At 70.8% G+C, this 43031-nt stretch carries 37 protein-coding genes and 1 rRNA gene (1 of these 38 cut by a window edge); 27 read left to right on the top strand and 11 right to left on the bottom strand.

All coding sequences use genetic code 11. The annotated features are described in order from the left end of the window. A 16S ribosomal RNA gene (locus ABZ342_RS19150) occupies nucleotides 1-72 on the bottom strand; the annotation flags it as partial. A 452-nt stretch (nucleotides 73-524) separates the two neighbouring features. Here ABZ342_RS19150 and ABZ342_RS19145 point away from each other — a divergent pair. The 3 genes from ABZ342_RS19145 (at nucleotide 525) to ABZ342_RS19135 (ending at nucleotide 2927) form a co-directional block, all read left to right on the top strand. Then, complete coding sequence (locus tag ABZ342_RS19145) at nucleotides 525-1316, top strand: alpha/beta fold hydrolase (protein ID WP_360474480.1); 792 nt, start codon at nucleotides 525-527, stop codon at nucleotides 1314-1316. Then, entirely contained in the window at nucleotides 1313-2074 is a 762-nt protein-coding gene (locus ABZ342_RS19140) for an SDR family oxidoreductase (RefSeq protein WP_360474477.1), read from the top strand. The genes ABZ342_RS19145 and ABZ342_RS19140 overlap by 4 nt, the downstream gene beginning before the upstream one ends. Before the next feature lie 73 nt (nucleotides 2075-2147). After that, on the top strand, nucleotides 2148-2927 hold the full coding sequence (locus ABZ342_RS19135) for a heparin lyase I family protein (protein WP_155541871.1): 780 nt from the start codon (nucleotides 2148-2150) through the stop codon (nucleotides 2925-2927). Here the strand turns inward: ABZ342_RS19135 and ABZ342_RS19130 are convergent. After that, nucleotides 2906-4477 carry a transposase gene (locus tag ABZ342_RS19130; RefSeq protein WP_360474474.1) on the bottom strand — a complete coding sequence of 524 codons (1572 nt, stop codon included), beginning with the start codon at nucleotides 4475-4477 and terminating at the stop codon, nucleotides 2906-2908. The two genes, ABZ342_RS19135 and ABZ342_RS19130, sit on opposite strands and share 22 nt — an antisense overlap. A gap of 153 nt (nucleotides 4478-4630) precedes the next feature. On the opposite strand from ABZ342_RS19130, the gene ABZ342_RS19125 reads away from it, so the two are divergent. From ABZ342_RS19125 to ABZ342_RS19105, 5 genes are all read left to right on the top strand, one after another. Next, nucleotides 4631-7228, top strand: coding sequence for a bifunctional FO biosynthesis protein CofGH (locus tag ABZ342_RS19125; protein WP_360474471.1), 2598 nt, complete (start codon nucleotides 4631-4633; stop codon nucleotides 7226-7228). 50 nt (nucleotides 7229-7278) lie between these two features. Further along, entirely contained in the window at nucleotides 7279-7812 is a 534-nt protein-coding gene (locus ABZ342_RS19120; RefSeq protein WP_155541868.1) for a DUF4232 domain-containing protein, read from the top strand. An 87-nt stretch (nucleotides 7813-7899) separates the two neighbouring features. Continuing rightward, nucleotides 7900-8757 carry an arpA protein gene (locus ABZ342_RS19115; RefSeq protein ID WP_360474468.1) on the top strand — a complete coding sequence of 286 codons (858 nt, stop codon included), beginning with the start codon at nucleotides 7900-7902 and terminating at the stop codon, nucleotides 8755-8757. A 27-nt stretch (nucleotides 8758-8784) separates the two neighbouring features. After that, the gene (locus ABZ342_RS19110) at nucleotides 8785-9612 is read left to right on the top strand and encodes a class I SAM-dependent methyltransferase (protein ID WP_360474465.1); all 828 of its coding nucleotides are present in this window, start codon (nucleotides 8785-8787) and stop codon (nucleotides 9610-9612) included. Further along, the gene (locus ABZ342_RS19105) at nucleotides 9609-11351 is read left to right on the top strand and encodes a choline/carnitine O-acyltransferase (protein ID WP_360474462.1); all 1743 of its coding nucleotides are present in this window, start codon (nucleotides 9609-9611) and stop codon (nucleotides 11349-11351) included. Before ABZ342_RS19110 ends, ABZ342_RS19105 begins: the two co-directional genes overlap by 4 nt. On the opposite strand, the gene ABZ342_RS19100 is transcribed toward ABZ342_RS19105, so the two are convergent. Together ABZ342_RS19100 and ABZ342_RS19095 are read right to left on the bottom strand one after the other, a co-directional pair. Further along, complete coding sequence (locus ABZ342_RS19100; protein WP_360474459.1) at nucleotides 11337-12251, bottom strand: alpha/beta hydrolase; 915 nt, start codon at nucleotides 12249-12251, stop codon at nucleotides 11337-11339. The two genes, ABZ342_RS19105 and ABZ342_RS19100, sit on opposite strands and share 15 nt — an antisense overlap. After that, nucleotides 12248-13030 carry a methyltransferase domain-containing protein gene (locus ABZ342_RS19095; protein WP_360474456.1) on the bottom strand — a complete coding sequence of 261 codons (783 nt, stop codon included), beginning with the start codon at nucleotides 13028-13030 and terminating at the stop codon, nucleotides 12248-12250. The genes ABZ342_RS19100 and ABZ342_RS19095 overlap by 4 nt, the downstream gene beginning before the upstream one ends. 198 nt (nucleotides 13031-13228) lie before the next feature. On the opposite strand from ABZ342_RS19095, the gene ABZ342_RS19090 reads away from it, so the two are divergent. The 7 genes from ABZ342_RS19090 to ABZ342_RS19060 all read left to right on the top strand — a co-directional run bounded on the left by ABZ342_RS19090 (nucleotide 13229) and on the right by ABZ342_RS19060 (nucleotide 23945). Further along, nucleotides 13229-15508, top strand: a complete 2280-nt coding sequence (locus tag ABZ342_RS19090) for a discoidin domain-containing protein (protein ID WP_360474453.1) — start codon at nucleotides 13229-13231, stop codon at nucleotides 15506-15508. Nucleotides 15509-15514: 6 nt separating this feature from the next. Beyond that, complete coding sequence (locus ABZ342_RS19085) at nucleotides 15515-17695, top strand: discoidin domain-containing protein (protein WP_360474450.1); 2181 nt, start codon at nucleotides 15515-15517, stop codon at nucleotides 17693-17695. Between the two features lie 87 nt (nucleotides 17696-17782). After that, nucleotides 17783-18790, top strand: a complete 1008-nt coding sequence (locus tag ABZ342_RS19080; protein WP_360474447.1) for a LacI family DNA-binding transcriptional regulator — start codon at nucleotides 17783-17785, stop codon at nucleotides 18788-18790. 348 nt (nucleotides 18791-19138) lie between these two features. Next, nucleotides 19139-20515, top strand: a complete 1377-nt coding sequence (locus ABZ342_RS19075; RefSeq protein ID WP_360474444.1) for an extracellular solute-binding protein — start codon at nucleotides 19139-19141, stop codon at nucleotides 20513-20515. Beyond that, on the top strand, nucleotides 20493-21467 hold the full coding sequence (locus ABZ342_RS19070; RefSeq protein ID WP_360474441.1) for a sugar ABC transporter permease: 975 nt from the start codon (nucleotides 20493-20495) through the stop codon (nucleotides 21465-21467). Before ABZ342_RS19075 ends, ABZ342_RS19070 begins: the two co-directional genes overlap by 23 nt. Further along, a complete protein-coding gene (locus ABZ342_RS19065; RefSeq protein ID WP_155541857.1) occupies nucleotides 21464-22333 on the top strand; it encodes a carbohydrate ABC transporter permease in 870 nt (289 codons plus the stop codon). The genes ABZ342_RS19070 and ABZ342_RS19065 overlap by 4 nt, the downstream gene beginning before the upstream one ends. A gap of 34 nt (nucleotides 22334-22367) precedes the next feature. Next, a complete protein-coding gene (locus tag ABZ342_RS19060) occupies nucleotides 22368-23945 on the top strand; it encodes a glycoside hydrolase family 13 protein (RefSeq protein WP_360474438.1) in 1578 nt (525 codons plus the stop codon). 57 nt (nucleotides 23946-24002) lie between these two features. Here ABZ342_RS19060 and ABZ342_RS19055 read toward each other — a convergent pair whose 3' ends face one another. Then, the gene (locus ABZ342_RS19055) at nucleotides 24003-25337 is read right to left on the bottom strand and encodes a hypothetical protein (protein ID WP_360474435.1); all 1335 of its coding nucleotides are present in this window, start codon (nucleotides 25335-25337) and stop codon (nucleotides 24003-24005) included. A gap of 96 nt (nucleotides 25338-25433) precedes the next feature. On the opposite strand from ABZ342_RS19055, the gene ABZ342_RS19050 reads away from it, so the two are divergent. Then, on the top strand, nucleotides 25434-26876 hold the full coding sequence (locus ABZ342_RS19050) for an ABC transporter substrate-binding protein (protein ID WP_360474433.1): 1443 nt from the start codon (nucleotides 25434-25436) through the stop codon (nucleotides 26874-26876). Continuing rightward, complete coding sequence (locus ABZ342_RS19045; RefSeq protein WP_360474431.1) at nucleotides 26873-27454, top strand: amino acid transporter; 582 nt, start codon at nucleotides 26873-26875, stop codon at nucleotides 27452-27454. Before ABZ342_RS19050 ends, ABZ342_RS19045 begins: the two co-directional genes overlap by 4 nt. Here the strand turns inward: ABZ342_RS19045 and ABZ342_RS19040 are convergent. Continuing rightward, the gene (locus tag ABZ342_RS19040) at nucleotides 27451-28329 is read right to left on the bottom strand and encodes a LysR family transcriptional regulator (protein WP_360474429.1); all 879 of its coding nucleotides are present in this window, start codon (nucleotides 28327-28329) and stop codon (nucleotides 27451-27453) included. The two genes, ABZ342_RS19045 and ABZ342_RS19040, sit on opposite strands and share 4 nt — an antisense overlap. 71 nt (nucleotides 28330-28400) lie before the next feature. On the opposite strand from ABZ342_RS19040, the gene ABZ342_RS19035 reads away from it, so the two are divergent. Beyond that, nucleotides 28401-29399: an SDR family oxidoreductase gene (locus ABZ342_RS19035; protein ID WP_155541852.1), complete on the top strand. Its 999-nt coding sequence runs from the start codon at nucleotides 28401-28403 to the stop codon at nucleotides 29397-29399. Here ABZ342_RS19035 and ABZ342_RS19030 read toward each other — a convergent pair. After that, on the bottom strand, nucleotides 29396-30130 hold the full coding sequence (locus tag ABZ342_RS19030; RefSeq protein WP_360474427.1) for an SDR family oxidoreductase: 735 nt from the start codon (nucleotides 30128-30130) through the stop codon (nucleotides 29396-29398). The genes ABZ342_RS19035 and ABZ342_RS19030 overlap by 4 nt on opposite strands. Nucleotides 30131-30151: 21 nt before the next feature. Between ABZ342_RS19030 and ABZ342_RS19025 the strand changes: the two genes are divergently transcribed. Beyond that, nucleotides 30152-30781: a class I SAM-dependent methyltransferase gene (locus tag ABZ342_RS19025; protein ID WP_360474425.1), complete on the top strand. Its 630-nt coding sequence runs from the start codon at nucleotides 30152-30154 to the stop codon at nucleotides 30779-30781. A 40-nt stretch (nucleotides 30782-30821) separates the two neighbouring features. Here the strand turns inward: ABZ342_RS19025 and ABZ342_RS19020 are convergent, their stop codons facing one another. After that, nucleotides 30822-32720 (bottom strand): S8 family serine peptidase, encoded by a 1899-nt coding sequence (locus tag ABZ342_RS19020; RefSeq protein WP_155541849.1) that lies wholly within the window; start codon nucleotides 32718-32720, stop codon nucleotides 30822-30824. 275 nt (nucleotides 32721-32995) lie between these two features. Between ABZ342_RS19020 and ABZ342_RS19015 the strand changes: the two genes are divergently transcribed. After that, a complete protein-coding gene (locus ABZ342_RS19015; protein WP_155541848.1) occupies nucleotides 32996-33370 on the top strand; it encodes a PH domain-containing protein in 375 nt (124 codons plus the stop codon). 43 nt (nucleotides 33371-33413) lie between these two features. On the opposite strand, the gene lpdA is transcribed toward ABZ342_RS19015, so the two are convergent. From lpdA to ABZ342_RS19000, 3 genes are read right to left on the bottom strand one after another with little or no spacing between them, the layout of a single operon-like run. Further along, a complete protein-coding gene (gene lpdA / locus ABZ342_RS19010; protein WP_360474422.1) occupies nucleotides 33414-34805 on the bottom strand; it encodes a dihydrolipoyl dehydrogenase in 1392 nt (463 codons plus the stop codon). Between the two features lie 49 nt (nucleotides 34806-34854). Continuing rightward, nucleotides 34855-35625 carry a lysophospholipid acyltransferase family protein gene (locus ABZ342_RS19005; RefSeq protein WP_360474420.1) on the bottom strand — a complete coding sequence of 257 codons (771 nt, stop codon included), beginning with the start codon at nucleotides 35623-35625 and terminating at the stop codon, nucleotides 34855-34857. A gap of 54 nt (nucleotides 35626-35679) precedes the next feature. Continuing rightward, complete coding sequence (locus ABZ342_RS19000; RefSeq protein ID WP_155541845.1) at nucleotides 35680-36084, bottom strand: nitroreductase family deazaflavin-dependent oxidoreductase; 405 nt, start codon at nucleotides 36082-36084, stop codon at nucleotides 35680-35682. A gap of 217 nt (nucleotides 36085-36301) precedes the next feature. On the opposite strand from ABZ342_RS19000, the gene ABZ342_RS18995 reads away from it, so the two are divergent. From ABZ342_RS18995 to ABZ342_RS18965, 7 genes are all read left to right on the top strand, one after another. After that, entirely contained in the window at nucleotides 36302-37342 is a 1041-nt protein-coding gene (locus ABZ342_RS18995; protein WP_360474418.1) for a LacI family DNA-binding transcriptional regulator, read from the top strand. Between the two features lie 92 nt (nucleotides 37343-37434). Continuing rightward, entirely contained in the window at nucleotides 37435-38568 is a 1134-nt protein-coding gene (locus ABZ342_RS18990; RefSeq protein WP_360474416.1) for a DUF993 family protein, read from the top strand. Continuing rightward, nucleotides 38568-39380, top strand: coding sequence for a sugar phosphate isomerase/epimerase family protein (locus ABZ342_RS18985; protein ID WP_360474414.1), 813 nt, complete (start codon nucleotides 38568-38570; stop codon nucleotides 39378-39380). Before ABZ342_RS18990 ends, ABZ342_RS18985 begins: the two co-directional genes overlap by 1 nt. Before the next feature lie 43 nt (nucleotides 39381-39423). Continuing rightward, nucleotides 39424-40083 carry an IclR family transcriptional regulator gene (locus ABZ342_RS18980; RefSeq protein ID WP_360474412.1) on the top strand — a complete coding sequence of 220 codons (660 nt, stop codon included), beginning with the start codon at nucleotides 39424-39426 and terminating at the stop codon, nucleotides 40081-40083. A gap of 16 nt (nucleotides 40084-40099) precedes the next feature. After that, on the top strand, nucleotides 40100-40810 hold the full coding sequence (locus ABZ342_RS18975) for a response regulator transcription factor (protein ID WP_155541840.1): 711 nt from the start codon (nucleotides 40100-40102) through the stop codon (nucleotides 40808-40810). 2 nt (nucleotides 40811-40812) lie between these two features. Then, nucleotides 40813-42096, top strand: coding sequence for a HAMP domain-containing sensor histidine kinase (locus tag ABZ342_RS18970; protein ID WP_360474410.1), 1284 nt, complete (start codon nucleotides 40813-40815; stop codon nucleotides 42094-42096). A gap of 234 nt (nucleotides 42097-42330) precedes the next feature. Beyond that, nucleotides 42331-43031 carry the 5' portion of an amino acid permease gene (locus ABZ342_RS18965; RefSeq protein ID WP_155541838.1) on the top strand. The gene runs 691 nt beyond the window's last position, so only the first 701 of its 1392 coding nucleotides appear in the window; the start codon lies at nucleotides 42331-42333; the stop codon falls past the right edge of the window.

Below are 43031 nucleotides of genomic sequence, written 5' to 3'. Positions count from 1 at the left end.
TCAGCGTTCGACTTGCATGTGTTAAGCACGCCGCCAGCGTTCGTCCTGAGCCAGGATCAAACTCTCCAACAATGAACAGTTTAATCGAGGCAATTTAATGCTCTCAAAGGAACCTCATACGAGGTTCAATACATAAGCTCTACTGGCTTAGTTCACTAGCACACTGTTGAGTTCTCAAGCAACACACCCCGAGTCGCGCCGCCGTCAAGCGGCCTTACCCGAAGCGAGTATTCCTAGCAGTTTGTGTGGAACACCCACTCAATCGCGGTGAGCGAGAGCTTGGTTCGTGTTCCCGCCGCCCGGTTTCCCTGGCGACTTGGAGAACTTTACATGCCCCGAAACACCCCGAAACAGGGGGGTCGGTTAGCAAGATCAGCGCAGGTCAGACCCCATGACGAAGCCCGTCCGAGCCTCAGTGTGCACCCGCAGGGCCCGGAGCGCCAGGGAATAGCCGGGAAAGAACATTGCTCCGAGTACATTGCGCCGTATTGCTCCGCGACAAAGCTCCGCCTAGCGTCGGCGGCATGACCCTCGCGTACGACGACCTCGGCCCGGAAGACGGCCGGCCGGTCCTCCTCGTCCACGGCCACCCCTTCGACCGCACGATGTGGCGTCCCCAGGCCGAGCACCTGGCGGGGCGCGGCCACCGCGTCGTGACCCCCGACCTCCGCGGCTACGGGGAGTCGACGAGCACGGACACCAAGACCACCCTCGACGTCTTCGCGAACGACCTCGTCGAGCTGGCCGACCGCCTCGGCCTCCGCGGCTTCGTCCTCGGCGGCCTCTCCATGGGCGGCCAGATCGTCATGCAGCTCGTGAGCGACCACCCGGGCCGGGTCGAGGCCCTCCTCCTCGCCGACACCTTCCCCGGCCTCGACACCCCGGAGGCGAAACAGGCCCGCATCGACACGGCCGCGAAGATCACCGACGAGGGCATGCACCATTACGCCGACGAGCTGCTCCCCAAGATGATCTCGAAGCGGACCCGCGCGACCAGGCCGGACGTCGAGGCCCACGTCCTCGGGATGATGCGCGACGCGCCAAGCCAAGGAGCCGCGGCCGCGCTCAGGGGACGCGCCGAGCGCCCCGATTACACCGAAGGACTGAAGCGCATCGACGTCCCCACCCTGGTGGTCGTCGGCAGCGAGGACGAGTTCACGCCGGTGGCGGACGCCGAGCGCATCCACCGGCACATCGCGGCTTCGACCCTGGTGGTCGTCGAGGGCGCTGGCCACCTGCCTAACCTGGAATGCGAGACCGAGTTCAACCAGGCACTCGACACGTTCCTGACGAGCAGCAGCGGAGCCACGCCATGACCCAGCAGACCGTGTTCGTGACCGGCGCCAGCGCCGGCTTCGGTGACGCCATCGCGCGCCGGTTCGTCGCCGAGGGCGCGCGGGTGATCGCCGTCGCCCGCAGCGCGGACAAGCTCGAGAAGCTGGCCGGCGAGCTCGGCGACGCCGTCCTCCCCGTCACCCTCGACGTCAGCGACCCCGAAGCGGTCAAAACGAAGATCGAGGGCCTCCCCGAGGAGTGGAAAGAGGTCGACGTCCTGGTCAACAACGCCGGCCTGGCGAAGGGTCTCGAGCCCGCGCAGCGCGCCGAGCTGAACGACTGGGACGAGATGATCGCGACCAACGTCCGCGGCCTCGCCCACGTCACGCGCGCGCTGCTGCCCGGCATGGTCGAGCGCGGCCGCGGCCACGTGATCAACATCGGCTCGATCGCCGGCACCTACCCCTACCCCGGCGGCAACGTCTACGGCGCGACCAAGGCGTTCGTCCACCAGTTCAGCCTCAACCTGCGCAGCGACCTGCACGGCACCGGCGTCCGCGTGACGAACGTCGAGCCCGGCATGGTCGGCGGCACGGACTTCTCGAAGGTCCGCTTCGACGGCGACCAGGACAAGGCGGACAAGGTCTACGAGGGCACGACGCCCCTGACCGCGGACGACGTCGCCGAGTCCGTCTTCTGGGCGGCGAACCAGCCGAAGCACGTCAACATCAACGTCATCGAGCTGATGCCGGTCGTGCAAAGTTTTTCCCCGTTGCAGATCTTCCGCGACAACTCTTGACCACCCGCGCCGGGACAGGCAGCATCGGGTCACCGCCGTCGTTCGAAAGCACGTCCGAACTTCGGAGGTACCCATGGATTCCCTGTCCCGGCGCACGGTTCTCGCCGGCCTCGGCGCCCTCGCCGCCGTCCCGCTCATCGGCACCGCCACCAGCACGGCCGCGACGGAAAGCGTCATCTGGGACGGCGACCCGGCACGCGGCACTTCGGTGTTCGACGGGCTCGAGAAGGAGCCCGGCAGCATCACGGTGGTCAACGACGCGACGTACGGCAAGTGCTTCCGGTACGAGACCTGGGACAACGCCGACGGCACCAAGGAACGCTGCGAGAGCCGCGGCCTCCGGCTGCCGGACGGCAGCGTCTACCGCCCGGGCACCGGCACGCTCGGCCAAGTCCAGTACCTCGGCTGGCGCGCGAACTGGAACGTGAACCCCAAAGCAGGCAAGTGGATCGCGGTCTACCAGTTCCACATCTCCGGGGAAAGCAGCTCGCAGGCCCAGTCCGGGCCGTTCGTGCTGCGCACCCTCGGCGACGGCAAGCTGTACTTCCAGCTGACCGGGCCGAGCGGCGCGAACCAGCACATCTGGTCGACGACGTTCCCGGTGAACACCTGGAGCAGCTTCGCCATCGGCTACAAGATGTCGAGGGGCACCGACGGCTGGTGCGAGTTCTACTACAACGGCAAGCAGCAGACGTTCTCGAACGGCCAGACCCGCTACCCGGGCCCGACGCTGTGGGGCGACCACGTCAACCACAAGTGGGGCGTCTACCGCTCCGGCGGCAACAGCGGCCACGCGACGGCCCTGCTCAACCACGCGAAACTCGGCAGCACCTACGCCGACGTCGCGATCTGATCCAGTCCGAAGAGGTCGAGCAGCGCCTGCTGGGCCGGGTCCCGCTCGGTCGGCAGGCGCTTCGTCCGCGGCCGCCCGCCGGTGGACGGGTAGCGCAGCACCAGCTCGCCGATGCCCGCCAGCTGCTCCAGCAGCTCGCGCACGGACAGGTTCATCCCGGCCCAGTCGGCCTCGCGCCGCATCAGGTGCGTCACCGTCGCGGCGAGCACCGAGACGAGCCCGTGCGCGGCGATCCGCTGCCGCGTCCACTCCCAGCGCGGGGTCGGCCCGGTGACGGCCGGGCCGGTCAGCCAGCGGAACGTCGACTCGAGGTGCGTGCGGGCGCGGTAAGCCGTCACGACGTCGCCGATCGGCCAGTCCCGGTCGGTGACCAGCACCTGCTTGCCGAAGAACTCGTCGTCGAGGCGGGCCAGCGCGGCCGAGTCGATGCGCCGTTCGAGCCGGATCTCACCGGGCCGGTTGCCGCTCAGCACGGCGGTGAGCACGCGCTCGATGCGCCGGCCGCGCGTCACCCGGCCGAGCTCGGCGTGGATCTGGGCGCGGTCGCCGCGGTGGGTGCCCGCGGCCAGCGCCCCGGCCAGGCCGTCCAGCTCGCGGGTCGCGGTGGCCAGCTCGTCGGCGAACGCGCGGGACTGCGCCGCGTGCAGCGTCGCCGAATGCGTCAGGATCACCCGGCGCCGGACGCCGTCGACGACCGCGTGCGTGTCCAGTGCGGTGAGGCCGGCGAACCGCTCGGGGTCGACGCGCTTGCGGGCCGACGCGGGCTGGGTCAGCAGCTCGGGGTGGTCGGTCAGCGGCAGCGAGCCGACGAACCCGCTGCGTGAGCCCAGGTCGAGCTGCGCGGCCTGACCGGAGTGGAAGACGAGCGTCGCGGGGCCCAGTTCCGCGGTCAGAGAGGCGAACGTCGGCGCCGTGCCGTCGTCGCGCCGGTACACCCGCGACGCCAGCGGGATCGCGCCGTCGCGGGTCACCCGCAGGCCGGCCCCGGCGAGCACGCCGCGGCACGCCGACGGCAGCGTGCAGTCGGCCGGGGCGAACGCGGCGAACTGGGGGACGTCGACGGCGAGCGCCGCGTGGTCGTCCAAGGTGGCGAGCACGGCCGAGGCGACGGTGTCCTCGATGCGCGTGATGCGTTCCGGGGTCAGGCGTTCGAGGGCCCGCCAGGTTCCATCCACTGTGGACACGCGGGGCCGCACCACGTCCGCCGCGACGCCCGACGCCCACCACTCGGACAGCGGCGTTTCCGGCGCGGTCGCCCGGTGCAGCACGGCGATCGCCACCGTGAGCCCGAGCGACGGAGTCGCGCGCTGAGCACCCACGACGGAGTCGACCCGGCGGACGAAGTCCAGGCGCGAAAGCGTCGCCCACACCGCCGCGACGTCGCCGTACGTCCGGTACGACGCCGACGCGGGTTCGCCGCCCGGGACGGCGCGCGCGATCTCCTCGGCCGTCCCGAGGTAACGCTGGGTCACCACCCGCGGCTTGCCGTCGACCCTCCCGGACTCCGCCAGGTAGTAGTACGTCCGTCCGCCGATCTTCTTGCCGACCACCGATGCCACCCTTTAGGTAATACACGGCGGAGCGCTGATCGACAACCGGCCGAGCGCGCTGACCTGCGACGACGATCACGCGCACCGATCGGGTGAGCCGGGTGCGCAACACACACTGGCTGGTCTCGCGAGGACGGTCCTAGCGTGGGTGGAATGGGACCCGAACCCGACGCCACCACCCCGACCGCCTCCGCGATGCGCCGCGCGCTCGCCCGGGCGCGTGACGGGAAGACACTGGACGTAGCCGAAGCGAGCGTCCTGCTGCACGCCCGCGGCGACGACCTCACCACGCTGTCCGAGTACGCCTCCCGCATCCGGGACGCGGGCCTGGCCGAGGCCGGCCGCGCCGGCATCATCACCTATAGCCGCAAGGTGTTCATCCCCCTCACCCGGCTGTGCCGCGACCGCTGCGGCTACTGCACGTTCGTCACCGTGCCGGGCCGGCTCGAATCGCCGTTCCTGTCGCCCGACGAGGTCCTCGACATCGCCCGCAAGGGTGCCGAGATGGGCTGCAAGGAGGCGCTCTTCACGCTCGGCGACCGGCCCGAGGACCGCTGGAAGGCCGCCCGCGACTGGCTGGACGCGCACGGCTACGACGACACGCTCTCCTACGTCCGCGCGATGGCGATCCGCGTGCTCGAGGAGACCGGCCTGCTGCCGCACCTCAACCCGGGCGTGCTGACCTGGCAGGACTTCCAGCGGCTCAAGCCGGTCGCGCCGTCGATGGGCATGATGCTGGAGACGACGGCGACGCGGCTGTGGAGCGAGAAGGGCGGCCCGCACTACGGCTCGCCGGACAAGGATCCGGCGGTAAGGCTGCGGGTCCTCGAAGACGCCGGGCGCAGCAGCGTCCCGTTCACCACCGGCGTGCTGATCGGCATCGGCGAGACCTTCGAAGAGCGGGCGGACGCGCTGTTCGAGATCCGCAAGGTCGCGAAGACCTACGGCGGTATCCAGGAAGTCATCGTGCAGAACTTCCGGGCCAAGCCGGACACGAAGATGCGCGCGACGCCGGACGCCGACCTCGAAGAGCTGGCCGCGAACATCGCCGTGGCGCGGCTCGTGCTCGGCCCGAAGATGCGCATCCAGGCGCCGCCGAACCTGATCGGCAACCAGTACGACCTGATGATCCGCGCCGGGATCGACGACTGGGGCGGCGTCTCGCCGCTGACCCCGGACCACGTGAACCCCGAACGCGCGTGGCCGCAGATCGACGAGCTGGCCCGCCGCACCGAGAAGGCCGGCTTCGAGCTGAAGGAACGGCTCACGATCTACCCCGAGTACGTCAAGGCCGGCGAGCCGTGGCTGGACCCGCGGATCACGCGGCACGTCGCCGCGCTCGTCGACGCCAAGACCGGGATGGCCCGCGAAGGCGCGATGCCGGTCGGCATCCCGTGGCAGGAGCCGGACGGCGGCTGGCAGGAGTCCGGGCGCACCGACCTGCACACCGAGATCGACACCACCGGCCGCACCGAAGACCGCCGCAGTGACTTCGACTCCGTCTACGGGGACTGGAAGGAGATCGGCGACCGGATCAAGACCGGGCCGCAGAAGTTCGACTCCACCGTGCTGGAAGCCTTGCGCAGTGCGGAAAAGGACCCGGCCGGGCTGTCCGACGACGCCGCGCTGGCGCTGCTGTCCGCCGAAGGCAAGGAGCTGGACGCGTTCACCAAGCTCGCCGACGACCTGCGGCGCGAGACGGTCGGTGACGACATCACCTTCGTCGTCACGCGGAACATCAACTTCACCAACGTCTGCTACACGGGTTGCCGCTTCTGCGCCTTCGCCCAGCGTCGCACCGACGCCGACGCGTACACGCTCTCGCTGGAGCAGGTCGGCGACCGCGTCGACGAGGCGTGGGCCGCCGGCGCGACCGAGATCTGCATGCAGGGCGGCATCCACCCGGACCTGCCGGGCACCGCGTACTTCGACCTCGCGGCTGAGGTCAAGCGCCGCCAGCCGGAGATCCACCTGCACTCCTACAGCCCGATGGAGGTCGTGAACGGCGCGTCACGCACCAACCTGTCGCTGAAGGACTGGCTGATCAAGGCGAAGGAAGCCGGCGTCGACTCGCTGCCGGGCACCGCCGCCGAGATCCTCGACGACGACGTCCGCTGGGTGCTCACCAAGGGCAAGCTGCCGACGTCGGAGTGGATCAAGGTCGTCACCACCGCGCACGAGATCGGCCTGCCGACGACGTCCACGATGATGTACGGCCACGTCGACACCCCCGCGCACTGGGTGGCCCACCTCAAGCTGCTGGCCCGGCTGCAGCGCGAAGGCCTCGAGAAGAACGGGCGACGCGGGTTCAGCGAGTTCGTGCTGCTGCCGTTCATCCACCAGAGCTCGCCGATCTACCTCGCCGGCCTCGCCCGGCCGGGGGCGACGCAGAACGAGAACCGGGCGGTGCACGCGCTGGCCCGGCTGCTCCTGCACGGGATGATCGACAACATCCAGAGCTCCTGGGTGAAGCTGGGCACCGAGGGCAGCCGCGCGGTGCTGCAGGGCGGGGTCAACGACATCGGCGGCACGCTGATGGAGGAGACGATCAGCCGGATGGCCGGCGCGTCGAACGGGTCGTACAAGACGATCAGCGACATGCGCGAGATGGTCGAACCCCTGGGCCGCCCGCTCGTGCAGCGCACCACGGGTTACGGCCGGCCGTCGGCCGAACGGATCACCGCGGCGGAGGCTTCGGACGGCGTCGCGACGGCCGTGCGCAAGCCGCTGCTTCCCCTGCTGACGCCGTAAAAAGCGGTAGCGGGCGCCCGGCTCCGGGGCGCCCGCTACTCTTCCGGTCCATGGGGGTTTCTCGCTTCGCACCACTTCTCTTCGTCGCGCTTCTCGCGGGTTGTGGCACTCCGCCGCCTCCGCCGCCGGTCCCGACGCCCACGACGACACCGAGCCCGACGTACGCTCCGCCGCCGTCGAGCGGTCTGTCGCTTTCGGTCGGGCAGGTCGAAGCCGGGCTCGGGCACCGCGCGAGCGTCCTGACGCTGACCAACCGGGACACCGCACCGCGGAAGGTCACCGGCTACCCGGATCTGAAGATCCTCGCGGGCGACGGCTCGTCGCTCGAGGTGAAGGTCGAGCACGGGACGTCGTACTTCGCGCGGGACCTCGGCCCGCAGGACCTGACCGTCCAGCCCGGCGAGAAGGTCGTAGCGGTGCTCGCGTGGTCGGCCACCGTGACCAACGGTGACCAGCGCGCGGGCGCGGCGATCGCGGTCGTGCCGGTCCCCGGCGAACCCGCGCAGAAGCAGCCGCTGGACACGGACCTCGGCACCACGGACACCGTCACCGTCAGCTCCTGGGCCACCGAGGTCGGCGCCTGATGACCTTGTGTCACCGATCACAAACCGACAGTTGACCAGCCGGACTCTGTGCTAACTCTGTTCCTTCACCCGCCGGAAGGGACCTCGATGAGCACCTCCGTAGCGCCACTGGAAATGGTCGACACCGACCGCTACCCGCTCACCGATCCGGACAGTCCCGAGTGGCGCGTGATCGTCGCCCGCACGCGCGCGGACCTGGCCGACGTCGGCTGCAGCGTGCTCGCCGACTTCATCCGCCCGGAACTGCACGACGTCCTCCGCGAGGAATGCGCGGCGCTCGAACCGCACGCGTACACGAAGATCGAAAAGGTCAACGCCTACAACACCGCGATCGACGCGCCGCTGCCCGAGGAGCACCCGGGCCGGACGATCATGGAACGCGGCAACGCCTTCGTCGCGCGTGACCACATCCCGGCGTCGTCGCTGATCAGCAGGCTCTACACCAGCCCGGTGTTCCAGCGGTTCGTCGCCGACTGCTTCGGCCTGCCGGAGCTGCACGAGCTCGCCGACCCGCTCGCCGGGCTGACGCTCAACGTGATCGCGCCCGGCCGCGCGCACCCGTGGCACTTCGACACGAACTCCTACACCGTCAGCATGCTGACGCAGGCCGCGGACGACGGCGGGACCTTCGAATACTGCCCGGGCATCCGGTCGGCGACCGACGAAAACTTCCCGGCCGTCCGGGCCGTGCTCGACGGCGGAAGCACCCATCCGGTCCAGCGCCTGAGCCTCCGTCCGGGCGATCTGCAGCTCTTTCAGGGGCGCTTCGCCTTGCACCGGGTCAGTACGGTGAGGGGCGAGGTCGCGCGTCACTCGGCGATCTTCGCCTACAGCGAGCGCCCGGGGGTCATCGGCAGCGCGGAGCGGACCAGGCAGTTGTTCGGCCGGGTCCTGCCGGCGCACCTGGCCGGGCGCACCGACCGGGGCGACGAGCTGCTCGACTAGATCTCGACTAGATCAGGAGCCTGGCCTGTGCCTTTCGACTCGACCGGCAAGATCTCGTTCGACCACATCTACACCGCACCCGACCCGCGGCCGTTCTTCGGCACGCTGCGCCGCGTCGGTTACGCAATCCCTCAGCTCGCGAAGCCGTACTTCGCGAAGCTCATCGGCGAACACCCCGCCGAAAGCCCGACCGTGCTCGACGTCGGCTGCTCGTACGGCGTCAACGCCGCGCTCCGCCGGTGCGACGCCACGATGGACGACCTCTACGCGCACTACACCGCCCCGGACGTGCTGGCGCTGAACCACGCGGGGCTGATCGAGGCCGACCGGGCCATGATCTCCGGCCCGGGCGGCGCCAAGTTCTTCGGCCTCGACGCGGCGGCACCGGCGCTCGAGTACGCGCTTTCCGCCGGGTTCCTCGACGAGGCCATCCACGCGGACTTCGAAAGCGACGACCCGGACAGCACCCAGCGGAAGCTCCTCGACGACGTCGACCTGGTGATCTCGACCGGCTGCGTCGGGTACGTCACCGAGAAGACGCTCTCCCGGATCGCCCGGGGCTCGCGGCCGTGGATGGCGCACTTCGTGTTGCGGATGTTCTCCTACGAGCCGGTCGCCGACAGCCTCGCCGGACTCGGGTACGAGACCGCGCGGGTGCCCGGCGTGTTCCGGCAGCGGCGGTTCGCCTCCGCCGAAGAGCGGACGCAGATCCTCGACACCCTCGACGCCGCCGGGGTCGATCCGACCGGCGTGGAGTCCGACGGCTGGCTGTACGCCCAGCTGTATGTTTCCCGTCCTGAAGGCGCGGCCGCGGAACTGGCGGCCGCGCTGGCAACTTCCGAGCAAGAAGGATGACCGTGAGCAGTCCGGAATGGTCCACCCGCACCTTCGGCAACGAGGACCGGCTCCCCCGCGTCCCCGTCCCCACACTGGAGGACAGCGGCCGCCGCTTCCTCGAGTGGTGCGCGCCGCTGCTGACGCCGGAAGAGCTGGCCGAGACCGAAGCGGCCGTCGCGGAGTTCCTGGCGCCCGGCAGCCCCGCGCACGAGCTGCAGGCCGCGCTCGAGGAGTACGACCGCTCGCCGGGGGTGCACAGCTGGCTCGACACGTTCTGGCCGTACCGCTACCTCGGCCGCCGCGACCGGATCGCGCTCAACGCCAACTTCTTCTTCCTGTTCCAGGATTCCCCGCTGGGCCAGGTGGAGCGCGCGGCCGAGTTGGCCGCGTCCGCCGTGGACTACAAGCTGAAGCTCGACGAGGAGCTGGTGCCGCCGGTGCTGCTGCGCGGCGGGCCGCATTCGATGGTGCAGCACAAGTACCTGTTCTCGGCGACGCGCATCCCGGGCGTGCTGCTGGACACCGCGCGCACGCGGTTCCCCTCGCCCGAACGGCACATCGTCGTGTTCCACCGCGACACTCCCTTCCGGATGGACGTTCTCGACGAGGACGGGCGCCCGTACTCGCCGGCGCAGCTGGCGGACGGGCTGCGCGCGATCCTCAAGGACGACCACGTCACCGACGTTCCCGCCGGGCACTTCACGACGAAGGCGCGTGCGGAGTGGGCGGCTTCGCGAGCCGCACTGCTCGAGGCCGGGAACGGCGAAGCGCTGGAGACCGTCGAGACCGCGTTGTTCTGCCTGTGCCTGGACGACTTCACGCCGTCGAACGCCCTCGAAGCCGGTGACCGGCTGCTGTACGGCGACAATCGCTGGTACGACAAAGCCGTTTCGCTCATCGTGTTCGAAGACGGCACCGCAGGGATCAACGTCGAGCACTGCGAACTCGACGGCACCACGATCCTCGGCTTCACCGACGCGTTGCTGAGCGGCTCGCGGGAAACCCGGGAGAGCGCCGAGGGCGTCCCCGGCTACGAGGTGGTCGAGTTCGCGCTGACCGACGCTCTCCGCGAAGACGCGCGCGCCGCCGGAGCGGCTTTCCGGGCGTACGCGGACGCGACGGCGACGCAGACCGTGTCGTTCGACTTCGGCGCCGACCGCGCGAAGGAGCTGAAGATGTCGCCGGACGCCTTCGCGCAGATGGCGTACCAGCTGGCGCATCGCCGCGCGAAGGGCATGACCGGCGCGACGTACGAGTCGATCGCGACCCGGCAGTTCCGGAACGGCCGCACCGAGGCGATGCGCGTCGTCACCCCGGAGGTCGTGCGCTTCGCCGACGTCCTGACCTCCGACGCCTCCGCGGAAGAGAAGCGCGAAGCGTTCCGGGCGGCCGCGGCGAAGCACGTCTCGCGGGCGAAGGAGTGTCAAGCCGGGGACGCGCCGGAGCAGCACCTGTGGGAGCTGCAGCTGATCGGGAAGCGCCGGGGCGACACCTCGGTCGCGGCGCTGTACGAGTCGCCGGGCTGGCTGAAGATGCGCGACGACTACCTGAGCACCAGCTCGGCGCCGTCGGTCAACATCCAGTACTTCGGGTTCGGCTCGACGAGCCCGCAGTGCATCGGCATCGCGTATGTGCTGCTGCCGGACCGCTGGAACCTCTACCTCAGCACGCCGAAGCACGTCTCGGCCGAGATGTACCGCTTCGCCGACGAACTGGCCGTCGCGGTGCGGGAGCTGCAGGAGCTACTGGCCGAGTAGCCGGCGCAACCAGGTCAGCCGGGCCGCGCGAGCCGCCCGGCTGATCCGCGCTTCCGGGGCCAGCGCGTCGAAGCCGTGGAAACCGCCGGGCCAGACGTGCAGCTCGGCTTCGCCGCCCGCCTGCCAGATCCGGCTCGCGTAGGCGACGACCTCGTCGCGGAACGTCTCCGCCGTGCCGACGTCCAGGAACGCCGGCGGCAGGCCGGACAGGTCGCCGGCGCGGGCCGCGGCGGCGTAGGGCGGGACGTCGTCGAGGCCGCCGAGGTACGCCGTCCAGCCGACGTGGTTGGCCGTGCGGTCCCACAGGCCGCGGCCGTCGAGGTCGATCGCCGAGGGCGTGTCGTTGCGGTCGTCGAGCATCGGGCAGAGCAGCAGCTGCCCGGCGAGCGCCGGCCCGCCGCGGTCGCGGGCGAGCAGCGCCGTGGCCGCCGCGAGGCCGCCGCCCGCGCTGATGCCGCCGACGACGACCGGGGCGGCGAAGCGCTCGACCGTCCACAGTAGACCGGCGTAGCAGTCTTCGACCGGCGCCGGGTACGGGTGCTCGGGCGCGAGCCGGTAGCCCGGCGAGACGATCGTCAGATTCGCTTCGCCCGCCCAGTCCAGCAGGTTCGGGACGTCCTGGCCGAGGTGGCTGCCGACGATCGTGCCGCCGCCGTGGACGTAGTACAGGACGCCGGCGCTCGACGACGGCGTCATGACCAGCAGCGGGACGTCGCCCGCGTACTCCTCGGCGACCTTGTACGCCGGGTACGCGGCGGCCAGCTCCTCGACCGTCCGGTGCTCGGCCCGGTTCAGTTCACGACGGCCGGGGATGTCCTCGAGCGAAGCCAGCGGCGGGCGCAGCGCCCGCAGGGTTTCGACGACCGGGGCCAGCTCCGGGTCGAACGGCGGCGGCGTCATCCCGTCGGGTCCGAGACGACGAGGACCAGCGAGCCCTCGAACGTCTGCTGCTCGCGAAGGCGCCCGTAGCGGCGTTCCCACGTGCCGTCGTCGAGGTCGTGCTGCAGCTCGGCGGCGAACCGGTGGTGCACGCGGTCGTCGACGAAGCTCCACGCCGAGCACGACAGCCGCGCGCCCGGGTCGAGCAGGCGTTCCGGGCGGGCGTAGTAGGCCTCGTTGAAGCCGTCCGTGCAGTCGATCGGGATGGGCACGGGGACGATCGAGGTCTGCCCGCCGAGGCCGTCGGCGATGTCGTCGACCGACGGGTAGCGCCGCGCTTCGGTCTCGATCACCTCGGGCGCGTAGTCGAGCAGCCAGAACCGCCGCAGCAGGGCCGGGTCACAGGTCAGGATGGCGATCGGGCCGCGGGTGACGCGGCGCAGCTCCTTCAGCCCGGTCCACAGGTCGGCCCACTGGTGGACGCTGAACGTGCTCATCGCGCCCTCGAACGCCCGGTCCGGGAACGGGAGCTTCTCGGCCACGGCGTCGACCGCGGGCGGCAGGTCCGCCGGGCGCTGCGCGCGCATCGACGCGGACGGCTCGACCGCGGTGACTTCCCGGTCCTCGGGCTCGTACGCGCCGGCGCCCGCACCGACGTTGAGCACGGTCCGCGCGTCCCCCAGCGCGTCGAGGATGTACTGGCCGATGCGGGGATCCGGCTTGCGGTAGTCGGTGTAGACCCCGCCGATCGCGCCGTAGTCCGCGTCCCCGGCGCTGCCGTCCGCACGTCGCTGGCTCATCCCCGGAATTTATCAGCGCGCTCCGACCGCGAGGCCGTTGCTCCGCCGGGCGTAAGCGAACGTCGGACATCCGGCGCAGTCGTCAATTCCTGTCGCAAAGTTGCGTAAGTTCGTCCAACTATTGCGATTTCTTGTCCAGGATTCGTATGATCCCGGTCACAGAGGTCCCCACCAGCTGCGGAAAGGCCAGTGCTGCCCATGTCCCCCAGCTTTGTCTTCAGCGCGCCCAAAAGCGCTTCCCCCAAGCGCTTCGGCGTTCTCACCTTGGCTGTCATCGCGGCGGCCGGGATCACCATCGCCGCGGCTCCCGCCGACACGCTCGCGGCCGGCCGCGGCGCGACGGTCCCGTTCGTCGAGCAGGAAGCGGAAACCGCCGCCACGAACGGCACGGTCATCGGGCCCGACCGCAACGCCGGCACGCTCGCCGGCGAGGCGTCCGGCCGCAAAGCCGTGACGCTGTCCGGCCAGGGCAAGTACGTCGAGTTCACGCTCACCGCCCCGGCGAACTCGATCGACTTCCGGTACAGCCTCCCGGATTCCGTCAACGGCACGATCTCGCTCTACGTCGGCGGCGCGCACAACCGCGACCTCGCGCTGACGTCGAAGTGGGCCTGGTACTACGGCTCGTACCCGTTCACCAACAACCCGGGCGACGGCCACGCCCACCACTTCTACGACGAGACCCGCGCGCTGCTCGGCACGTCGTACCCGGCCGGCACCAAGATCAAGCTGCAGGTCGACGCGGGCGACGTCACCCCCGCCACCATCGACCTCGCCGACTTCGAGCAGGTCGGCGCCGCGTCCACGCGCCCGGCGAACTCGGTGTCCGTCACCGACTACGGCGCCACCGCGGGCGACACGAGCGACGACGCCTCGGCGTTCGACTCGGCGGTCGCCGCGGCGCGCAGCCAGGGCAAGGAGGTCTGGATCCCCTCCGGGACCTTCACCCTCGGCCACCACATCACCGTCGACCAGGTGACGATCCGCGGCGCCGGGCCGTGGTACTCCGTGCTCACCGGCCCGCGCGCCGGGATCTTCGGCAAGGGCGAGCCGGCGAGCTGCGGGACGTCGACCTATCCCGGCAACGCGGCCGTGCCCGGCACGAGCAGCGCCGTGAAGCTCTACGACTTCGCGATCATCGGCCAGGTCGACGCCCGCGTCGACTGCGACCAGTCCAACGCCATCGGCGGCGCGCTGGGCGGCGGCTCGGTCGTGCAGAACCTGTGGCTGCAGCACACGAAGGTCGGGCTGTGGCTCGACGGGCCGTTCGACGGGCTCACCGTGTCCGGCAACCGGATCCTCGACCAGACCGCCGACGGGCTGAACCTGCACCAGGGCATCAGCAACGTCACGGTGACGAACAACTTCCTGCGCAACACCGGCGACGACGGCCTCGCGATGTGGTCCGAGCACGACGCCGACCACCACAACACGTTCTCCTTCAACACCGTGCTGCTGCCGATCCTCGCCAACAACATCGCGATCTACGGCGGGCACGACAACACCGTCTCCGACAACGTCGTGGCCGACAACCAGGACCAGGGCGGCGGCATCCACATCGCCAACCGGTTCAGCGCGGTGCCCCTTTCCGGCACCACGACGGTCGCGCGCAACACGGCGATCCGCACCGGCGTGCTCGACTCGAACTGGCAGTTCGGCGTCGGCGCCCTGTGGTTCGACGGCCGCGACGGGGCCATCACCGGTCGCGTCGACGTCACCGACCTCGACCTGCTGGACAACAACTACGAGGCCATCCAGTTCATCGACAGCGCGACGACGGACGTGCACTTCACCAACGTCCGGATCACCGGGGCGGGCACGTTCGCGTGGCAGATCCAGGCCAAGCCGACGGGGTCGGTGAAGAACGTCGTCGCGACCGGGGTCGGGCGGGCCGGCGTCTACAACTGCATGGGCCCGGACGCGATGGCGGGCCTGGCCGACCAGGGCGGCAACTCGGGCTGGTCGACGACGTTCTGCGGCTCGTGGCCGACGCCGGTGTACGGCTCGGACAACGGCGGTACGACCACTCCGCCGACCACCACCACGCCGCCGACCACCACTACTACTACTCCGACCACTCCGCCGACCGGGAACCTGGCGCTGCACAAGAGCGTCACGGCGTCGGCGTCCCAGGGTGGCTTCCCGCCTTCGAACGCGGTCGACGGCGACGCGAACTCGTACTGGGAGAGCGCGAACAACGCGTTCCCGCAGTCGCTGACCGTCGACTTCGGCAGCACGGTTTCGGTGTCGCGGCTGGTGCTCAAGCTGCCGCCGTCCTCGGCGTGGGGCACGCGGACGCAGACGATCGCGGTCGACGGCGTCAAGGCCGCGGCGGGCTACACGTTCAATCCCGCGTCCGGCAACACCGCGACCATCACGTTCCCGGCGACGTCGGCCCGCACGCTGCGGCTGACCTTCACCGGCAACACCGGCTGGCCCGCCGGGCAGCTGTCCGAACTCGAAGCCTATTCGTCCTGAGAGGTGATGACGATGTCCCGCATTCCGGCTCTCCTCGCCGTCGCGCTCGCCGCGTCCGGTCTGGTGGTGCTGTCCGGCAGCACTCCGGCCGCGGCCGCCACCTGCCCGACGACCGCTTCCGGCGGCGCGAGCGTGCCGTTCCGGACCGTCGAAGCCGAGTGCTCGGCGACGAACGGCTCGGCCGTCGGCCCCGACTACACCCAGGCTTCGATCGCCTCGGAAGCCTCCGGGCGGCAGGCCGTGCGGATCACGACCGGCCAGTACGTCGAGTTCACGCTGCCCGCGGCGGCCAACTCGATCAACGTTCACTACAACCTCCCCGACGGCTCGTCCGGCCGGCTTTCGGTGTCCGTCAACGGGTCCAAGCTCGCGCTACCGGTGACGTCGCGCTACACCTATGTGGACACCGGCTTCATCACCGGTTCGAAGACGCACCACTTCTTCGACGACGCCCGAGTGCTGTTCGGGCAGAACTTGGCGGCGGGTGCGAAGGTCCGAGTGCAGGCCGACTCGGGTGATGTCGGCCAGGCGACCATCGACCTCGCGGACTTCGAGCAGGTCGGCGGCGCGGGCTCGAAGCCTGCCAACGCGCTCTCGGTGACCGACTACGGGGCCACGGCGAACGACTCGTCGGACGACTCACAGGCGTTCCGCAACGCGCTGTCGGCGGCGCGTTCGCAGGGTCGCGAAGTCTGGGTCCCGTCCGGCCGGTTCGAGATCGGGTCGGCGCTGCAGATCGACCAGACCACGGTCCGCGGCGCCGGGCCGTGGTACACGGTGTTGCACGGCAACAACATCTTCAACAACGGCAGCGCGTCCGGGAACATCAAGCTGTACGACTTCGCGGTGTTCGGCGACGTCACCGAGCGCAACGACGGCAGCCCGGACAACGCATTCCACGGCGTCCTCGGCACCGGCTCGGTCGTCAGCGGCCTGTGGATCCAGGACACGAAGTGCGGGCTGTGGCTGATGAACGGCGCGTCGTCGAACCTCACCATCGAGAACAACCGCATCCTCGACACGCAGGCCGACGGCGTGAACTTCGACGGCGCCGTCACGAACTCGACGTTGCGCAACAACTACCTGCGCAACAACGGCGACGACGGGCTGGCCCTGTGGTCGAACGGCCAGGCCGACTCGGGCAACTCGCTGGTGAACAACACGGTCGTGCAGCCGAACCTGGCCAACGGGATCGCGCTCTACGGCGGCTCGAACAACACGGTGAGCGGTAACCTCGTCCAGGACACCAACGCCCTCGGTGGTGGCTACCTGGTGGCGAACCGGTTCAACTCGGTGCCGCTCGGTGGCACGGTCACGCTGTCGAACAACACGGCACTGCGGGCCGGGGCCCTCGACCCGAACTGGCAGTTCGGCGTCGGGGCGCTGTGGTTCGACGCGCGCGACCAGGCGATCACCGGCGTCACGATCCGGGTCACCGGGTTCACCGCGATCCAGAGCCCGTACGAGGCGATCCAGTTCATCGACGGCAACGGGCAGGGCAAGCAGATCCAGGGCATCACGCTCGACGGCGTCACCGTGCAGGGCGCCGGGACGTTCGTGGCGCAGTCGCAGACGCAGGGTTCGGTGTCGATCAGCAACCTGACCGCGTCCGGCGTCGGCGTGACCGGGACGTACAACTGCCCGTACCCGACGTCGATCCCGCGGATGACGTTCAGCGGGTCCGGCAACAGCGGCTGGACCGGCACCTGGGGCGACTGCTCGACGTGGCCCGCGCCGAACTCGGGACCGCCGCAGCCGCCCACGTCCGGCAGCAACCTCGCGCGCGGCAAGGCGATCAGCGCGTCGGCGTCCGTCGGTGGCTTTCCGCCGTCGAACGCGGTGGACGGTGACGCGAACTCGTACTGGGAGAGCGCGAACAACGCGTTCCCGCAGACGCTGACGGTGGACCTGGGCGCGGCGGCGTCGATCAACAAGGTGACGCTGAAGCTGCCGCCGTCGTCGGCGTGGGGTGCGCGGACGGAGACGGTGACGATCTCCGGCAGTACGGACGGCGGTTCGTACACGACGCTGGTGGGTTCGCGCGGCTACGCGTTCGACCCGGCATCCGGCAACACGGCGTCGGCTTCCTTCGCGGCGACGTCCCAGCGTTTCGTGCGGCTGACGTTCACCGGCAACACGGGCTGGCCCGCGGGTCAGGTGTCCGAGTTCGAAGTGGCGGCTTCGTAGCTCGGTCAGCCGGCAAGCCCGTACCGGTACCTGACACCGGTACGGGCTTGTCATACTTTTGCGCCCAGTTGCTGTAAAGTTTCACTCATGACGCGTCGTCTTGCCGAAGTCGCCCGCCAGGTCGGGGTCAGCGAAGCCACGGTCAGCCGGGTGCTCAACGGCCGGTCCGGGGTGTCCGCCAGCACCCGGGCCGCCGTGCTCACCGCGCTGGACGTGATGGGCTACGAACGCCCCACCCAGCTGCGCGGCGAGCGGGCCCGCCTGGTCGGGCTGGTGCTGCCGGAGCTGCAGAACCCCATCTTCCCCGCGCTGGCCGAGATCATGGGCAACGCGCTCGCGCAGCAGGGGTTCACGCCGGTGCTGTGCACGCGGACCGCGGGCGGGGTGTCGGAGGCGGAGTACGTCGAGCTGCTCCTGCAGCAGCAGGTGTCGGGCGTGGTGTTCGCCGGCGGGCTGTACGCGCAGGCGGACGCGGTCCACTCGCACTACCACCACCTCGTCGAGCGGCGGCTCCCGACGGTGCTGATCAACGCGGCGGTCGACCACCTCGGGCTGCCCCAGGTGTCGTGCGACGACGCGGTGGCCGTCGAGCAGGTCGTCGGGCACCTCAGTTCGCTCGGGCACGAGAAGATCGGGCTGGTCCTGGGGCCGTCGGACCACGTGCCGTCGCAGCGCAAGCTCGAGGCGTTCCAGTCGTACGCGGCGAAGCTCGGGTTGCCGGTACTGGACGAGCTGGTGGAGCACGGCATGTTCTCGATCGAGGGCGGCCACGCGGCGGCGGCCCGCCTGTACCCCCGCGGCGCGACGGCGGTGCTGTGCGCGAGCGACCTGCTCGCCCTGGGCGCGGTGCGCGCGGCGCGTCGGCAGGGGTTGTCGGTGCCGGAGGACATCTCAGTGGTCGGCTACGACGACTCGGCGTTGATGAACTGCACCGACCCGCCGCTGACGACCACCCGGCAGCCGATCGAGGCCATGGGGCGGGCAGTGGTGGAGCTGCTGGTGAAGCGGATCAACGGCGGCGAGGTGGCGGCGGAGGAGCTGCTGTTCGCCCCAGAACTGGTGGTCCGCGGCTCCACCGCCCGCCGCACGACATAGGTTTCGCCCACCCGGCGCGACGGCTCCCGAGCCGTCGCGCCTTTTTCGCGCGCCCGGCCGGACGACACGCGTGACCAGACGGTCGACACGCGTGATCCGGAAGTCGACACGCGTGATTGGAGGGTCGACACGGCGCCGCGGTCGTGTCGACCCCTCAATCACGCGAGTTGACCCCTCAATCACGCGTGTCGACTGCCCAGTCACGCGTGTCGTTCGCCTGGGCACGCGAGCACTCGCGGCCTGTTCGTAACTTGCAACTTCTCGTCGTCTTATTGCGTCGATCTGCTCTGACACTTTAGAGTGACCGCAATCACGTGACAGCCGTCGCGACCCGAGAAGAGGCTTGAGATGAGCAGTCCCTGGTCCCGAACCGTGCCCCGCCGAATGTTCTGCCTGCTGGCCGCAGGTGGCCTCGCACTGGGGGTGGCCGCCTGCGGTGACGACGGCACCGCCGCCGCGCCCGGGGGCAAGGTGAAGATCACGGTCACCGGCCAGCCGCCGACCAGCCAGCCGTTCGAGCGCAGCGTGTTCGACGCCGACGTCAAGGAGTTCGAGGCTTCCCACCCGAATATCCAGATCGAGCCCCACGAGGGGTTCATGGACCCGAAGACGTTCTCCGCGAAGCTCGCCGGCGGGCAGCTCGAGGACGTCTACTACGTCTACTTCACCGACCCGGCCCAGATCATCGCGCGCCGTCAAGCCGCCGACATCACGGAAGCCGCGAAGAGCGTTCCGCACATCAACGACATCAAGCCGGAACTGCTGGACAACTTCCGTGACGCGAGCGGCAAGCTCTACGGCCTGCCGACGATGAACTACACGATGGGCCTGGTCTACAGCCGCCCGCTGTTCCAGAAGGCCGGGCTCGACCCGGACAAGCCGCCGACCACCTGGGACGAGGTCCGCGCGGACGCGAAGAAGATCGCCGCGCTGGGCAACGGCACCGTCGGGTACGCCGACTACAGCAAGAACAACCAGGGCGGCTGGCACATGACCGGCTGGATGTACTCGATGGGCGGCGACATCGCCCGCAAGGACGGCGACAAGTGGGTCGCCGACTTCGACAACGAAAAGGGCAAGCAGGCCCTCCAGTACCTGCACGACATGCGCTGGACCGACAACTCCATGGGCGCCAAGCAGCTCCTCGAAGCCACCGACGTCCAGCGCATGATGGGCGCCGGCCAGCTCGGCATGTACATGGCCGCCCCCGACAACGTTCCCGTGCTGGTCAAGCAGTTCAACGGCAAGTACGAGGACTACGGCATCGCCGGCATGCCCGGCGGCCAGGGCACGCTGCTCGGCGGCGAGGGCTACATGATCAACCCGAAGGCCTCGCCGGACAAGGTCAAGGCCGGCCTCGAGTGGATCCAGTGGAAGTACCTCAACCCGGACCGCTTCGAGAAGCACATCCAGCAGTACGTCGACGGCAAGCAGCCGGTCGGCCTGCCCGCCGAGCCGACGCCGGACGTCTGGACGGGCGCGGTCCGCGACCAGCAGCTGACCCTGAAAGCCAAGTACGCCAACGTTCCCGCGAAGAACTACCAGTCCTACGTGGACACCACCAGCAAGATCAAGGGCAGCATCGAGCCGCCGGGCGCGCAGCAGATCTACGCCGCGCTCGACAGCGTGATGCAGGCGGTCCTCACCGACCAGAACGCGAACCTCGACCAGCAGCTGTCGTCCGCGTCCTCGAAGGTCAACAGTGTCCTCGCCCAGGTCAAGTAGCCTGCTCGCCTGGCCCGCGACGTCGTCGTCGCGGGCCGGGCGCCCGGCCGTCTCGCAAGAAGAACGCCGCCGCACCCGGCTCAAGCGCAAGCTCAAGGAGAACCTCACCGCGTACGGCCTGCTCTGCGCCGCGCTCGTGGTGTTCGCGCTCTTCTCCTGGTACCCGATCGTGCGCGGCGTCCTGCTGAGCTTCCAGCAGGTCGACTTCGTCAACGCGCCGACGTGGGTCGGGTTCGACAACTTCGAGCGGCTCTTCGCCGATCCGCTGTTCGGCGTCGCCTGGCGCAACACCCTGCTGTTCACCGGATTGGCGCTGGTCTTCGGCTTCGCCGTCCCGTTCCTGACGGCCGTGCTGCTCAACGAGATCCGGCACGCCAAAGCGTTCTTCCGGCTCGCCGTCTACCTGCCGGTGATGCTGCCGCCGGTCGTCACGGCGCTGATGTGGAAGTGGTTCTACGACCCGGGTCCCGGCCTCTTCAACTCCGCGCTCGGCGCGGTCGGCCTGCCCGGCGGCCAGTGGCTCGACTCCTCCACGACCGCGATGCTGTCGCTGGTCTTCGTGTCGACGTGGGCCAACATGGGCAGCACCACGCTGATCTACCTGGCCGCGCTCGGCACGATCCCCGGCGAGCTCTACGAAGCCGCCGAACTGGACGGCGCCGGGCTGTGGAAACGCCTGCGGCACGTGACGTTCCCGCAGACGCGGTTCGTGCTGCTGGTGCTCCTGCTGCTGCAGATCGTCGCGACCATGCAGGTGTTCACCGAGCCGTACGTGATGACCGGCGGCGGACCCGACGACTCGACGGTCACCGTACTCCTGCTGCTCTACCGCTACGCCTTCGTCTACAACGACTTCGGCTCGGCGAGCGCCATGAGCCTGCTGCTGTTCATCGCGCTCGGCGTGTTCTCGGCGTGGTACGTCCGGCTGACGCGGAAGGCGGACCAGTCATGAGAACCCTCGTCTCGCCCGGCGCGCTGCGCAGCCCGCGCGGCAAGGTCGTGTACGGCGTCGTCTTCGCGTGCACGCTCGTGGTGTTCCTCCTGGCCTTCATGTTCCCGCTGTACTGGGTCGTCACGGGCGCGATGAAGTCTCCGCAGGAGCTGGCGCAGACGCCGGCGACGCTCATCCCGCACGAGTGGCACCCGGAGACCTTCGCCGACGCCTGGGACCAGCTGAGCCTGGGCAAGTACTTCCTCAACACGCTCGTCGTCGCCGGCGGCGCGTGGCTGGCGCAGCTGGCCATCGACGTCCCGGCCGCGTTCGCGCTGTCGAAGCTGCGCCCGAAGTTCGGCAACGTCGTGCTGGGTCTCATGCTGGCGACGCTGATGCTGCCGGCCACGGCTCTGCTCGTCCCGACGTACGTGACGGTGACGGACCTGCCGCTGCTGCACCTCAACCTGATCAACTCGCCGACCGCGGTCTGGCTCCCGGCGGCGGCGAACGCGTTCAACATCTACCTGCTGAAGCGGTTCTTCGACCAGATCCCGGACGAGCTGATCGAGGCGGCGCGCATCGACGGCGCCGGGCCGGTGCGCACGCTCTGGCGGATCATCCTGCCGATCTCGCGGCCGATCCTGGCCGTGGTGTCGATCCTCGCGGTGGTCACCGCGTGGAAGGACTTCATCTGGCCGCTGCTGGTGTTCCCGGACACCGAAAAGCAGACGCTCTCGGTGATGCTGCAACGGGTGGCGATCGACATGCCGCTCAACGTGCTCGTCGCCGGGATGGTGCTGGCCAGCCTGCCGATGGTGGCGCTGTTCCTGGCGTTCCAGCGGCAGATCCTCGCCGGGCTGACCGCCGGCAGCATCAAGGGCTGAGCCGGGTTTTCACGACGACTAGGAGGGCACTTTCGTGACCGACAAGACCGGCTGGTGGCGGAGCGCGGCGATCTACCAGGTCTACATCCGCAGCTTCGCGGACGGCAACGGCGACGGCGTCGGCGACCTCGCCGGCGTCCGCGCCCGGCTGGACCACCTGGCCGACCTGGGAATCGACGCGATCTGGTTCACCCCGTGGTACCCCTCGCCGATGGACGACGGCGGCTACGACGTCGCCGACTTCCGCGACATCGAGCCGCTCTTCGGCACGCTCGCCGAGGCGGAGGACCTGATCGCCGAGGCGCACGCGCGCGGCATCCGGGTGATCATCGACATCGTGCCCAACCACTGCTCCGACGAGCACCGGTGGTTCCAGGCCGCGCTCGAAGCGGGCCCGGGATCGCCGGAGCGGCAACGGTTCTGGTTCCGGCCGGGCCGCGGGCCGGACGGGTCCGAGCCGCCGAACAACTGGAAGTCGCGCTTCGGCGGGTCCGCGTGGACCCGCGTGGCGGACGGCGAGTGGTACCTGCACCTCTACAGCTCTCGCCAGCCCGACTTCAACTGGGACAACCCGGAGATCCGCACGGAGTTCGAGGACGTGCTGCGGTTCTGGTTCGACCGCGGGGTCGACGGCTTCCGCATCGACGTCGCCGACGGGCTCGTCAAGGACCCGCGGCTGCCCGACGTCGACGAGGGCGACGAGACGCCGTTCTCCGACATGGAGGGCCTGCACGAGATCTACCGGTCGTGGCGCAAGATCGCCGACAGCTACGCGGGCGAGCGCGTGCTGGTCGGCGAGATGTGGCTGCCGGACATGTCCCGCGCGGCGCGCTACCTGCGCCGCGACGAGCTGCACTCGGCGTTCAACTTCGACTTCCTGGTGTGCCCGTGGGAGGCGCCGCGCTTCCGGGACGTCATCTCCCGGACGTTGCGCGCGCACGACGAGGTCGGCGCCCCGGCGGCGTGGGTGCTGTCGAACCACGACGTCACCCGGCACGTCACGCGGTACGGCCGTCAGGGCGACACGGGTTTCTCGTTCGCCAACCGGCTGCACGAGCTGCCGGTGGACCTCTCACTCGGCACCCAGCGGGCGCGGGCGGCGGCGCTGCTGACGCTGGCCCTTCCCGGTGGCCTGTACGTCTACCAGGGCGAAGAGCTGGGGCTGTGGGAGGTCCTGGACATCGCGGACGACCTGCGCCAGGACCCGGTGTGGGCCCGCACGAACGGCGCCGACCCGGGCCGCGACGGCTGCCGGGTGCCGATCCCGTGGTCGGGCGACGAGCCGCCGTTCGGGTTCGGTTCCGGTGACGCGTGGCTGCCGCAGCCGGAGGAGTGGAAGGCCTACACGGCTTCGGCCGAAGCGGCGGACCCGGAGTCGATGCTGTCGCTGTACCGCGACGGCCTGCGGCTCCGGCGTGACCTGCCGGCGGGTGAGCTGGAGTGGCTCTCCCTCGGCGACGACGTGCTGGCGTTCCGGATCGGGACGGGGTTCACCTTCGCGCTGAACTTCTCGGCCGCCCCGGTGCCCCTGCCGTCGGGTGAGGTGCTGCTGGCGAGCGGCCCGGTCGACGCGCAGCTGCCCACCGATACCGCGGTGTGGCTGCGGTCCTGAAACGCACCGGAGGCCGTCACGGAGCGGACTCGGCGGCGGCCTCCGGTGGATCAAGCCCTACTTCGTGAGCTGCAGGACGTCGATGCCCCGGGCGTTGTCCGCGACGTAGACGTACTTGCCGTGCCAGTACGGCGCCCACGCGCTCGCGTCGCCCGGGCGGTAGTAGGCGATCTGGCGCGGGTTCGTCGGGTCGCTGACGTCGAGGAACCGCGTGCCCTGCGAGTAGAACGACTGCACCAGGATCTTGCCGCGGACGTCGAAGTAGTGCGCCGAGCAGTCGTCCGACGCCGGGTCGCTGCCCTCCTGGCCGTTGACGCTCCAGGTGCCGACGCTCTGCAGCCGGAAGGGCTGCGAAGGCGTCGAACGCCAGCCTTCGCCGTGGTACGAACCGGCGAGCGACGAGATCGTCAGGACGCCGTCGCCCGCGCAGCCGTCGACGAAGTTCTCTTCCGTCGCGTAGATCAGGTCCTGGCCGCGCCACGCGCCGTCGCCGACGCGGTGGCCCGCCGGGTGGAAGCTGTTGTGCATGAACCGCGAGGGCGCCGCCGTCTCGGCGATGCCGCCGCCGGCGTACGGGATCGGCTCGTGCGCGGTCGCGCGCCGGATCTTGTTCGTGAGCGGGTCGCGGTGGACCCCGTTGGTCCAGTAGCCGCGCACGCCGCCGCGCCCGGACACCCAGGCCACGCCGTTGCCGTCCACCTGGACGTCGTGCACGTAGTCGGTCTTGCCGTCGTTGCGGGCCAGCTCGATCGGCTGCGGGTTCACCTTCGGGTGCCGCGGGTCGCGGATGTCGGTGACCCAGATCGGGCGGCCACCCCAGTCGGCGGGCTGGTCGTCGGCCTTCGCCGGGCCGCCGGTCCACAGGTACCGGCAGCCGTCGACGCAGCTGGTGGTGTGCCCGGCCGGGACCTTCGTGTAGCTGATGATCGCCGGCGCTTCGGGCTTCGAGACGTCGACGACGTAGATGCCGGACTCGCCGGTGTGCGTCGTGCCGCCGAACGCGCGCGGGTCGCGGGAAAGGAACACCAGCTTGCGGGCCGGGTCGACCTCGGTGTCCTCGGTCTCCCACAGCCCGGGCAGGCTGACCTGCCCGACCAGCTTCGGCGCGGCCGGGTTCTTCGTCAGGTCGTAGACCTTCAGCCCGAACTCGCCGGACACGACCATGACGTCGCGGCGGCCGTAGTCGAGGAAGTTGACCGAGATGGCGCCGGCGGCGTCGGGCACGCTGCCGACGGCCTTGACGTTCTTGATCGCCCCCGGATCGCCCAGGGTGCGCGCGGCGGGAACCGCGGGTTTGTCGTCCTCGCCGCAGGCGGCGGCCGGAAGCCCGGTCGCGACCAGCGTGGCGCTGACGGTGACGGCGGCGAAGCACGACCGGAGCCAGGTGCGCACGAAACCTCCCAGAACGCGTGATCCCGGGGAACGGTACGACGGAGATCAACCGGACACAACCGCCTTTGGTTGCCTCCTGACTGGTAGGACTGGCTCATGCGCCTGCTCGCCCTGCTCGCCGTCCTGGCCCTCGCCGTCACGGGCTGTTCCGGTTCCGACGCCGCCCGGCCCGGCGTCCTGTCCGCCGGCCTCCGCGAGCCCGCGACGCTGCTGCCCGCCGACGTCGCCGACTCGGCGGGCCGGCTGGTGACCGGGGCGCTGTGGACCCCGCTCGCCGACTACGACGCGGCGACCGGGAAGCTCACGCCGCGCGCGGCCGAGTCGATCGAGAGCACCGACCGGGTGCACTGGACGGTCAAGCTGCGCCCGGCGGCGTTCCACGACGGCACCCCGGTGACCGCGCAATCCTATGTGGACACGTGGCGCGCGATCGCCGCTTCGCAGTGGGCCGCCGCGCCGGTGTTGACGAAGTTGTTGCGCGCCCGCGAGATCACGGCGTCCACTCCGGACACCATCACCCTTGTCCTGGATCGCCCGTCCGGCCAGGTGCCGGCGTTGCTCTCGGCGCCGGGCCTGGTGCCGCTGCCCGCGTCGGTGCTCGCCTCCCACGACTGGAAGGGCTTCGCCGCGGCACCCGTCGGCAACGGCCCGTACCGGCTCGACGGCGCGTGGCGGCCCGGCTCCGGCGGCACGCTGAAGCGCGTCGGTTCCGGGCAGGCCGAGGAGATCGAGCTGCGCGTCGGCGATCCGACGGCCCAGTACGACGCGGTCAAGGCGGGCACGCTGGACCTCGCCACCGAGGTCCCCGGCGAGAAGCACGACGCCATGCACGGCGACTTCGACGACGGCCACCACGCGACCTGGGCGCTGCCGCGGGCCGGCTACCTGGCGTTCCCGGTGGCGAACCCCCGCTTCGCGGACGCGACGGTCCGCCACGGCTTCGCACTGGGCGTCGACCGCGCGGCCCTCGAAGCCGGGCCGCTCGCCCACCAGGTCGACCCGGCCAAGGCGTTGCTGCCCCCGGCGGACACGCCCGGCGAGCGATCGGGCACGTGCCGCCCGTGCAGCTTCGACGCGGCGGCGGGCAAGGCCCTCCTGCAGCAGGCGGCCTTCCCCGGCGGCGCGACCGTCTACTTCGGACCTTCGACCGAGGCCTGGACGCGGACACTGGTCGTCGGCCTGCACAAGTCGCTGGACGTTTCGGTGACCGCGCAACCTTTGTCCGGCCCGCCGGACGGACCGTCCACACTGGACGTCTCACTGGCCACCGCGAGCCCGTACGAGCTGCTGTCGACGCTGGCCGCGGAGTCGGGGTACACCGACGAGGTGTTCCGCCAGAACCTGGCACTCGCGGACGCGGCGGCGACCCCGGAGGAGGCGGGCGAGCTGTACCGGCTGGCGGAGAACCAGCTGCTGCGCGACCTCCCGGTGGCCCCGCTGTGGTCCGGCCACGGCCACGCAGTCTGGGCACCCCGCGTCCACGACGTCCTGACGACGCCGTTCACCGGCCCGGTACTGGCCGGAATCGGGGTCTCGTGACCTGGGACCCGGCGCCGCTGCCCGAGGTCGTCGAACTGTTCTCGCGCATCCGCGCGCCCTGGTGGATCGCGGGCGGCTACGCGATCGAGCTGGCGGTCGGGCACGCGTTCCGCAACCACGGCGACGTCGACGTCCTGCTCCTCCGGCGCGACCAGCTCGCGGTCCAGGAGGCGCTGGCGACGTGGGAGTGGTGGGCGGCGGACCCGCCCGGCACGCTCCGGCCGTGGCGGCGCGGCGAGCTGCTGCCCCCCGGCGTCGACGACATCTGGTGCCGCCCGTCGGCGTCGGCGCCGTGGCGGATCCAGGTCATGCTCGACGAGACCGAAGGCGACTCGTGGGTCTCTCGCCGGGACCCGGCCGTGCGGCGGGCCGTCACCGAGCTGGGCGCGGTCACGGCGGACGGAATCCCCTACCTGGCAACGGAAGTCCAGCTTTTCGTCAAGGCCCGGCACCCCCGCCCCAAGGACGAGCTGGACTTCTTGGCGGCGCTGCCGGTGCTGGCTCCCGCGCACCGGCAGTGGCTGGCTGATACCCTCCGGCAGACGTTCGGCGAGCACCCCTGGCTGGATCGCCTCTAGACCGTGGCGTGCTCGACCAGGGTGTCGATGAACGCCGTGGTCAGCGGGTCCGGAGCGGCCCGCGTGTAGGCCGCCAACGTCCGGCGCACCGGTGTCGAAGGCCGCAGGACTCCCCCCTCGAACCTCACCGGCAGGACGTTCGCCGGGACCAGCGCCGGGCCGAGGCCCGCCGCCGCGAGGATCGGAGCCGCCGCCGTCTGCTCGGTGCGGACCGCCGCTCGCGGACGGAACCCCGCCGCCGCGCACGCCGCGTCGACCAGCTCCGCCAGGCCGTTGCCCGGCGCGTAGTGCACCCACGCGCAGTCGGCGAGGGTCGCGAGGTCGACGACACCCGTGGGGGAAGCCTCCGAAGCGCCGTCCGCCGGGAGCACCACCACGAACTCCTCCACGCCCAGCTCCCGCACCGGCCCGGTCCAGCCCGGCGGCAGCGGCCCGAGCGCGACATCGGCCTCGCCCGCGGCCATCGCGTCGCGCAGCTCGTCGGCGTGGCGGAACTCGATCAGCCGGACGTCGACGCCGGGCCGGTCGCGCCGCCACACGCGCAGCGCCGGCGGCAGCACGCCGAGACTCATCGAGTAGACCGTCGCGACCTGCAGCTCCCCCGCCGTCGTGCCGGACGCGAGCCGGGCCGCGCAGCGCGCTCGTTCGGCGTCGGCCAGCGCCGCCCGCGCGTGCGGCAGCATCGCCCGGCCCATCGGCGTGAGCCGGACGGTCCGGGGCAGCCGTTCGAGCAGCGGCCCGCCGAGGCCCTGTTCGAGGGCCCGCATCTGGTGCGACAACGCGGGCTGCGTCACGTGCAGCTGCTCGGCCGCGCGCGTGAACGAGCCGGTGTCGACCACCGTGACCAGGTACTCGAGCTGCCGCAGGCTTGTCATGAGCAGAGTTTATCGCCATGGTAAGAACTAAGCCTTGGACTTATCACGAGGACGTGACCAGGCTGGAGGACATGGAACGCAAGACAGCCCTGGTCGCCGGGGCGAACGGGATCATCGGCCGGAACCTCGTCGAGCACCTGCGGGCGGACGGGCGCTGGGACGTCATAGGGCTTTCCCGCCGCGGTGGTCTCGCCGTCGACCTGCTCGACGCCGCCGACACGCGGGCGAAGGTCGGCGCGCTGAGCGGCGTCACGCACCTCTTCTACGCGGCGTACCAGGATCGGCCGACGTGGGCCGAGCTGGTCCCGCCGAACCTGGCGATGCTGACGAACCTCGTCGGCGCCCTGGACCCGGCCGCGCTCGAGCACGTCAGCCTGATGCAGGGGTACAAGGTCTACGGCGCGCACCTCGGCCCGTTCAAGACGCCGGCGCGCGAGACCGACGCCGGGCACATGCCACCGGAGTTCAACGTCGACCAGCAGCAGTTCCTCGAGCGGTGGGGAGGTTCCTGGTCGGCGATCCGGCCGTCGGTGGTCGGCGGCACGGCGCTGGGCAACCCGATGAACCTGGCGCTGGTGATCGCGGTGTACGCGTCGATCTCGAAGGAGCTCGGCCTGCCGCTGCGGTTCCCGGGCAAGCCCGGCGCGTACGACAGCCTGCTGGAGATGACGGACGCGGGCCTGCTGGCTTCGGCCACGGTGTGGGCGACGGGCCAGGAGGGAGCGTTCAACATCGCGAACGGCGACCTGTTCCGGTGGAGCGAGCTGTGGCCGAAGCTGGCGGCGTACTTCGGCCTCGAAGCCGCGCCCCCGCTGCGAATGTCCCTTGTGGACGTGATGACCGACAAGGATCCACTGTGGACTTCACTCGCCGCGGAACACGGCCTAACGGCGTCCTACGCGGACGTCTCGTCGTCCTGGGCCTTCGGCGACTTCGTGTTCGGCTGGGACTACGACATGTTCGCGGACACCTCGAAGTCCCGCCGCGCGGGCTTCCACGAGTACGTCGAGACGGAGCAGATGTTCTACCGGCTGTTCGACGAGTTCCGGAAGGCGCGGGTGATCCCCTAGCCGCGGCCGATGAACGGCATGGTCGTCGCGGTGACGGTGAGGAACTGGACGTTGGCGTCCAGCGGCAGCGAAGCCATGTACCGCACCGCGTCGGCCACGTGGCGGACGTCGAACGTCGGCTCGGCGATCACCCGGCCGTCGGCCTGGGGGATGCCGGCCGCCATCCGCTCGGTCATCTCGGTGGCCGCGTTGCCGATGTCGATCTGGCCGCAGGCGACGTTCCACGCGCGGCCGTCCAGCGAGATCGACCTCGTCAGCCCGGTGACGGCGTGCTTGGTCGCGGTGTAGGCGACGGTCGCGGGGCGCGGGACGTGCGCCGAGATCGAGCCGTTGTTGATGATCCGGCCGCCGCGGGGATCCTGGTCCTTCATCAGCCTGACGGCCTGCTGCGCGCAGAGGAACATCCCGGTGAGGTTGACGTCGACCGTCCGCTTCCAGTCCTCGACGGACAGGTCGGCCACGGTCCCCGCCGCGCCGATCCCGGCGTTGTTGACCAGCAGGTCGAGCCGCCCCCACTGCTCGCGGACGGCGGCGAACAACGTGGCGACGGACTGTTCGCCGGAGACGTCGGTGGGCACGACGAGCGCACCGTCGAAGCCCGCGGCGGTTTCCTCGAGAGCGGAAGCGCGCCGCCCGGCCAGCGCGACGGACCAGCCGTCCGACAGGAGGGCCCGCGCCACCGCCCGCCCGATGCCCGAACCGGCTCCGGTCACCACCGCCGTCTTCGCCATCACGCCTCCTAGACTGTCCGCATGGGACTTCGCGAGCGCTTCCAGGCCGGGCTGGCCCGGCAACTCGGCCACCCTAGCGGCCTGCGCGGACGGCTGGTCGGGTCGGCGCTCAACCGCCGGAACCGGGAGGCGGTCGTGAAGGCGGTGGCGGCACTGGAGCTGTCGGGCCGCGAAACGGCGCTGGACATCGGCTTCGGCGGCGGCCTGGGTCTTTCCCTGCTCCTGGCGAAAGCCGGCAAAGTACACGGCGTCGAGGTGTCGGCGACGATGCTCGAGCGCGCCCGCGCGACGTTCCGCGAGGAGCTCACCACGGGCCGGCTGGTGCTGAGCGAAGGACCGATGACGGCGTTGCCCCTCGACGACGGCTCGGCCGACGCGATCGTCACGACGAACACGGTCTACTTCGTCGACGACCTCGGCGCCGCTTTCGCCGAGGTCGCCCGGGTGCTGGCCCCGGGTGGGCGCTTCGTGCTGGGCATCGGCGACCCGGACCTGATGGGCCGCGCCCGGATGCTGACCGAGAACGGCTTCCGCATCCGCCCGATCCCCGCGCTCGAAGCCGAACTGGCCGGCGCCGGGCTGACGGTGCTCCGGCACGAGAAGTTCGCCCACAGCGGGCTCGGCTTCCACCTGCTGGTCACCGGGAAATGACCCAGCGGGGCCCGACTCACCACCGGACCCCGCTGCGAACCTACTTGGGCTGGACGCCCAGCGCGGCGAGCGCCGGGCCGGCCATGATCACGCCGTTGCCCGTCACCGTGTCGAACCCGGGCGTGCCCAGGTCGATCGCCGACGACACCAGCGCGCCGCGGATCTCGGCGGGGGTCGCCGTCGGCTTGCCCGACAGCAGCAGCGCCGCGATCGCCGCCGCGTGCGGGGCCGCCGCCGAGGTCCCGTAGAACGGCTGGAAGCCCGTCACCGACGTCGCCACGCCGTCGGCCGCCGTAATGTCCGGCTTGCTGCGGGTGGTGCCACCCGTCGAAGACACGTTGCCCGGCGTGATCGCCGTGCCGTCCGCGTTGTAGAACAGGTGACGCTTGCCGTCGGAGGAGAAGCGCTCCCACTTGCTCGACGCGCTGAACAGGCCCGGGTACGGGCCCGCCGGGTTGGCCGGGTCACCGGTCTCCAGCGGCCGCGTGAACGCACCCGCCGCCGGGGCCGCCGCCACGCTGAACGCGCTCGCCGCCGACGAGTGGCCGTTCGTGACACCGTTGGTGCTGAACACCTTCAGCGAACCCGACGCCACGAACCGGCCGCGGATCACGTTGAGCGCGATGAACCGGTCGGCGCCGCTGTACTTGACCACCGCGACCTTGTAGCCGGAGCCGGTGGTGGGCACGCTCGCGATCTCGTACGGGTTCTGCGAGCCGGACTGGCCGTTCTCGCTCGAGGCGACGACGCTGCCCGCCGAGTTCAGGATGAACAGGTCGTAGTCGTTGGCGGACTTGCCCCACGGGTCGGACCAGAACAGCGTCACGGGCTTGCCGAGCGAGCCGGCCGAAAGCGCGTCGAAGTTCTGCGTCGTGGTGCTCGGGTCGAAGTCGTGCGGGGTTCCGGTGACGCCGCTGATCTTCGACGACGACGCACGGAAGTCGCCTTCGTAGTAGCCGCTGGTGCCGTCGGTCGCGTTGCCCGAGTTGCCGGCCGAGGAGAAGTACAGGACGCCGGCCGCGGTGACCTCGTTGACCGCCTGCGCGACCTGCGTGTCCTGGAACGGCGACTCGTCGAAGTAGGCGACGTCGTCGACGATGATCGTGCAGTGGCCGGTGGTGCGCAGCGCGCGGATGTTCGCGGCGAAACTGGCCTCACTGGTGAACGCGGTCGCGAAGCCGAGGGCGGCGTTCGGCGCGAGGTCGTGGACGATCTCGAGCATCGCGGTGCCCTCGTCGCCGCTGCCCTTCTGTCCGGACAGGACGTCAACGGTGGGCAGTTCACCGGCGCTCTGCGACTTCGCGAGCGAGTCGACGCCGTCGGAGAGCACGCAGACCTTCACGCCGGAACCGCTGACGCCGTAAGTGGTGCGGGCGGCGTCGGCACCGTGCGCCTTGTCGCCTTCGGACACCTGGGTCGCGGCGGCTTGTGCGGCCGCGACCCGGAAGTCCCGGTTGCCCTCCTCGCGCCAGGTCGTGGCCTGCGCGGCCGGCTTGACCTCGGCGACATCGGCGCGGCCCGCGATGGCGTCGACGGCGGACAGCGGGAGGTCGGCACGAACGCCGCCGGGCGAGGCGAAGCGGACGGTGCCCCCGGCCGCCTCGACGGCGTTCGCGACGGCCTGGTCACGGGTGGCGGTGATCTCGACCGAGACGGTGCCGGAGGCGCTGACGCCGACGCCCGAGCGGTAGTCGGGCAGCTTCGCGGCGAGGGTCCGATCGCCCCGCAACCGCTTCTCGACGACGAGCTGGCTCGATTGCTTGCGCTCGGCCGGGGTGAGGCTCTTCTTGATGCTCTGGAGCGCGCTGATGCCGGCTTCGGTGCGCGCGGCGGCCGCGTCCACCGTGGACGGCTGCGCCACCGAAACCCCCGTGGTCAGCAGCAACGCACCGACCGTCAGCGGAACCGCGTGCGCGGCGACCCGGCTGAATCTCACCATCGATTTCTCCCTGCGCTACTCGGTCACTCGACCGAATGACACCCAACCGGGTGTAATGGGGAGAATCTAAGGAGTGACCGCACGCCGGACCAGCGACCAAAGTCGGGAACGTAGCGCCGCCCACATGCTGGAACGCCCCTGGGGAACATGAGAAAGATTCGTCCCCAGCAGGACGAGCGGTCTCAGGGCCCACGCCCACACCCCCACCGCCCCGATCCGGCGGCCGTGGTGACAATCAAGCTTCGGGGCGAAGTCGCGGCCGCTAGGGTCGACGGATGATTGACTTCTCCAAGAACACGGTCTTCAAGCTCGCCCCGTGCAATCCCCAGGACATCGCGCCGACGGTGCAGCCGATCATCATCCACGGCGAACAGGTGATGGCCTGTTTCAAAGCCGTTCGCGACTTCGTGGTGTTCACCGACAAGCGCCTGATCGCGGTGAACGTCCAAGGCGTCACGGGCAAGAAGAAGGACTTCACTTCGCTGCCCTACAGCAAGATCCAAGCGTTCTCGATCGAAACGGCGGGCACCTTCGACCTGGACGCCGAGCTCGATCTCTGGTTCAGCGGCCTCGGCAAGGTCCGCTTGGAGTTCAAGGGCAGCGCGGACATCCGCCAACTGGGCCACCTGATCGCATCCCACGTGCTCTGACAACCTGCCCTGACCGGCGAACCCGCCGGCCAGGGCCGATCAATCACATATTGATCATGTGCCCGGCCAGCCCGTGCAGAGCTTCCTTGACCGCCTCGCCCAGCGTCGGATGCGCGTGCACGTTCCGAGCCGCCTCGTGCACGGTCAAATCCCACTGCTGAGCCAAAGTGAGCTCCGGCAGCAACTCGGTGACGTCCGGCCCGATGAGATGCCCGCCGATCAGCTCCCCGTGCGTGCGATCACTGATCAGCTTGACGAACCCCCCGGCATCCCCCAGCCCCTGCGCCTTCCCATTGGCGGTGAACGGGAACTTCGCCACCTGGACGTCGAACCCCTTCTCCCGAGCCTGTTCCTCGGTCCACCCGAAGCTCGCGATCTGGGGCTGGCAGTAAGTAGCCCGCGGGATCATCGGAAAATCGAGCTCCATGGTCTCCGCACCGGCGATCGTCTCCGCCGCGACGACACCCATGGACTCGGAAGCATGAGCCAGCATCAACTTCGCCGTCACGTCACCGATCGCGAAGATGTGCGGAACGTTGGTCCGCCCCCGCCCGTCGATGGCGATGGCCCCACGCTCGGTCAACGCGACACCCGTCTTCTCCAGCCCGTACCCCTCGACCCGGGGCTGGAACCCGATGGCCTGCAACACCTTGTCGGCGGAAAGGACCTGCTGCCCGTTCTTCTCCGAGGACACGGTCACCTGGACGGAAGAACCGGAGTCGTCGATCGACTCGACGCGCGTGGAAGTCAGCACCTTGATGCCCAGCTTGCGGTAGCGCCGGAAGAGCTCGGCCGAAACCTCGGCGTCCTCCAGCGGAACCATCCGGTCGAGGAACTCGACGATCGTGACGTCGACGCCGTAGTTGTGCAGCACGTAAGCGAACTCGACACCGATGGCGCCCGCACCGGCGATCACGATGCTCGACGGCAGCTCGCTCGAGAGGATCTGCTCCTCGTAGGTGACCACCCGGGAACTCCGAGAGGTCCCCGGCAGCAGCCGCGTCGTCGCACCGGTGGCGATGATGCAGTGGTCGAAGGTCACCTGCGAACCGTTCACCTCGAGGGTGTGGTCGTCGACGAACGTGCCGTGCCCCTCGATCTCGGTGATCTTGTTCTTCTTCATCAGGAAGTGCACGCCCTTGACGCGCCCGTCGGCGACCTTCCGGCTCCGCTCGTAGGCGGCCGTGTAGTCGACCCGGATCGGGCTGTCGGACGAAATGCCGAACGCCGCGGCCTCCTGCGTCACGACGTGCGCCAGCTCGGCGTTGCGCAGCAGCGCCTTCGACGGGATGCACCCGACGTTCAGGCAGACCCCGCCCCAGTACTTCTCCTCGACCACCGCGGCGCTCAGCCCCAGCTGGGACGCGCGGATCGCCGCGACGTAACCGCCGACTCCGGCCCCCAGCACGACGACATCAAAGTGTTGTGCACTCATACGCCCGAAACTACCCCTTTCGGCAGGTCCGGGCGGGGTGACGCGGGCCTCAGGCGGCGACCGGCGGCCGCTCCCCGCGAAGCTCGACCAGCAGCTCGGTGATCGCGGCCATGATGCGGGCCGTGGCCTCTTCCAGCACCGCGCGGGTCAGCTCGCGGCCGACCAGGTCCGAGAGGTCGACCGGCGGCCCGGCCAGCAGGTCGACCGTCTTGCGCGGGATCCCGCGGGGGAACCACGCCGTCGACGGCAGCAGGTGGTGGGTCCCCCAGTTGGCCACCGGGATCACCGGCGCGCCGGTCTCCAGGGCGGCGCGCACGATGCCGGTCTTGCCGCGCATCGGCCAGCCCGCCGGGTCCGTCGAGAACGTGCCCTCGGGGAAGACGGCGACGCACTCGCCGTCCCGCACCGAGGCGACCAGGTCGCGGTAGGCCTCCGCCGCCGTCGCCGCACCGCGGTACACCGGGATGTGGCGCCCCGAGCGCATCACGCGGCCGAGGACCGGCAGCTTCCACAGCGAGGCCTTCGCCAGGTACCGCGGCACGCGGCCGGCGGCCAGGCAGAACGCCGTCAGCGTCGCCGGGTCGGCGAAGGACAGGTGGTTGGACGCCACCAGCACGCCCCCGGACTTCGGGATGCGGTGCGAGCCGCGCACCCGGAACCGGGTCGTCTGGACGAGGAACTGCCAGACGACCTCGATCGCGAAGCTGTACCAGGCGCCCCGGCCGGCGCGGGCGAAGCGCCGGCCGTAGGCGATCATCCGGCGTCGGGTGAGCAGCTCACCCTCGGTGTCCAGGGCGGTCCAGCGGTCCATGACTGTCATTCGTAGCCGACGACCGGCCGGATCGGCCCTCGCGCGCGCGGAACGCGGCGCAGATCACAGTCGCTCGAGAACCACCACAGGAATCTCGCGGTCCGTCTTCTTCGCGTAGTTGTCGTAGTCCGGCCAGACGGCGGCGAGCTTTTCCCACAGCTTCGCGCGCTCTTCACCCTCGGCGGTGCGGGCGGTGGCCTTGAACTTGTCCGCCTTCACCTGCACGCCGACCTCGGGGGTCTCGAGGAGGTTGAAGTACCAGCCGGGGTGGTTCGGGGCGCCACCCTTGGAGGCCACGATCACCGGGTTTCCGTCGACTTCCTGGTAGATCAGGGCGAACTTGCGCTCCTGCCCGGTCTTGCGGCCCTTGGTGGTCAGCACCAGCGTCGGGACGCCTTCCTTCCACTCGTGACCGACCTCGCCGTCGGTCTCCTCGTAGCGGCGGACGTGCTCGTCACCGAACAGCATGCGTGGTTCCTTTCGCGATGGGCAAAGCAGTGGCGTACTCACTGCTTGAAGGTTCTCCTTGTTTGCAACGCACACGCCACCGCCGATCTTCCCCGCGTAATTCACTCGAACGGGTCAGGTCCCCCGGCCAGCGGCTTCTCGCGGCCCACCCCCCTCCCAGTAGATTGCACCGACCGAGCACGCGGAGACACCGAAACCGATCTTGGAGGAGCCAGCCATGAAGGCCCGGCCGCACGTGACACTGGAAGACGTGGCACGCAGCGCCAACGTCTCGCTCGCGACCGCGTCGCGGGTGCTCAACGGCACCGCGTCCGTCCGCGCCGACCTGCGGGAGCGGGTTTCCACCGCCGCGGCCGAGCTGGCCTACGCCCCGAACGCGCACGCGCAGGCACTCGCCGGCGGCACGCACCGCACGGTCGGCGTGATCTGCCACGACGTCAGCGACCCGTACTTCGCCGCGATCGCCGGCGGGGTGATGCGGGTGGCCACCGACAACGGGCTGCTCGTGATGCTGGCCGGCACCTTCCGCGACCCGGACCGCGAGGTCGCCTACGTCTCGACGCTGCGCGCGCAACGGGCCGCGGCGATCCTGCTGATCGGCTCGGCGTTCGAAGACCGCGCGTGGGAACGCGCGATGGCGGCCGAGCTGGAGCCGTACCGCCGCGGCGGCGGGCAGGTCGCGGCGGTCAGCCGCCACCGCGGGCTCAAGATCGACACCGTGCAGCCGGACAACAAGGGCGGCGCCGCGGCGCTGGCGAAGGAACTGGTCGGGCTCGGCCACAAGCGGTTCGCCGTGCTCGCCGGGCCGCGCAAGCTGAGCACGGTCGTCGACCGGCTGGCCGGGTTCACCGACGCGCTCGCCGAACACGGCATCAGCCTGCACGAAGACGACGTCGTCGAGGCCGCCTTCACCCGTGATGGCGGCTACGAAGCGACGAAGCGGCTGCTCGCCGGCCGCAAGCGCAAGCTCCCGACCTGCGTCTTCGCCGTCACCGACGTGATGGCGATCGGCGCGCTGACGGCGTTGCGCGAGGAGGGCCTGTCCGTGCCCGGGGACATTTCGGTCGCCGGCTTCGACGACATCCCGGTCGTCCGCGACCTCGCCCCGGCGCTGACCACGGTCCGGCTGCCGCTGGAAGAGCTGGGCGAACGGGCGATGGACCTGGCCATCAAGGGCGCCGGCGGCACCCGGCCGCGGACCGTCCGGCTCTCCGGCGAGGTCGTCCTGCGGGAGAGCACCGCGCGCCCCAAGCGCTGACCCGCGGCGCACCCGGTCGGGCCTTGTCGCACTCCGGCACAGGCCCTACCGTGGATCGGAGAAAGCGCTTTCTGACTTGCGGAGGTCGTGCGATGCTCCTGCTCCCGGTTCCCGGCGGCGGGCTCGTGAACTGGTCACCGTCCGGTCCGGCGCTCCCCGGGCCACCGGGCACGCCGCCGTCGTCGCGGATCGCCTACGCCGCGGTGCACGTCGTCGCGGACGCGCTCGCCGACGAGCCCGGCGCCGTCGACTGGGACACCACCCTGGCCTTCCGCGAGCACCTCTGGGCGTGCGGGCTCGGCGTCGCCGAAGCCATGGACACCGCGCAGCGCGGGATGGGCCTCGACTGGGCCACGACGAAGGAGCTGGTCACCCGCACCGGCGCGATCGCGGCCGGCCGCCGGTGGTGCGCGGGTGTCGGCACCGACCAGCTGCCCGCCGGTCCGGCCACCCCGGCGTCCATTGTGGACGCCTGGCGCGAGCAGCTGGACCTGGTCGGCGGTGCGGGCGCGGTCCCGGTCGTCATGGCGAGCCGGGCGCTGGCCGCGGCGGCGCAGGGCCCGGACGACTACCACGCGGCCTACGGGAAGCTGCTGTCCGAGGCGGGCGGGCCGGTCCTGCTGCACTGGCTCGGCGAGCAGTTCGACCCCGCGCTGGCCGGGTACTGGGGCCACCACGACGTCCGCGCCGCGGCCCGCGAGCTGGCGGCCCTGTGCGCCGAGCACGCGGGCACCATCGCCGGGGTGAAGGTGTCGGTGCTCGACGCCGACGTCGAGACCGAGTTCCGGCGCGCCCTGCCCGCGGGCGTCGCCTGCTACACCGGCGACGACTTCCACTACCCCCAGCTCATCGCGGGCGACGACCACGGCCACAGCGAAGCCCTGCTCGGCATCTTCGACCCGATCGCGCCGGTCGCCGCGGCGGGGCTGCGCCGGCTGGACGACGGCGACCGCGCCGGGTTCCACGCCCTGCTCGACCCGACCGTGCCGCTGGCGCGCGAGATCTTCCGGGCCCCGACCCGGCACTACAAGACCGGCGTCGTCTTCCTGGCCTACTTGAACGGCCATCAAGAGCACTTCCGGATGCTGGCCGGGAACGAGTCCGCGCGCACGATCACCCACCTCGCGACGCTGCTGCGGCTGGCCGACGAAGCCGGCGTGCTCGCCGACCCCGAGCGGGCGGTCGCCCGGATGCGGCCGCTGCTGCAGGTCGCGGGGGTCGCGTGATGGACCCGCGGTTCAGCCTCAACCAGATCACCACCAAGGCGTGGTCGCTGCCCGAGGCGGTGGCGGGGTGCGCCCAGGCCGGCGTCGGCTGGATCGGGCTGTGGCGGGACAAAGTGGCCGAAACCGGCGTCGACGAAGCCGCTCGTCTGCTCAAGGCGCACGGTGTCCGGGTTTCGTCGTTGTGCCGCGGTGGGTTCTTCACCGGCGTGACCCCGGACGGGTCCCCTGTGGACGGTGTGGCGCAGACCCGGGAGGCCGTCGACGAAGCCGCCGCGCTCGGCGCCGGCGTGCTCGTGCTCGTCGTGGGCGGGATCGCGGGCAACGACCTCGCCGCGTCGCGGCAGCGGGTCGCGGACGCCGTGGGCGAGCTGGCGCCGTACGCCGGGGAACGCGGTGTCCGGCTCGGCCTGGAGCCGCTGCACCCGATGCAGTGCGCCGACCGGTCCGTCCTGTCCACTGTGGATCAAACGCTGGCGATCGCGGCCGAGCACCCGGCGGCGCAGGTCGGGGTGATCGTCGACGAGTTCCACGTCTGGTGGGACCCGCGGATCGAGGAGTCGATCGCCGCGGCCGCCGGCCGGATCGCCGGGTTCCACGTGTGCGACGTCCTCGTGCCGCTGCCCGACCCGCTGCTGGGCCGCGCGCTGCCGGGCGACGGCCCGATCGACCACCGCCACCTGCGGTCGGCCGTCGAGGCGGCCGGGTACACCGGCCCGATCGAGGTCGAGGTGTTCAACGCCGGGCTGTGGGCCCGGCCGGGGGCGGAGGTGCTCGCCGAGACCGTCGCGGCGTTCGAGCGTCACGTGGCCTGACCCGCCGGTACGCTGGGGCCGAGGGGACGGGGGTCGCTCGGTGATGGCGGAAGACGACGGAGCGGTCCGGAGCGTGCTGCGCGCCTTCGACCTGCTGGCCCTGTTCACCGAACGCCGCCGGACGTGGGCGGTCAAGGACCTCACCGCCGCGAGCGGCCTCGCGAAGACGACGGTGCTGCGGCTGGTCGCCACCTGCGAACAGCGCGGCCTGCTCTGGACGCGTCCCGACGGCCGGGTCACCGTGGGCCCGGGGATGCTGCGCTGGGCCCAGCTGGCGAACGCCGCGTGGCAGCTGCCCGAGCCGGTCCGCCAGGTCCTGCGCGAGCTCGCCCGGGACTGCGGCGAAACGGTCAACCTGTACGTCCGCAGCACCGAAGTGCTCGTCTGCGTGGCCCAGCAGGAAGGCTCGCGGACCGTCCGGCACGTCGGCCACACCGGCGACGAGCTGCCGCTCGGGTGCGGGGCCGCCGGGCAGGTGCTCGCCGGCGCCGGGGCCATCGCGGTCAGCCACGGCGAGCCGGAGCCGGGCGCGTCGAGCGTCGCCGGCCCGGTGTTCGACGCCGACGGGCGGCTGCTGGCCGCACTGGCGGTCACCGGCCCGACCACGCGCTTCACCACCGAGGCGGTGGCACGGTTCGGGGCGGACGTGACGGACGCCTCACGACGCATTTCGCGGATCGGTTTCGGTGCGCGGCCGGAGTAGAACGTAGGCTCCCCGCATGCCGAACCTGCTGGTGGTGGAAGACGACGCCGCGATCGGCAGCGTGCTCGAATCGACCCTGCGACTGCACGGTTACCAGGTGTGCTGGCGCCGCGACGGCCGCACCGCCCTGGAGGCCGCCGGCACCGGCGACTTCGACCTGGTGCTGCTCGACCTCGGCCTGCCGGACCTGGACGGCGTCGAGGTCTGCCGCCGCCTGCGGTCCGCGCTGCCCGCGGCGGTGCTCGTCATCCTCACCGCCCGGCAGGAGGAGATGGACGTCGTCGTCGGCCTCGACGCCGGCGCCGACGACTACCTCACCAAGCCGATCCGGCTGGGCGAGCTGCTGGCCCGGGTGCGCGCGCACCTGCGCCGCGGCGCGCCGGCCGCGGCCCGGCCCCCGGTGACCGTCGGCGGGCTGACCGTCGACATCGCCGGGCGCCGCGCCACCCTGGACGGGCGTGAGGTCGTGCTGCGGGCCAAGGAGTTCGACCTGCTGGCGCGGCTGGCCGAGCAGCCGGGGGTCGCCGTCAGCCGCGAGACGCTGATGTCCGAGGTCTGGGACGCGCACTGGTACGGCTCGACGAAGACCCTGGACGTGCACATCGCGGCGGTGCGCCGCAAGCTCTCGTCGGCGGCCGGGCCCGACGCCGAGGTACCCCGGATCGCCACCCTGCGCGGCCACGGGTACCGGCTGGAGGACCCCGCCCGGACCGTCGCCGAAGGCTGACCGTGCGCCGCCGGATCATCTCGCTGACGGTGCTGGCCGCCCTGGTCGCGACCGTGCTCTTCGCGCTGCCGCTGGGCATCGCGGTGCTGAAGTACTACCACGACGACGCCACCGCCGACCTGGAGCGGGCCGCCGACGCCGCCGCGCTCGCGGTGTCGGACGCGCTCGCCACCGGGCGGCCGCCGATCGTGCCGCCGCCCGAAGACGACGACGAAGCCGAGGGCGTGGTCGGGGTCTACACCCCGGACGGGCGGCTGCTCGCGGGGCACGGGCCCGCGACCGGCGGCGCGCTCGAGCGGCAGGCGGCGAGCGCCACGCTGGACGTCGTCACCGGGCACGAAGGCGACGACCGGGTGCTGGCCGTCCCGGTGATCAGCGGGTCCCGCGTGACCGGGGTCGTCCGCGCCGCGTTGCCGGAGTCCGCACTGACCCTGCGGATCGCGCTCACCTGGCACGGCATGGCCGGGCTGGCGATCGTGGCGATCGGCGCGAGCTGGCTGATGGCCCGGCGGTTCACGACGCGGCTGGTCCGGCCCCTGGAGGAGCTGGCCACGGCGGCGGGGCGGCTCGGCGACGGCGACTTCACCGTCCGCGGCCCGCGCGCCGGGATCGCCGAGATCGACCGGGTCGGCGAGGCGCTGGACACCACCGCGGCCCGGATCGGCTCGACGCTGGAACGCGAGCGCGCGTTCTCCGCGGAGGCGTCCCACCAGCTGCGGACCCCGCTGACCGGGCTGCGCCTGCAGCTGGAGGCCGCGCTGGAGACCCCCGAAGCGGACCCCCTGGCGGCGATCCGCGCCGGGATCGCGTCCGCCGACCGGCTGGAACGCACCATCGAGGACCTCCTGGCGCTGGGCCGCGAACGCCGGGCGCCGCGGGCCGAGCTGGATCTCGACGCCCTCCTCGAGGAGGTCCGGGAGGCCGGCGAGGCGCTGCTTTCGCCGCACGGGCGCACGCTGCGGATCATCCGCCAGGAGCCGCCGCCGGCGCGGGTGGCGGCCGCGGCGGTCCGCCAGGTGCTCGGGGTGCTGCTGGACAACGCGGCCACGCACGGGCGCGGCACGGTGACGCTGGTCGCCCGCGACGCCGGCGACACGCTGGCCATCGACGTCGCCGACGAGGGCCCGGACCTGGGCGAAACGGACCCGTTCGCGACGGCGGCGGCCGGGCACGGCATCGGCCTGCGGCTGGCCCGCAGCCTCGCCGAGGCCGAAGGCGGCCGGCTCCGCCTGAGCCGTCCCGACCCGCCGACGTTCACGCTCCTGCTCCCGGCCACCGAGGTGTGACGAACCGGGCATCACGCGTGCCCGGAGAGGCATCACGCGTGTCTGGAGGGGCATCGCGGCTGATGCCCCTCTGATCACGCGTGATGCCCCGCTGGACACGCGTGATGCCCCTCACCGCACACGGAACGATTCGCCAGGATTCGTGCGGCTTGTGCAATGAATCACCTGTGATTCATCTGTACGCGCAATGTTCTCCTGTTTTGTCCGCCGGAGACGGCCGATACCGTCGTCGGCATGACTTTGCGGGCCGCGACGGTGCGGCGGAAACCGGTCGCCGATCTGGTCGCCGAAAGTGATCATGGCACGTTGAAGCGATCGCTCGGGCTCGGGCAGCTGACGATGCTGAGCATCGGCGCGACGCTGGGCAGCGGGATCTTCGTCGTCCTCGGCGAAGCCGTCCCGGTGGCCGGGCCGGCCGTGGTCCTGTCGTTCGTGCTGGCCGGGGTCACCGCGCTCTTCTCCGCCCTCTCCTACGCCGAGCTGGCCGGCATGATCCCGCTGTCCGGTTCGTCGTACTCCTACGCCTACGCGACGCTCGGCGAACTGGTCGCCTGGGTCTGCGGCTGGTGCCTGGTCCTCGAATACGGCGTCTCGGTGGCATCGGTCGCCGTCGGCTGGGGGCAGTACCTCAACGAACTGCTGCGGCTCGCGTTCGGCTTCGCCATCCCGGACGCGCTCAGCCAGCCGCCCGGGTCCGGCGGGATCGTCAACGTTCCCGCGATCGTCGTCGTGGTCCTCGCGATGCTCCTGCTGCTTTCCGGCGCGAAGGAGAGCGCGCGGGCCAATGCCGTCATGGTCGCGGTGAAGATCGTGACCCTGGTGCTGTTCTGCGCGATCGCCTTCACCGCGGTCAAGGCGCGGAACTTCACGCCGTTCCTGCCGCTCGGGCTGGCCGGGATGAGTGCCGGCGCCGCGAAGCTGTTCTTCTCCTACAT

This window comes from Amycolatopsis sp. NPDC005961 (assembly GCF_040629235.1).
Taxonomy (GTDB): Bacteria; Actinomycetota; Actinomycetes; order Mycobacteriales; family Pseudonocardiaceae; genus Amycolatopsis; species Amycolatopsis camponoti.
This window is presented reverse-complemented; position numbering and strand designations above follow the sequence as displayed.

Bases quoted from the DNA above. Each gene is read 5' to 3' on its own strand.
- ABZ342_RS19145 (WP_360474480.1), top strand. From the start codon at position 525: ATGACCCTCGCGTACGACGACCTCGGCCCGGAAGACGGCCGGCCGGTC.
- ABZ342_RS19140 (WP_360474477.1), top strand. From the start codon at position 1,313: ATGACCCAGCAGACCGTGTTCGTGACCGGCGCCAGCGCCGGCTTCGGT.
- ABZ342_RS19135 (WP_155541871.1), top strand. From the start codon at position 2,148: ATGGATTCCCTGTCCCGGCGCACGGTTCTCGCCGGCCTCGGCGCCCTC.
- ABZ342_RS19125 (WP_360474471.1), top strand. From the start codon at position 4,631: ATGGGACCCGAACCCGACGCCACCACCCCGACCGCCTCCGCGATGCGC.
- ABZ342_RS19120 (WP_155541868.1), top strand. From the start codon at position 7,279: ATGGGGGTTTCTCGCTTCGCACCACTTCTCTTCGTCGCGCTTCTCGCG.
- ABZ342_RS19115 (WP_360474468.1), top strand. From the start codon at position 7,900: ATGAGCACCTCCGTAGCGCCACTGGAAATGGTCGACACCGACCGCTAC.
- ABZ342_RS19105 (WP_360474462.1), top strand. From the start codon at position 9,609: ATGACCGTGAGCAGTCCGGAATGGTCCACCCGCACCTTCGGCAACGAG.
- ABZ342_RS19100 (WP_360474459.1), bottom strand. From the start codon at position 12,251: ATGACGCCGCCGCCGTTCGACCCGGAGCTGGCCCCGGTCGTCGAAACC.
- ABZ342_RS19095 (WP_360474456.1), bottom strand. From the start codon at position 13,030: ATGAGCCAGCGACGTGCGGACGGCAGCGCCGGGGACGCGGACTACGGC.
- ABZ342_RS19090 (WP_360474453.1), top strand. From the start codon at position 13,229: ATGTCCCCCAGCTTTGTCTTCAGCGCGCCCAAAAGCGCTTCCCCCAAG.
- ABZ342_RS19085 (WP_360474450.1), top strand. From the start codon at position 15,515: ATGACGATGTCCCGCATTCCGGCTCTCCTCGCCGTCGCGCTCGCCGCG.
- ABZ342_RS19080 (WP_360474447.1), top strand. From the start codon at position 17,783: ATGACGCGTCGTCTTGCCGAAGTCGCCCGCCAGGTCGGGGTCAGCGAA.
- ABZ342_RS19075 (WP_360474444.1), top strand. From the start codon at position 19,139: ATGAGCAGTCCCTGGTCCCGAACCGTGCCCCGCCGAATGTTCTGCCTG.
- ABZ342_RS19065 (WP_155541857.1), top strand. From the start codon at position 21,464: ATGAGAACCCTCGTCTCGCCCGGCGCGCTGCGCAGCCCGCGCGGCAAG.
- ABZ342_RS19050 (WP_360474433.1), top strand. From the start codon at position 25,434: ATGCGCCTGCTCGCCCTGCTCGCCGTCCTGGCCCTCGCCGTCACGGGC.
- ABZ342_RS19040 (WP_360474429.1), bottom strand. From the start codon at position 28,329: ATGACAAGCCTGCGGCAGCTCGAGTACCTGGTCACGGTGGTCGACACC.
- ABZ342_RS19035 (WP_155541852.1), top strand. From the start codon at position 28,401: ATGGAACGCAAGACAGCCCTGGTCGCCGGGGCGAACGGGATCATCGGC.
- ABZ342_RS19030 (WP_360474427.1), bottom strand. From the start codon at position 30,130: ATGGCGAAGACGGCGGTGGTGACCGGAGCCGGTTCGGGCATCGGGCGG.
- ABZ342_RS19025 (WP_360474425.1), top strand. From the start codon at position 30,152: ATGGGACTTCGCGAGCGCTTCCAGGCCGGGCTGGCCCGGCAACTCGGC.
- ABZ342_RS19020 (WP_155541849.1), bottom strand. From the start codon at position 32,720: ATGGTGAGATTCAGCCGGGTCGCCGCGCACGCGGTTCCGCTGACGGTC.
- ABZ342_RS19015 (WP_155541848.1), top strand. From the start codon at position 32,996: ATGATTGACTTCTCCAAGAACACGGTCTTCAAGCTCGCCCCGTGCAAT.
- lpdA (WP_360474422.1), bottom strand. From the start codon at position 34,805: ATGAGTGCACAACACTTTGATGTCGTCGTGCTGGGGGCCGGAGTCGGC.
- ABZ342_RS19005 (WP_360474420.1), bottom strand. From the start codon at position 35,625: ATGACAGTCATGGACCGCTGGACCGCCCTGGACACCGAGGGTGAGCTG.
- ABZ342_RS19000 (WP_155541845.1), bottom strand. From the start codon at position 36,084: ATGCTGTTCGGTGACGAGCACGTCCGCCGCTACGAGGAGACCGACGGC.
- ABZ342_RS18995 (WP_360474418.1), top strand. From the start codon at position 36,302: ATGAAGGCCCGGCCGCACGTGACACTGGAAGACGTGGCACGCAGCGCC.
- ABZ342_RS18990 (WP_360474416.1), top strand. From the start codon at position 37,435: ATGCTCCTGCTCCCGGTTCCCGGCGGCGGGCTCGTGAACTGGTCACCG.
- ABZ342_RS18985 (WP_360474414.1), top strand. From the start codon at position 38,568: ATGGACCCGCGGTTCAGCCTCAACCAGATCACCACCAAGGCGTGGTCG.
- ABZ342_RS18980 (WP_360474412.1), top strand. From the start codon at position 39,424: ATGGCGGAAGACGACGGAGCGGTCCGGAGCGTGCTGCGCGCCTTCGAC.
- ABZ342_RS18975 (WP_155541840.1), top strand. From the start codon at position 40,100: ATGCCGAACCTGCTGGTGGTGGAAGACGACGCCGCGATCGGCAGCGTG.